This window comes from Phenylobacterium sp., assembly GCF_036821595.1.
Classification (GTDB): Bacteria; Pseudomonadota; Alphaproteobacteria; order Caulobacterales; family Caulobacteraceae; genus Phenylobacterium.
This window is the reverse complement of record NZ_DAISJG010000014.1, coordinates 1-55,913: the sequence shown is the minus strand read 5'-3', so window position 1 is coordinate 55,913 and position 55,913 is coordinate 1. Positions and strand designations below refer to the sequence as shown.

Below are 55,913 nucleotides of genomic sequence, written 5' to 3'. Positions count from 1 at the left end.
GCGCGCCGCGCCGAAGCCGCGCGCGACGCCCGCCGCCGGGGTGCAGGTCTTCCGCGGAACCGAAACCTTCACCGTGGGCGCTGCCTCCACGCCGGGAGTGACCCCATGAAAACCGCCGCCGCCGCGCTCGCGCTCGCCGCCTTCGCCGTCGTCGCCCAGGCGCCCGCCCCGGCCCACGCCGCCGCTGAGGTGGTCGCGGGCGGGGAGAGCGAGCTCGCCCTCGAGGTCGGCAAGGGCCGCCTGATCCGCCTGTCGCGCCCCGCCGCCACGGTGTTCATCGCCGACCCGAAGATCGCCGACGTCCAGGTCAAGTCCCCGACCCTCGTCTACGCCATCGGCAAGGCGCCCGGCGCGACGAGCTTCTATGCGCTGGACGTCCGCGAGCAGATGATCGCCAACCTCTCGGTCAACGTCGGCTTCGACGAGGGCCGGCTGGGCGCCATGATCCGCGACCAGGCCCCGGGCGCCCAGGTGCAGGTCGCCAGCGCCAACGGCGCCCTGATCCTCACCGGCAAGGTGAGCTCCCCGGCCGAGGGCGAGGACGTGCTGCGCCTCGCTGCCCTGTTCGTGCAGGGTGAGGAGAAGGATGCAGCCGGCCGGATCATCAACCGGCTCACCGTCGATGCGCCGAACCAGATCAACCTGCGGGTCAAGATCGCCGAGGTCTCGCGCGACGCCACCCAGCAGCTCGGCTTCAACTGGGAGAGCCTGACCAACATCGGGCCGAAGGGGGTGCTGGGCTGGGCCACCGGCGCCGACATCCTGCAGACCATCACCCAGGACGGCGGCGGAAACGGCGGCGGAGGCGGCGGCCAGAACCCCGGCGGCGGCCTGGGCGGCGGCACGAACATCATCCGCCCGCCCGGCGGCGCCGGCGCGATCTTTGGCGGCTATTCCGACGCCGGCACGAACGTGAACGTGCTGATCGAGGCCATGGAGCAGAAGAACCTGGTCACGGTCCTCGCCGAACCCAACCTCACGGCGGTCTCCGGCGAGCCGGCGAGCTTCCTGGCCGGCGGCGAGTATCCGATCCCCGTGCCCTCGGGCCTCAACCAGGTCACCATCGACTACAAGCAGTTCGGCGTCAGCCTCCAGTTCGTGGCCACCATCCTCGACAACGGCCGGGTCAGCCTGAACGTGCGCCCGGAGGTCAGCCAGCTCTCCGACGCCGGGGCGATCTCGATCAACGGAATCCGGGTCCCTGCGCTGACCACCCGCCGCGCCGAGACCACCGTGGACCTGGCCAGCGGCCAGAGCTTCGCCATCGCCGGTCTGTTGCAGAACAACGTCAGCCGCGACCTCAAGAAGCTGCCCGGGGCCGGCGACGTGCCGATCCTCGGCCAGCTGTTCCGCTCCAAGCGCTTCCAGCGCAACGAGTCCGAGCTGGTGATCATCGTCACGCCCTACCTAGTGAAGCCGGTCAGCCAGCGCCTCGCCGCCCCCACCGACCGCACCTCCGCGGTCGCCCCGCCGGCCGCCCCGCCGACACCCGCGCCGCAGGCCAGGGCCGAGCCGGCCGTTACCGCCAGGGAGGGCTGAGATGCGCCGCCTCGTTTCCCTCGCCGCCCTCCTGGCGCTCGGCGCCTGCGCGAGCCCGGGCCTCGACCGTCACGACTTCGCCCTGGGCCCTGACCCGTCGGAGGGCCGCGCCTGCGCCGAGCGTTCCATGCCGGACCGGGGCGGTCCCGATCCGGTGGCCGGCTTCGGCTGCGCCACCGAGGCCAATCTGCGCGCCATGCTGGCGAACCCCGAGGAGCTGCACCGTCCGGCGACGCCGACGCCGCCCTCGGGCGACGCCGCATTCGAGGCGGCGCGCCGCCACCGCACGGGCACGGAGAAGCCCCTGCCCGCCAGCGAGGCCGGGGCCGCGCCCGCCCTCATCCTGCGCGACACCACCGGAGGTTCCTGAGCATGGCCCTGCCCCTGCTGGCCGACCGGCCCGAGCCGGCGCCCGCCTTCCTCGCCACCGTCGCCGACGAGGTCACCCGCGAGACCGTCCGCCAGGCCGCGGCCCAGTTCGGCTGGCCCGCCGCCCGCGTCCGTGACGGCGGCGTGGCCGCCGCCTGCGAGATCCTGGCCGGCGCCGCCGCGCCCGCGGTCCTGCTGGTCGACATCGCCGAGGCCGAAGACCCGCTCGCCGCCATGGACGCCCTCGCCGACGTCTGCGAGCCGCACACCCGCGTGCTGGCCATCGGCCGCATCAACGACATCGCCCTCTACCGCCGCCTCATGCAGATGGGCGTCAGCGACTATCTGGTGAAACCGGTCTCCGCCGAGGTGCTCACCGAGGCCCTGAACCGGGCGCTGCGCCGCGAGGCGCCGGCCGAGCCCGCCCCCGCGCGCCCGGCCCGCATCATCGCCGTGATCGGGGCCCGCGGCGGCGCGGGCGCCACCAGCGTGGCCGTCTCGCTGGCCTGGGGCCTGGCCCACGAGCGGCGCCAGCGCACCGTGCTCCTCGATCTCGACATGCAGTTCGGCGCCGCCGCCCTCAGCCTCGACCTCGAGCCCGGCCGCGGGCTGCGCGAGATCCTCACCAATCCGGAACGCATCGACGGCCTGCTGATCGGCTCGGCCATGGTCCACCAGAGCGAGGGCCTGCGCATCCTGGGAGCCGAGGAGCCGCTGGAGGAGGACCTCCAGGTCGGCCCGGCCGGTCTGCAGACCCTCATGACCGCGCTGGCCGAGAGCTGCGAGGCGGTCGTCGTCGACCTCCCCCGTCGGGCCGACCGGCTGACCCGCGACGTGCTCGCCCGCGCCGACGCCGTAGTGCTGGTCACCGACCTCACTCTGGCCGGCATGCGCGACAGCCAGCGCCTGCTCGCCCTCCTGAAGACCCTCGGCGCCAAGGGCGAACTGCTGGTCGTGGCCAACCGGGTCGGCGGGGTCGCCGGCGAGGTGCCGCAGCCGGAGTTCGAGCGCGGACTGGGCGCCGGCCTGCAGGTCCTCCTGCCGCACGACGGCAAGGCCGCCGAGGCCGCCGCCCAGGAAGCGAAGCCCCTGGTCGCGGCGGCGCGCAACGCGCCGCTCGCCGCGGAGCTGCGCAGCCTCACCGACCGCCTGGCCGGCGGCGAGGCTGCGCCCCCGGCGGCGGAGAAGCCCTCCTGGATGAAGCGGATCCTGGGGCGCTGACCATGTTCGGACGCCGAGGCCTCACGCCCGAGGGCGAAAACGACGCACCGCCGCGCGGGATCGCGGAGCCGCGGTCCGTCTCCGCCGGCTTCGGCGAGGCGACGCTGTCACCGCCCCTGCCGCTGCCAGCCGCCAACGACCGCGGTCCCGGCCAGGCGGCCCGGCCGGCCGCAGAGACCGGCGCGTCGGCCAAGATCCGCGAAGCCGCCACCCAGGTGCAGGGCCGCATCCTGGAACGCATCGACAGCGAGGTGGCGAGCCGCCTGGACCGCGAGTCCCTGGGCCGCGAGCTGGCCGAGCCGGTCACCGAGATCCTGGGCGAGCTGAAGATCCAGCTGAACCAGCGCGAGCAGCGCGACCTGGTGAACCTGATCCTCGACGACATGCTGGGTCTCGGGCCGCTGGAGCCCCTGCTGGCCGACGACACCATCACCGATATCATGGTAAACGGCCCGGGCCGGATCTACGTCGAGCAGCGCGGCAAGCTGGTGCTCACCGACGCGGCCTTCCGCGATGACGCCCACGTCCTGGCCGTCGCCGGCCGCATCGTCAGCCAGGTGGGCCGCCGGGTGGACGAGTCGACGCCGCTGGTGGACGCCCGGCTGGCCGACGGGAGCCGGGTCAACATCATCATCCCGCCGCTAGCCCTGGACGGCGCATCGATCTCCATCCGGAAGTTCTCCAAGAAGGGCATCGACCTCGACATGATGGCCCGCCAGGCCAATGTGTCCCCCGAGATGGCGACCGTGCTGAAGATCGCCTCGCGCGCCCGCCTCAACGTGCTGATCTCGGGCGGCACCGGGTCGGGCAAGACCACCCTGCTCAACGCCATGAGCCAGATGATCGCCGCCGACGAGCGGGTGGTGACCATCGAGGACGCCGCCGAGCTGCAGCTGCAGCAGCCGCACGTCGTGCGCCTGGAGACCCGTCCCGCGAACCTCGAGGGCCGCGGCGAGATCACCATGCGCGACCTGGTGAAGAACGCCCTGCGCATGCGTCCCGACCGGATCATCCTGGGCGAGATCCGCGGCCCCGAGGCGCTGGACATGCTGCAGGCCATGAACACCGGCCACGACGGCTCCCTCGGCACCATCCACGCCAACCGCCCGCGCGAGGCCCTCACCCGGCTTGAGAACATGGTCGCCATGTCGGGGGTGAACCTGCCGGCCCGTTCGGTGCGCACCCAGATCGCGGCGGCCGTGCAGCTGATCGTGCAGATCAGCCGGATGCGCGACGGCCTGCGCCGGATCACCTCGATCACCGAGGTGGTCGGGATGGAGGGCGACATCATCACCACCCAGGAGCTGTTCGCCTACCGCTTCGAGGGCGAGGCGGCCGACGGCCGGCTGAAGGGCCGCTTCGAGTCCGCGGGCCTGCGGCCGCACTTCACCAGCCGCGCCGAGTACTTCGGGCTCGACCGGATGCTGCTGGACGCCATCGGATGACGGCGCCGCCGCTGCTCATCCTGATGATGCTGGGCACGGCCGCCCTGGTGGCCACGGCCCTGCTCGACTTCGGCCAGGCCGGAAGCCGCCGGCTGGTGAAGCGCGCCCGGGCGCTGGGCGCGGGCTCCGGCCAAGCCCAGCGCAAGGCGGAGCGGGCGCTGCGCCAGCGGTCCGAGACCCGCCTCGACGGCATCGTGCGGCGGCTCCTGCCCCGACCCGCGGCCCTGCGCCTGCGGCTGGAGTCCACTGGACTGCCGATCACCTTCACGCACTACGCGGTCGCATGCGTTGCGGTGATGCTGGTCGGCGCGGCCCTCGCCGCGGCCGTCGGCGCGCCGCCCTTCCTCGCCCTCCTGGAGGGGATCGCCAGCGGCGTGTGGCTGCCCCACGTCGCCGTGGGCTTGCTGATGGCCCGCCGGCGCAACCGCTTCTTCAGGCACTTCCCGGAAGCCATCGGCCTGATCGTGCGCGGCCTGCGCGCCGGCCTGCCGGTCACCGAGACCATCGGGGTGGTCGGGCGCGAGATCGCCGACCCGGTCGGAGCGGAATTCCGCCGGATCGCCGACCAGGTCCGCCTGGGCCAGCCGATGGAGGACGCCATGTGGCAGACGGCGCGACGCCTCGGCCTGCCGGAGTTCAACTTCCTGGTCATCTCGCTCTCCGTGCAGCGCGAAACCGGCGGCAACCTCGCCGAGACGCTCGAGAACCTCGAGACCATCCTGCGGCGGCGCCAGCAGATGCGCCTGAAGATCAGGGCCATGGCTTCGGAGGCCACCGCCAGCGCCCTGATCATCGGGGCCCTGCCCTTCGTCATGGCCGTGCTGATGTACCTGGCCAGCCGCGACTACATGATGCTGCTCGTCACCGAGCCCCTGGGACGCCTGATGATGGGTGCGGGCGTCGCCAGCATGGCGGTCGGCGGCTTCGTCATGCGCAAGATGACCCAGTTCGAGATATGAGCCCCGACCTCTTCGCCCTCGACGGCCGCTCCGGCCTGATCGTCGCCCTGGCGGTGGGCCTGGCCAACTTCCTGACCATCCTGACGGTCATGCGGGCGCTTTCCCCGCGCGACATGATGGCCGTGCGGGCCCGCAGCCACGCCAAGCGCCGCAAGGAGCTGCGCGCCGCGCGCCTGTCGCCCCGGCGCGCGCCGCGCCAGCGCACCATCACGCTCGCCCGCAACATGCTGGAGAAGCTGAAGCTGGACCGCGGCGCGGAGGCCCGGAACGTCTCCGACATGCTGGCCCAGGCCGGCTGGCGCTCGCCCGACGCCGTGACCGTCTTCCTGGCGATCCGGCTGGTCAGCCCGCTGCTGGTGGGCTTCACCGCCTATGTCCTCGCCCCGGCCCTGCGCGAGGACCTCGCCGGCGCCCAGCGGCTGGTGATCGCCGCCGCTGCGATGATCGGCGGCGCCTACCTGCCCACCCTCCTGCTGAAGAACGCCGTCACCCGCCGCCACCAGAAGATCCAGAAGTCGCTGCCCGACGCGCTCGACCTGTTCGTGATCTGCGCCGAGGCCGGCCTCAGCTTGGACGCAGCCATCACCCGGGTCAGCCGGGAGCTGGGCTCCAGCGCCCATGAGCTGGCCGACGAACTGGGCCTCACCGCCATCGAACTGGGCTTCCTGCCCAACCGCCGCGACGCCCTGCAGAACCTCGCCCGGCGCGTGTCCCTGCCCTCGGTGCGGGGACTGGTGAACACCCTGGCTCAGACCGAGAAGTACGGCACGCCCCTGGCCCAGGCGCTGCGCGTCCTGGCCGCCGAGTTCCGCGACACCCGGATGATGAAGGCCGAGGAGAAGGCCGCCCGGCTCCCCGCGCTGCTGACGGTGCCGATGATCACCTTCATCCTGCCGCCGCTGTTCGTGGTCCTGATCGGGCCCGCGGTGATCCAGGCTCTGCAGACCAACTGGAACTGACGGCCAAAAGAAAACCCCGCAGGCCAGGGGGCCGCGGGGTCCTCTGAAGTCGCAGCAGACGGCGCGGACGCCGTCGCCGGCGCGTCCTACTTCAGGTGCTGCGCCAGGTGCTTGTTCATCTCGAACATCGAGACGCGGTCCTTGCCGTGGAAGATCGGCTTCAGCTTATCGTCGGCGACGATCTCGCGCTTGTTCTGCGGATTCTGCAGGTTGTTCTTCTTGATGTAGTCCCAGATCTTGGAGACCACTTCACCCCGGGAAAGCTGCCCGGAACCGACCACGGCGGCCAGTTCGGAAGAGGGCGTAAGCGGCTTTTGCAGGGCGTTGGTTTTCTTGGTTTCGGCCATTGGGCTCCCCCAGCTAGGTATCAGGCGCCGCCCCAACGCTCTTCGCGAGGGCTGAGTCGCTTGAGCTATCCTAGGGGCACGTCGCCCGGTGCGCCACTCCTAGAGCGCGCCGGAACGTCGCGCCCAGGAATTTACCGCAGATCCCTTTGCGCATCCCGGTAGGCGTCGCGCTCCTCGGGGCGGCGGGCCTCGGGGGAGCGGGTGGTCATGTCGTCGCCGCCCTGGCGCTCGATGGTGTCGTAGAGGGCATGCGTCGCCGCCTCGGTCATCGGGTCCTTGCGCTTGTCGCGGCTGAGATAGCTGGCGAGGCCGTAGGCGATCGCCACGCCCAGGATCACGGTGCCGCCGACCACCGTCATCAGGAACCATCCGATCCCACCGGCGTCCGGCGCGTCCGCGGTGGCGTCGGCCGCCGGGCTGCCCATGGCGTTCAGGATCCCGATGGCCGTGGACAGCGAGAAGGCCCAGAACGCCGCCGCGAGGGCCCAGGCCAGCCAGATGAAGACCTTGCCGCCGATCCCCGCGGCGGCGGTCTCGCCGTCGCCGTCGTGGTCGCGGATCGAGGTCGTCGTGGAATAGGTGTCGGTCCGGTCGCTGTAAGGCAGCGTGGCCATGGTCGCGCCTCCAAAGTCGCTTCGCCGCGGATGCGGCGTCGCAGGAGCAACCCGGAGGCGCGGTCCCGGTTCCCGCCGAAGGGCTAGACGCCCAGGCCGTCGCCCACGTAGCCGGTCCAGGCCAGCGGCGCCCGGCGGCTGGTCATCCGGGCGTGCAGCGCCCGCACCTTGCGGCTGGCGAAGTCCTCGAACAGCCAGGGGAAGGCCGCATGCAGCAGGCAGGCGAGCCCCGCCGCGATCAGGGTGAGGCCGAAGCCCGAGGCGGCCGCGGCATGCTCGGCATAGGTCTCGCCGACGGAATGCGGATGGTCGGTGAAGCGCGCGAGCATGTTCCCTCCAGGATAGCCGAGAGAATCATGCCGCCGATTCCCAAGAAGATCATTACTTCGCTTCACGCGGAACCTTGCCATCTGTAGAATATGCTTCTCCCCGGAGCCTGCTTGACGTGAACATCCTTCTCGACGCCATTGATCGCCGCATCCTCCGCGAGCTGCAGGCCGACGCCACCGTGGCCATCGCCGACCTGGCCGAGCGGGTGGGCCTTTCGCAGACGCCGTGCTGGAAGCGGGTGAAGCGGCTCACCGAGGCCGGTGTCATCGCCCGCCGCGTGGCCCTGCTCGATCCCGAGAAGCTGGACCTGGGCCTGGCGGTGTTCGTCTCGGTCCGCACCAACCGGCACGACCAGGAGTGGCTCGACCACTTCGCCTCGGCGGCCTCCGCCATGCCGGAGGTGGTGGAGTTCTACCGGCTCTCCGGCGACACCGACTACCTCCTGAAGGTGCGGGTCAGGGACATCGCCGCCTACGACGCCTTCTACCGCCGGCTGATCGCCAGCGTCCCGCTGGCCGACGTCAGCTCCGCCTTCGCGATGGAGCAGATCAAGTCGACCACGGCGCTCCCCGTTTGAGTTGACTTGCCGTCCGGGCAAGCGGCCAACTTCTCCCAAAATGACAAGAACCTGGGAGGATGGATGTGACTGCGTGGACCTTCGCCGACGTCTGGGAGACGATCGCCGCGGCCCAGCCTGACCGGCCGGCCCAGATTCAGGGCGGCCGGGCGCTGACCTGGGGCCAGTTCGACGCCCGGGTCGACGCGCTGGCCGCCGACCTGATCGCGGCCGGGCTGGACCACCAGGCCAAGGTCGCCGCCTACCTCTACAACGGGCCGGAATACCTCGAGACCTACTTCGCGGCCTTCAAGGGCGGTTTCGCCCCGGTGAACACCAACTACCGGTACGGTCCTGAAGAGCTGGTCTACCTTTTCGACAACGCCGACGCCCAGGCGATCGTCTTCCACGCCAGCTTCGCCGGGATCGTCGCCGGCATCCGGCCCCGCCTGCCCAAGGTGAAGCGCTGGATCGCGGTGGCCGAGCCCGGTCATCCCGCCCCCGGCTGGGCTGCCGACTACGAGACCGTCGTAGCCGCCACGCCCGAGCAGCGCCCGGTGAAAGCGCCGTGGGGACGCTCGCCCGACGATCTGCTCCTGCTCTACACCGGCGGCACCACCGGCATGCCCAAGGGCGTGATGTGGCGCCAGGACGACCTGTTCAACGTCATCGGGGCCGGCGGGAACGCGGCGCTGGGAATTCCCCCGGCCACCTCGGTCGGGGAGCTGGTCGAGCGGATCGGTTCGCCCGAGCACCAGCGCCCCATCAGCCTGGTCGCCTGCCCGCTGATGCACGGCACCGGACAGTTCTCCGCCTTCATCTGCCTGAACCAGGGCGGGACGGTCGCCACCCTGCCCTCGCGCAAGTTTGACGCTGTGGAACTGTGGAACGAGGCCGAGCGCCTGAAGGCCACGGCCATCGTGCTCGTGGGCCTGGCCTTCTCCACCCCCATGCTGGAGGCGCTGGAAGCCAACCCCGGCCGCTGGGACCTCTCCAACGTCCGCACCATGAGCTCCTCGGGCTCCATGTGGAGCCAGGAGAACAAGCGGGGCCTGCTGCGCCACGCCACCAATGCGGTGATCTACGACAGCCTGGGCTCCTCCGAGGCCGTGGGCTTGGGCGCCTCGGCCTCGGCGCCCGGCGCGGAGATGCAGACGGCGGCCTTCATGCTCGGCCCCAGCTGCGCCGTCTTCACCGAGGACGGCCGGCGCGTGGAGCCCGGCTCGGGCGAGCGCGGCATGGTCGCGGTCTCCGGCTTCCTGCCGGTCGGCTACTACAAGGACCCCGACAAGTCGGCGAAGACCTTCAAGGTCATCGAGGGCCAGCGGTGGAGCGTCCCCGGCGACTGGGCGGAGGTGAACGCCGACGGCTCGCTGAAGCTGCTGGGCCGCGGCTCCGTCTGCATCAACACCGGCGGCGAGAAGGTCTTCCCCGAGGAGGTCGAGGAGGCGCTGAAGACCCATCCGAACGTGCGCGACGCGGTGGTGGTCGGCGTGCCCGATCCCCGCTTCGGCGAGCGGATCTGCGCCGTGGTGGAGCCCGAGGGGCCCGACGCCCCTTCGCTGCCGGAGCTGTCGGCCCATGTGCACAGCCAGCTCGCCGGCTACAAGGCCCCACGCGAGCTGGTGCTGGTGGAGACCATCGGCCGGGCCCCGAACGGCAAGGTCGACTACAAGGCGGTGAAGGACCGCGCCCTGAAGGAACTCGGCCAGCCGGCCTAGGCGGGTTCGACGACCAGCCCTTCCCGCCGCAGCCGCTGGGCGTCGCGGGCCGGTGGCGCGCCGAACAGGCGGGCGTACTCGCGGCTGAACTGCGAGGCGCTCTCATAGCCCACGGCGTAGCCGGCGCGAGCCGCGTCGTGGTCGGTGATCAGCAGCCGCCGGGCGTGCTGCAGCCGCAGGCTCTTCTGGAATTGCAGCGGGCTCATGCCCGTCGCCGCCTTGAAGTGCCGGTGGAAGGACGCCGGGCTCATGCCCGACAGCCCGGCGAGGGCCTCGATCCGCAGGGGTTCGCGATAGTGCTCGCGAATCCAGCTCATCGCGCGGCGGACCTGCGAGAGCCGGCTGCCGGCGGCGGCGAGCTGGCGCAGCATGGCCGCCTGCGGCCCCTGCAGCAGCCAGTAGAGGATCTCCCGCTCGATCAGCGGCGCGAGCACCGGGACGTCGGCCGGCCGGTCGAGCAGGCGCAGCAGCCTGAGCCAGGCCTCGGCCAGCTCCAGCGTCGCGGTGCTGACCCCGAACCCCGCCGGCGTCGGCTCGGAGCGTCCGCCGGGCAGCTCCGGCAGGAGCCCCGCCAGGGCGTCGCGGTCGAGCGCCAGGGTCGCGCCGATGTAGGGCCGGTCGCGGCTGGCCAGGGCGATCCGCCCGCAGACCGCCAGCTCCACAGAGGCGATGGCGTAGCAGCCGGCGCTGTAGCGCAGCAGGCGCTCGCCCACCAGCGCCTCCTTGGCGCCCTGCAGCACCAGCACGAGCATCGGCTCCGCCACGAGGCCCGGCTGCAGCTCGGTGGCCTCGCAGCCGCTGTGCAGGGCGAGCCGCGGCACGGGCGTCTCCGTCCGCGTCCCGCGCAGGTGGCGCGCGGCGATCGCCCGCAACTCGTCCATGGTCTGCTCCATGGGCAGATGATCGGATCGACGCAGCGCGCGCGCAAGCTGACCCCGGAGGCGCCGGCGGCTGTTGAGAGGATCGGGCAAGAGTTCGAGACGATCCGGCGCGGCGGAACGCCCCCCCCTGCCCCACATGGGTCTCACGCAACCTGAACAGGCGGAGGCCCACATGACGAAGATCTTTGGCGCGCAATCGACGACGGACGAGGTCCTGGAGGGCGTCGACCTCTCCGGTAAGCGGGTGTTGGTCACCGGCGTCTCGGCGGGTCTCGGCGTGGAAACCGCCCGCGCGCTGGCGTCGCACGGCGCGTGGGTGGTGGGCGCGGCCCGCGACTTGGGCAAGGCGAAGGGCGCCACCGGGGTGGTGCGCGCCGACGCCCGCAATGGCGGCGGGCTGGAGCTCGTCCAGCTGGACCTGGCCTCGCTGGCCAGCGTGCGGGCCTGCGCCGACGACCTGGTCGCCCGCGGCGAGCCCTTCGACCTGGTGGTCGCCAACGCCGGCGTCATGGCGACGCCCTTCGGCAGGACCGCCGACGGCTTCGAAACCCAGTTCGGCACGAACCACCTGGGCCACTTCGTGCTGGTGAACCGTATCGCCGCCCTGATGCGGCCCGGCGCGCGGCTGGTGAACCTGTCCTCGGCCGGCCACCGGTTCTCCGACATCGACCTGGATGACCCCGACTTCGAGCGCACGCCGTACGAGCCGTTCATGGCCTACGGCCGCTCGAAAACCGCGAACGCCCTCTTCGCCGTGGAATTCGACCGGCGGCACAGGGGCCGCGGCGTCCGCGCCGTCGCGGTGCACCCGGGCGGCATCCACACCGAACTGGGGCGTCACATGACGCCGGAGTCCATGCAGGCGCTGCTGGATTCGATCAGATCCAGCCTGCCGCCCGGCGAGGACTTCAGCTGGAAGACCATTCCCCAGGGCGCGGCGACCAGCGTCTGGGCGGCCGCCATGGCGCCGGCGGAGGCGGTCGGCGGCCGCTACTGCGAGGACTGCCACGTGGCCGAGGTCGTCGAGAGCCAGGAAATCCGCGGCGGCGTGAAGCCCTACGCCGTGGACCCGGAGCGGGCGAAGGCCCTGTGGGTGAAGAGCGAGGCGATGGTCGGCGAGACCTTCCCGGCTCCGCAGCTCGCCCCCGCCTAGCGCCTGGCCCGCGGCTCCTTCGCCAGCCGGCTCATCAGCAGGGCGGCGCGCTGGGCCTGGACGTCGAGGCTCTTCAGGTCCGCCGTCTCGCCCGGGGCGTGGGAGCCGTCCCCGGCCAGGCCGAGACCGACAAGGCCGTCGATGAACGACACGAAGGCGATGTCGCCGGCCCCACGTCGGGCCGGGTCGCCCTGCGGCATCTCAGGCAGGCCGAGCGTCTCGTTGACGGCGTTGAGCTTGCGAAGCAGCGCCTTGTTGCCCTCGGTGGGCGCCATCGGCGGGTATCCGGTGTCGTCGAACGCGAGGCTCGCCTCGGCGTGCGGTAGGGAGCGGGCGACGATGGCCTTCATCTTCGCCCGTACCCGCGCCTCCTGGTCGTCGGAGAGCGTGCGGATGTCGCCGAGCGCCACCGCCTCGCCGGAGACGATGTTGGTCTTGCCGATCGCCGAGACGCCCGTCCCGCCGGCGTTCGCCTCGACCTTGGCCCCGCCGGCGATCATGCCGACGTTGTAGGTGAGGTTGGGCTCGGGAAGCTCCTTGCGGAACGCCTCGATGATCCGGGCCAGTTCGTAGTTCGCTCCGCAGCCCATGGCCTCCGCGCAGACGGCCGAGGAGTGGCCGGACCTGGCCTTCACCGTCAGCGTCCAGGAGTTGGCCGAGCGCCTGGCGATGGATCCGATGTCCCGGCCGGCCTCCCGGGACAGCCCCTCGAAATCCAGCGCCACGTCGCTGGCGCGGCCGGCGGCGATCAGGTCGCGGCGGGCGAGCGCGATCGGGCTGCCGGGCTTCTCCTCGTCGCCGGTGAACACCACCGTGACGTCGGCGTCCTTCAGCGTTCCCGCGGCGTGCATGGCGCGCAGCGCGGCGACGATCACCACGTTCCCGCCCTTCATGTCGCTGACGCCGGGGCCCTCCACGATGTCGCCGCGGCGGGTCCAGCCCTGGAACGGGCTGTCCGGCTCGAAGACGGTGTCCAGGTGGCCGATCAGCAGCATCCGCTTGCCCCGGCCGTTCCCCCTGTGGGTGGCGACGATGTGACCGGCGCGGCCCGTCTCCGCCATGGGGATCCAGCGCACCTGGAAGCCCAGCGGCTCCAGTTCGGCGCGCATCATCCGGCCGACTTCTTCCACGCCCTCGAGGTTCATGGTGCCGGAGTTCACCCGCACCAGGGCCTCCAGCAGCTTCACATGGCGCTCGTGCTCGGCCGTCACCGTGGCGATCATCTTCGCCTCGACCGGCGTCGGCGGCGCGGACCAGGCCGGCGCAGCGGTCAGCAGCCCCGCGGCCAGGATCGCGGCGCGAAGGGACGAACGCATGGAATGGCTCCCGGGACCGAGGATCAGCCCGGCTGCTTGTCGCTGAGCGTGCGGACGAAGTCCACGAGGGCCGAGCGCGGCGGCCCCTTGGGCAGGTGCGAAAAGGCCTTGAGCAGCTCCAGCGCCCCCGGCTCGGCCAGCAGCGCGGCCACCTCGTCGATGGCCCCGCTGGCCGGGCCGACCTCGCCGAACATCTCCGAGACCGGCGCGCCGAGCGTCCTGGCGATCCGCGAAAGCATGGACGCGCTCACCCGGTTGGCGCCGCGCTCGTACTTCTGGATCTGCTGGAAGGTCACGCCGGCGGCCTCGGCCAGGGCCTGTTGCGACAGGCCGCGGACCTTGCGCAGCAGGCGGATGCGCGCGCCAACGGCGATGTCGACCGGGTCGGCGAGAGCCTCGGGTTTGCGGGCCATGGGTGCGATGTCGTCCTCTGGGTCTAGTGCGGCGGCGCGCCGTCGGAGATCAGGTAGCAGGCCTCGGCTATGGCCATGCCGACCGCCCGGCGCAGCGCGCCCAGGGCCGGCGCGTCATGCTCGAGCGCCATCAGTTCCTCCTCATAGGACGACAGGATCTCGACCAGATTTTGCGCGATCTCACGCGCCCGCTCGTTCTCGGTCCGGACCATTGGACTGGAAGCCCCCGCCGTCTCAAGGCGCCGCTTAACACGGAACGGCCCCCGCCGCGAAGCGAGGGCCGCCTGTAGGTTGAATTTCGGGCCCGCGGCCTAGTTGGCGGCGATGGCCCGCGCCGCGCTCTGGGCGGCGATGACCGACCGCCCCTCCCGCTCGGCGATCCGGCGGAAGGTGGCCAGCGCCTGCCCCACCACCTGGTCCATGTTGTAGTAGCGGTAGGTGGCCAGCCGCCCCACGAAGTGGACGTTGGGGGTGTCGAGCGCCAGCGCCTCGTACTTCTTGTAGAGCGCCTGGTTCTCGGGCCGGGGCACCGGATAGTACGGGTCGCCATCGGCGCGCGGGTACTCGTAGGTGACCGTTGTCCGCTTCGAACTCTGGCCGGTCAGGTGCTTGTACTCGCTGATGCGGGTGTAGGGCGTCTGCTCGTCCGGATAGTTGACCGTACCGACCGGCTGGAACCACTCCTGATCCAGCGTCTCGTGCCGGAACGCCAGGCTGCGGTACGGCAGCTTGCCGTAGCGGTGGTCGAAGTACTCGTCCACCGGACCGGTGAAGATCAGGCGGTCGTAGACGGTGTCCGCCCGCACGTCCTCGAAATCGACCCCCAACTCGATGGTCAGGCCCTTCTGGTCGAGCATGTTCTCGAACATCCGGGTGTAGCCGTCGGCCGGCATGTTCTGGAACTTGTCGGTGAAGTAGCGGTCGTCGACGTTGGTGCGGGTCGGCACCCGGGCGGTCACGCTCTTGTCTAGCTCGGAGGGGTCCATGCCCCACTGCTTGCGGGTGTAGCCGCGGAAGAAGGTCTCGTAGAGCTCGCGGCCGACGGCCGAGACCACCACGTCCTCCGAGGTCCTGACCTTCTCCACCGGCTCGGCCCGGCCGGCGAGGTAGGCCGCGGCCTCGTCGTCGTTCTTCAGGTCGAGGCCGTAGAGGGTGTTGAGCGTGGTGCGGTTGATCGGGATCGGCACCAGCAGGCCGCCCTTCACCGAGGCGAGCACCCGGTGCTCGTACGGCCGCCACTTGGTGAACTGCGAGAGGTAGCCGGCCACCTCGTCGGAGTTGGTGTGGAAGATGTGCGGGCCGTACCGGTGCATCAGCACCCCGGCCGCGTCCTTCTCGTCATAGGCGTTGCCGCCGATGTGCGGCCGGCGATCCACCAGCATCACCCGCTTGCCGAGCTGGGTGGTGAGGCGCTCGGCCAGCACGGAGCCGGCGAAGCCGGCGCCGACGATCAGGTAGTCGAACGGCTTGCTGCGCGAGGCCGGACGGATCGCGGGCGCCGGCAGGGCGCCGGCCTCGGCCAGCGCCTCGGCCGTCGCCTGCTGGCGCTGGCCCACGGCCCGGGCGATCTCGGCGTTCATCCGCGCGAAGGTCTCGTCCCAGGACAGGGCGGAGAGCGCCGCATCCACCGCCTTCAGCCAGTCGCCCTTCAGGCGCGACAGCGCCAGGGCCTGGTCGCAGGCGGCGATGAAGTCGTCGTGGGTGGCGGCGACCTTCACCGCCTCCAGTTCCCCGTAGTGGCGGACCACGTCGACGATCGGGGTGGAGACCACCGGCCGGCCGCCCGCCAGGTATTCCGGGGTCTTGGTCGGCGAGATGAAGCGGGTCGACTCGTTGATCGCGAACGGCATCAGCGCCACGTCCCAGCCGCCCAGGTACTTCGGCAGGTCGTCGTAGCCCTTGCCGCCCAGGTAGTGGAGGTTGGGTCGCTTCGGCAGGTCGGCCGGGTCGATCTTCACGACCGGCCCGACGATCACCACGCTCCACTCGGGCCGGGCGTCGGCCAGGGCCGCGATGAGCTCGAGGTCCATGCGCTCGTCCACGACGCCGTAGAAGCCGAGGCGCGGCCACGGGATTCGGGCCTGGTCCTCCGGCTCCTCGCGCAGGTGGCGCGCCTTGGCGAAGTGGGCCCGGTCCACGCTGGAAGGAAACGGGTGGATGTTCGGGTGGCGGTCGCGCTTGGCTTCCCACAGCGAATAGCCGCCGGTGAAGACGACGTCGGCGGCGGCCATCAGTTCGCGTTCCAGGATGGTCAGCTCAGGCGGGGCGAACTTGAAGTTCGCCAACTCGTCCATGCAGTCGTAGACCGTGCAGACCGCCTCCAGATGCCGCGAAAAGCTCAGCATCATGGGCGTGTAGTACCAGCGGATCAGATCGTTCTCGTGGCCCGCCAGGAAGGCGTCGAGCAGGGACTTCAGCTGGGCGTCGCGTTCCTCGGGGCTGCCGCCGTCGGCGAGAACCGGGGTGACCACCAGGACGCCGCTGTCGGGGCAGGTGCGGCTGTCCAGGCGGGGGGTCTCCTCCGCCGGCCCGGGCACGGGCTCTTCCCAGAACACGACCTTCCGGCCCTGGGCGAAGCGCGTCATGAGGTGCTGGGGGCGCTGGAAGACGAAGTCCCAGCGGAGGTGCGAGAAGCAGACGAGGGTCTGACGACCTCGGGAACGCGGCCCGAAAGGAGTAGACAATGGCGCAGCGCCTTCGGCGCTCGGGAACCACTGAGTGTTCAAGGGCGCATTCCTTTTTGAAAAATCGACACACGAAGCCCGCTGGAACAACTCCCTCCATGCAGAAAGGTTCCGCGCCGAATGCAGATCCGGCGGGCGCAAATGCTGTAATCAAAAGATAAGGCGACGCTAAGACGAATAGAGTTTCGTCTGCGTCGGGCAGTCGACTTAAACAGTCGTGTTTTCGATCTCTACGGCGCGGCGCCCACGGACGCCAGCGCCGTAGGCGGGATTTCGCTCCCAGCGCAACGCGTCGACCACGATCTGCTCTAGCGACGAGCATACCGGCGTCCAGTTGAGCAGCGCCCGGGCGCGCGCGGGATCGGCCACCAGGCTCGGCGGGTCCCCCGCCCGGCGCGCGCCGATGCTGTGCGGCACGGGCCGGCCGGCGGCGCGGCCCACGGCCTCCACCACCTCGAACACCGAGGCGCCCTGCCCGGTCCCGACGTTCACCGCCTCGAAGGCGCCGGCCGGCAGGTCGGCCCGCAGCGCCGCCACATGCGCCGTGGCGAGGTCGCAGACGTGGATGTAGTCCCGCAGGCAGGTCCCGTCGGGGGTGTCGAAGTCGTCGCCGAACACGGTGAGCGGCTTGCCGTCTCCGAGCGCCGCGGCGATGGCCAGCGGGATCAGGTGGGTCTCCGGCTCGTGGGCCTCGCCGATCAGGCCGGAGGGGTCCGCCCCCGCGGCGTTGAAATACCGCAGGGCCACCGCCGTCAGACCGTAGGCGCGGCACTGCGCCTCGATCATCCACTCGCAGGCGAGCTTGGTGTCGCCATAGGGGCTGGCCGGAGCCTTCGGCGCGTCCTCCGGGATGGACTCCAGCGGCCCGCGCCCGCCCTGGCCGTAGACCGCGGCCGAGGACGAGAAGACCAGCCGGTTCACGCCCCGCTCGCGCATGGTGGAGAGCAAGGTCGTGGTGCCCGCCACATTGTGCTCCCAGAACAGGTCCGGCTTCACCACCGAGCGGCCGACCTCGATCAGGCCGGCGAAGTGGATGACCGCCTTCACGCCGTGCGCGTCGATCGCCTCGGCGAGGGCGCCCGCGTCGCGGATGTCGCCGTGGACGAAGGCGCCCCAGCCCACCGCCTCGCGGAAGCCCGAGCTCAGGCTGTCGTAGACGACAGGAAAGTAACCCTGCTCGTGCAGGGCCTTTGCGGTGTGTGCGCCGATGTAGCCGGCCCCGCCCGTGACCAGCACGGCGGGTTTCGATCCCCGATCCATGAGGTCCATAATCCACCGCCCCGGGAACCGTTCCAGCATCAAAAGCAAGGCGGTGGAACGATCTGCTGAAACCACGGCTTTAGGTCTCGGGATGTGACGGGAAAGCCAGGGTGTATGCCTGAACTCGAGTTGTGGGGCGGTCACGAATGCACCGTGAACCGTGTCGGCGGGGCCTTCCATGACCAGACGATCCGCTCCGGCCATCATGACCGGCCGGAGGACCTGGAGCGTTTCGCGGCGCTCGGCCTGAAGGCCCTGCGCTATCCGGTTCTGTGGGAGCGCGTGGCGCCGCAGCGGCCCGACCGTCTTGACTGGAGCTGGACCGACGCCCGCCTGCCGCGCATTCGCGACCTCGGCATGCGCCCGATCGCGGGCCTGCTCCACCACGGCAGCGGCCCGCGCTACACCAGCCTGGTGGACCAGGGCTTCGCGCCGGCCTTCGCAGCCTACGCCGGCGCCGCCGCCGAGCGCTACCCGTGGATCGAGGACTGGACGCCGGTCAACGAGCCGCTGACCACCGCCCGCTTCTCCGCCCTCTACGGCCACTGGTACCCGCACCTGGCCGACGAGCACATGTTCTGGGTCGCGCTGTTCAACCAGATCGACGCCACGCGGCTGGCCATGCGCGAGATCCGCCGGGTCAATTCCGCCGCCCGACTGATCCAGACCGAGGATCTCGGCCGCACCTATTCCACCCGCGCGGTGAAGCACCAGGCGGACTTCGACAACGCCCGCCGCTGGATGACCTGGGACCTGCTGGCCGGCCGGGTGACGCCGGGCCACCTCCTGTGGGACCGGCTGGAGAGCTTCGGCTTCGGCGACCGGCTGCGGGCCATCGCCGACGATCCCTGTCCGCCGGACGTGATCGGCGTGAACCACTACCTGACCTCGGACCGGTTTCTCGACCACCGGCTGGACGACTATCCGCCCGAACGCCACGGCGGGAACCAGTACATGGCCTTCGCAGACGTGGAGGCGATCCGCGTCGCCCTGCCCGCCCCTGGCGGCCTGGAAAGCGTGCTGGACGAGGCCTGGGCGCGCTACGGCCTGCCGCTGGCCGTCACCGAGGCGCACAACGGCTGCACGCGCGAGGAGCAGGTGCGCTGGCTGCGCGAGGCCTGGGAGGCGGCCCGGCGCCTGCGCGGCCGCGGCGTCGACGTGCGCGCCGTCACCGCCTGGGCCCTGCTCGGGACCTATGACTGGAACAGCCTGCTCACCCGCCACATCGGCCACTACGAGGTGGGCGCCTTCGACGTGCGCGCGGAGCCGCCGCGCCCCACCGGCCTCGCCGCCGAGCTGAAGCGGCTGGGGTCGGGCCAGGGCGAGCCGCACCCCGCCACCCTCGGCCCCGGCTGGTGGCGACGGGACATCCGCATGGAGTTCCGCCCGGTGTTCCGCACCGTGGACTCCCCCGAGCCCCGGCCCGAGTGGCGGACCGGCCAGGCCCCTGCGCGGCCGTTGCTGATCGCCGGGGCCACCGGCACCCTCGGCAAGGCGCTCGCCCGGGCCTGCGAATGGCGCGGCGTCGACTACCGGCTCACCAGCCGCCGGGAGCTGTCGCTCGAGGAGCCGGACTCCATCGCCCGCGTCCTCGACGCGTGCGAGCCCTGGGGCGTGATCAACGCCGCCGGCTGGGTCCGCGTGGACGACGCCGAGGCCGAGGCCGCCGCCTGCCTGGCCGCCAACGCCGAGGGCGCGATCCGGCTGGCCCGCGCCTGCCGCGACCGCGGCCTGCCCTTCGTCGGCTTCTCCAGCGACCTGGTGTTCGACGGCCGGTCCGACCGGCCCTATGTGGAAAGCGACACGCCCTCGCCGCTGAACGTCTACGGGGTCAGCAAGGCGCGCGCGGAATGCGAAATCCTGGACCTCGGGGGGCGGCCGCTGATGATCCGCACCGCCGCCTTCTTCTCCCCCTTCGACCCCTACAACTTCGCCGCCCACGTGCTGCGCACCCTGGCCGCCGACCAGGAACTCCATGCCGCCGACGACCTGGTGGTGTCCCCGACCTATGTGCCGGACCTAGTGGACGCCACCCTGGACCTGCTGATCGACGGCGAGACCGGCATCCGCCACCTGGCCAACAACGGCGAGGTGTCCTGGGCGGAGTTCGCCCGCCGCGTGGCGGTGGCGATGAACCTCGACGAGGCGCGGGTGCTCGGGCGACCGGGCGGGAGCTTCGGCTGGCCGGCGCCGCGGCCGGCCTACGCCGCGCTCGGCACCGAGCGCGGTGTCGTGATGCCGGGCCTGGACAACGCCATCGGGCGCTACGCCGCCATCGTCACCGAGGCGGAGTTCGCGGCGGAGGCCGAGGCGCTCGTCGACGGCGCCCCGCCCGACCTCTTCATGCGCGCGGGCCGCGGCCAGCCGCGCGAGGACGCCTAGCTAGCCCAGGGGCTTCTGGTAGGTGGGCGCGTCGTCCTCCACCTCGAACAGCTCCTCCTCGTTCTCGGAGAGCAGTTCGTCCAGGGCGTCGATCACCGCGTCGAGCTGTTCCGGGGAGGCGGCGAACTCGTGCTTCCCTCCGGAGTCGTCCTCCAGGGTCAGCAGGAAATCCTCGTCGCGCACGTCGATGGCGAAGCGGGTGAGCTGTTTCATGGGTGTCCCTCCGTTCGGGAGTTAAACCCCCAGGCTCCGCCGAGGTTCAGCCCAGGGCGCGGACCGCCTCCATCACCCGGCGCGCCTTGTCCCGGGTCTCGGCGACGGACTGGCCGGCCCGGTAGAGCTCGCCGCCCAGGCCGAAGGCCCGCGCGCCCGCCGCCCACCACTCGGCCATGCTGTCGGGCCCGACGCCGCCCACCGCCCAGACCACCGCCTCCGGCGGCAGGACGGCGCGGATCTGCTTCACGTGCGCCGGGCCGTAGGTCACCGCCGGGAACAGCTTCAGGTGTCGAGCCCCGGCGTCGATCGCCGTGAACGCCTCGCTGGCCGTGGCGAAGCCCGGCGCCGGGTCCAGGCCCAGCTCCAGCGACCGGCGGATCACCGAGGGCTGGGTGTTCGGTGAGACGATGATCCGTCCGCCGACCTCCGCCACCGCCTCCACCCGCTCGGGCGTCAGCACCGTGCCCGCCCCCACCACCATGCGTTCGCCGAACTCCGCGGCCAGGCGGCGGATGCTCTCGATGGGCTCGGGAGAGTTGAGCGGGACCTCGACGCCGAGCACGCCGGCCTCCAGCAGGGCGGCGGCATGGTCCGCCGCCTCGTCCGGCTTCACGCCGCGGACGATCGCCACCACCGGACATTGCGCCAGCGCTTCGTCGAGGGTCATCGGGCCGCTCCCAGCCGGTAGAGGGCGAAGAGGCCGGCCACGGCGGCCGCCTCCCCGTCGAAGGTCTCATGCGCCACGCCCCGCCCCGCGAGCGCCCGGGCGTAGAGGCGGCACAGCATCTCGTCGCCAAGCAGGACCACCGGCTCGTCGGGCGAGACCCCGAGCAGCCGCGGCGTGGCGGCGACCTCGGCCCCGATCAGCAGCCCCGAGAGGTAGCTCGGCGTGCTCTCCGCCGGCGCCCCTCCGCCCACCACCCGCGACCGGGCGGTGAACAGGCGTGCGGCGAGCGCGTCGCCCTCCCCCGCCGCCGCCAGCCCGGCGTCGAAGGCGGAGGTGTCGTCCGCCGCGGCGTCGCTCTTCAGCACACTGTGCTTGCCCAGCACGGCGAACAGTTCGCCGGTCATCGCCGTGACGAAGCGGACCAGCCGGCCGTCCTCCACGAGCATCCACTTGGCGTGGGTGCCGGGGTGGCAGATCACCCGGCGGCCCGAACGACGGTCGGGGTGCTCGGCCAGCCAGCCCATCAGCTGAGTCTCCTCGCCGCGCATCACGTCCGGCGCGCCGGCGATGCCTTCGCTGCGCACGCCGGGGACGATCCGGGCCCAGGCGGCGTGCGCCGCCACCGGCGCCAGGCAGGCCGCCAGCTCGTCCAGGCCCACGGGACAGTCGGCGTACGGCGCGACCGTCCAGCCGAGGTTCGAGCCGACCATGCCGCAGAGGATCGCCGGCAGCCCCTGAGCGCCGAACGCCGGCTGCACCTCGCTCTCGAACCGCCTCGCCGCCTCGCCGGGCTCCAGCCGGGAGACGCCCAGGTCGAACTCCCTGTGCGCCACCACCCGTCCCTCCGCGTCGAGGGTCCAGGCGCGGAGGTTGGTGGTCCCCCAGTCGCAGGCGAGCAGCGCGGCCTTGCCCATCAGTGGCTTTCCCGGGTGACCTCGCTGGAGGACTTGCCCACCAGGAAGTCGAGGTCGGCCCCGCGATCGGCCTGCATCACCGTGTCGATGTAGAGCCGGTACCAGCCGCGCTGGAATTCCGACGGCTTGCGCGCCGCCTGCCAGGCCTCGCGCCGGCGCCGCAGCTCCGCCTCGTCGACCAGCAGCTCGAGCGTGCGGTTCGGACCGTCGAACGCGATCTCGTCGCCGTTCTGCACCAGCGCCAGTGGCCCGCCGGCCTCGGCTTCCGGCGAGACGTGCAGGATCACCGTGCCATAGGCCGTGCCGCTCATCCGTGCGTCGGAGATCCGCACCATGTCGCGCACGCCCTTCTGCAGCAGCTTCGGCGGCAGGGCCATGTTGCCCACCTCCGGCATGCCGGGATAGCCCCGCGGCCCGCAGCCCTTCAGCACCAGGATCGAGGTCTCGTCGACCTCCAGGTCCGGGTCGTCGATGCGGGCGTGGTAGTCCTCGATGTCCTCGAACACCACCGCCCGGCCGCGATGGGTCAGCAGTTCCGGCGAGGCGGCGCTGGGCTTCAGGATCGCCCCGTCGGGACACAGATTGCCGCGCAGCACCCACACGCCCGAGGACGGCCCGATCGGCGCCTCGCGCGTGCCGATCACCTCGCGGTTCCAGACCTCGGCGGCGTCGGCGATCTCGCCCTGGCGGAGGCCGGAGACGGTGAGCGCCTCGCGCCGCAGCACCGGGCCCAGCTCGTTCATCACCGCCGGGCAGCCGCCGGCGTAGCAGAAGTCCTCCATCAGGTAGCGGCCCGACGGCATCAGGTTGACCAGCAGCGGGACCTCCCGGCCGATCCGGTCGAAGTCCTCCAGGGTCAGGTCCACGCCGACCCGGCCGGCCAGGGCCAGCAGGTGGACCACCGCGTTGGTGGAGCCGCCGATCGCAGCGTGCATGAGGATGGCGTTCTCGAACGCCTCGCGCGTCAGGATGTCCGACGGCTTCACGTCGTCCTTCACCAGCTGGACGATGCGGTTGCCGGTCAGGTGGGCGAGCGTCTTGCGCCGGCTGTCCACCCCCGGCAGGGCGGCGTTGTTCGGCAGGCTCATGCCCAGGGCCTCGATGAGGCTGGCCATGGTCGAAGCCGTCCCCATGGTGTTGCACACCCCATGGCTGCGGCTCATCCCGGCCTCGGCCGAGAGGAAGTCCTTCAAGCTCATCTCCCCGGCCCGCACGGCCTCGGAGAAGCGCCAGACGTCAGTGCCCGAGCCGATGTCCTTGCCCTGCCACTTGCCGTTCAGCATCGGGCCGGAGGAGACCACCATGGCCGGCAGGTCGACGCTCGCCGCGCCCATGAGCTGACCCGGCGTGGTCTTGTCGCAGCCGCCCAGCAGCACCACTCCGTCGATCGGGTTGGCCCGGATCGACTCCTCCACCTCCATGGCCAGCAGGTTGCGGAACAGCATGGCCGTCGGCCGCATCTGGGTCTCGGGCAGGCTCATGGCCGGAAACTCGATCGGCACGCCGCCCGCCTCCCAGACGCCGCGCTTCACGTACTCGGCCAGGTCGCGCAGGTGGAACTGGCACGTCACCAGCTCCGACCAGGTGTTGCAGATGCCGATGACCGGACGGCCGTCGAAGACGTGGTCCGGCAGGCCAGTGCCCTTGATCCAGCTCCGGTGGATGAAGCCGTCGCGGTCGAGCTTGCCGTAGCTCTTCTGGCTGCGCAGCGGTTTGTCGGCCATGCGCCTGGACCCTCGATTTCCCCGGAGATGCCCTACCTTAACCCTCGAGCGGCGGGGTCGGTTCAGGGGGTTCGCTGGACGCCGGGTCGCGCGGGCTACGGCAGGCTGAAGGCGGCCGCGCCGTCGCAGACCTGCCCCGGCATGACGTCCTCGTACAGCTGCAGGCGCTTCATCTTGCTGATGCCGCGATCAAGGTAGTAGCCCACCAGATAGGCCCCCTCGCCGTTGAACGGCACGCGGAACCTCCAGGTCAGGTTGAGGGCGGCCTTCGGCTCATGCCAGCCCAGAGCGATGATGATCCCCTGCTGGCCGGGGAACGGCGCTTCGCCCCAGATCGTCACCGGCTGGCCGTTCAGCGTCAGCTCGTCGAAGTGCGCGTCTGGTTTGGCGGGCCGGTGCCCGAGCACCAGTGACACATGGATGAGCTTCAGGTCCTCGTCGCGCGCCAAAAGGTCGTCCACTGAGCGTCCCCCGTCCGGGTGGGCAGCTAAGCTTGGGCCAGCGCGGGGCGCAAGTCCCGGTGACGCCGCTATCCGGGCCGCCCCCTAGCCGGCGAACTCCGGCAGCGGCATGCCCTTCACGCCGGGCTCGAAGGCGAACAGGCCGCCGGCCAGGGGCTGCTCGGCCCGCTGCTGGTGGAAGAGCTCGTCCCAGGCGCTGGTCACGTAGAGGGTGGCGAGATCCGGCCCGCCGAAGGCGCAGCTGGTCGGCTGTTCCACGGGGACGCGCACGATCCGGTCGACGCGGCCGTCGGGAGCGTAGCGGACGATCCGCCAGGCGCCCCACTGGGCGTTCCACAGGTAGCCCTCGGCGTCGATGGCCGAACCGTCGGGCGAGCCCGCCTCGCCCCGGGTGTGGGCGAACTCGCGCACCTGGCCGAGCTGGTCCACATCGTGGGCGAAGATGGTCTTCAGCTTGGAGTCGGCCATGTAAAGCGTCCTGCCGTCCGCGCTGACCGAGATGGTGTTGGGGATGTGGATGCCGGTGAGCACCCGGACGGTCTTCATGTCCGGGCCGGTGCGGAAGACGGCGCCTGGGCGCTTTCCGCCGTCGTCGTCCATGGTGCTCCACCAGAACCGGCCCTGCGGGTCGATCTTGCCGTCGTTGGTGCGGAAGCCGTCGCCCAGGTCGTAGGGCTGCACGATCCCCAGGGTCCCGGTCGCCGGATCGCAGACCCCCAGCCCCTTCTCGGTGGCCACGAGCAGCCCGCCCTTGGCCCTCGGGGCTGCGGCGCTAGCGCGCACCGGCAGCTCGAACGCCCCACGCGCATCGGTGGAGGGTTCGTACCAGGACAACCTCCGGCCCTTGATGTCGAACCAGTAGAGCCGGCCCTCCCGCGCCGCCCAGATGGGGCCTTCTCCAAGTTGATCAGAGGCTTGCACCACGCAACGCACGTCCAAGGCGGTCTCCTCCGCTTAAGCTGCCCGCGAATCGTGTGAAGGTTCCGCGAACACTGGTTTTCGCGGCCTGCGACATCCTGACAGCCGCGTTTTGGTTCCGTTCAGAGTCTCGGGTCTACTATCTTTAGCGACAGAATCGGGAGGGGTCCCTCAGATGTCGTTGTCCAGTTATTCCGACGTTTTCTCTATCAGTCACGAGCGCGGCTACGAGGAAGAGATCCAGGCGGGCGACATCGTCCGGACCGGTCCCAACCTCTTCCCGCACTTCGAGGTCGTCGCCGTCCATGGCGATAAGGCCTGGGTGCGCAACGTCGTGAACGGCGCCGACCACCTGGCGCTTCTCTCGCGCTGCCGCAAGATCAACGGCCAGTCGCTCGCGGAAGCCGCCGAATAGGCCTTCCCTCCGCCGGACGGCCGGCGGAAAATGCGTGAACCCTGTGCGCGCCCCGGAGTTTTACCGGCTTCGGGGCGCCGTCATTTAGCGCGGCAGTTCGGAGGAACGCGCCATCTCCGCCTTCATGTTCGCCACCGGGATCGAGAACAGCATCCCGAAGATCAAGAATGGCCGCGTGCGCGTGGACCAGATGGAATCCTGCGGGCACTACCGTCACTGGCGCAAGGACTTCGATCTCGTCGAGGAGCTGGGCCTGCGGTTCCTGCGCTACGGCCCGCCGCTGCACACCAGCCTGCTGGGGCCCGACAAGTACGACTGGGAGTTCGCCGACGTCACCTTCGCCGAGCTGAAGCGTCGCGACATCGTGCCGATCGTCGACCTCTGCCACTTCGGCGTGCCCGACTGGATCGGCGACTTCCAGAACCCCGACTTCCCCGAGGTGTTCGCCCGCTACTCGTCGGCCTTCGCCCGGCGCTTCCCCTGGGTGCAGCTCTACACCCCGGTCAACGAGATGTTCATCTGCGCCCAGTTCTCCGGCAAGTACGGCTGGTGGAACGAGCAGGGCACGACGGACCTGACCTTCGTCACCGCGCTCAAGCACATCGTGAGGGCCAATGTGCGGGCCATGCAGGAGATCCTGAAGGTCCGGCCCGACGCCATCTTCATCCAGAGCGAGTCCTCGGAGTACTTCCACGCGGAAAACCCGGCGGCCATCAAGCCGGCCGAGATCGAAAACTCCCGGCGCTTCCTGTCGCTCGACCTGAACTACGGCCACCGGGTCGACTCGGAGATGTACGAGTACCTGATGGACAACGGCATGACGCGGGAGGAGTACCACTTCTTCCTCGGCAACGCCCTGCACCACCACTGCATCCTGGGCAACGACTACTACTGGACCAACGAGCACAGGGTGTCGGCCGACGGCTCCACCCGGGCCTCGGGCGAGATCTTCGGCTACAACGAGATCACCCGGCAGTACTACAACCGCTACCGCCTGCCCGTGATGCACACGGAGACCAACATCGCCGAGGGCCCGAACGGCGACGAGGCGGTGAACTGGCTGTGGAAGGAATGGGCCAACGTCCTGCGCGTGCGCAACGACGGCGTGCCGACCGTGGGCTTCACCTGGTACTCGCTCACCGACCAGGTCGACTGGGACACCGGTCTGCGCGAGGACAACGGCCGGGTCCACCCGGTGGGCCTCTACGACATGAACCGCGAGATTCGCCCCGTGGGCCGCTCCTACAAGCAGCTGATCGCCGACTGGGGCGAGGTGCTGCCCACCCAGAGCGTCTGCCTGTCTGTGCCCATCGTCATGCCCTCGGAATACGAGGAGCCCGCCGCCGAGCGCCACCGCCAGGAGGCCCGCCACCTACGCGCCGTGGAGCTGACCGTCGGGGAAAGCGGCTAGGTCGTGGCCGCGGGCCTCCGGATCGGCGGCGCGCCCGTCGTCACCCTGCGGGCGCGGGACCTGCCCGCCGGCGAGCCCGCCTTCACCGAGGCCCAGATCCTGCCCGGTCGCGGCATGATGCTGCTGCAGGCGAAGCTCCGGCTGCCCGACGGGCGCGAGGTCGACGCCCTCTTTGCGCCTGAGCCGGATGAAGCCGCCCGGGAGCTTTCCGGCGGCCCGGACGACTTCGCCGGCAACCGCGCCTTCGCCTTCGGCGGCTGCCTGCTCGCCCCCTTCGCCAACCGGATCCGGGGCCGCGCGGTGGAGGGCTGCCGCGAGATCGAGACGGACGTCGACGGGCGGACCGTGCGCCTGCCGCGAAACTGGGGCGGTAGGGCCCCGGGCGCCGAGCAGTACGCCATGCACGGCCTGATCCTCGACGCCGGCGTCCCCTTCGAGGCCTCCGCCGACGCCGTGAGCGGCCACCTGGACGCCGGCGACTTCGGCGGCCGCTGGCCGGGGAAGCTGCAGCTCGACGTCACCTGGACGCTGCGCGGCGGCGCCCTCCTCCTCTCCGTCCGGGCCCGCAACAGCGGCTCGGAACCCCTGCCCCTGGGCCTGGGCTGGCACCCGTACTTCCGCGTGCCAAGCGGCGACCGCGCCCAGGCCCGCCTGCGCCTGCCCGCGGCCCTGCACTGCGAAGTCAACGACTACGACGAGGTCCTGCCCACCGGGCGGCTGCTGCCGGTGGCGGGCACGCCCTACGACTTCAACAGGGGCCCCGCGCTGGACGAACTCTACCTCGACGACTGCTTCACCGACCTCGTCCGGGCGGACGGCGAGGTGGTGGTGGAGGTGCTGGATTCGGCCGCCGGGATCGGCCTGCGCGTCGCCTCCCCCACCCCCGACGTGAAGGCCGTGCAGGTCTACGCGCCGCCGGACAAGCCGTTCGTCGTGGTGGAGCCGCAGTTCAACCTCGCCGAGCCCTTCGCCGACATCTGGCCGCCGGGCGTGGACACCGGCATGGCCCGCCTCGCGCCGGGCGCCGCCGTCGGCTACGAGGTGCGGCTGGAGGCCTTCGCCTTAGGAACCTGAGGAAGGTCGAGGGGTTACCGGGAGCCGACGACGAGGGCTCCATGGAACGTGCGCAACGACCGGCCCCCCCGCGGGACACGGCCGAGATCATCGACTTCGACGAGGCCCTGCTCGACGCCTGCCCGGCGGAGCTGCGGGCCGATCTCCTGACCGAGGCCTCGATGCTCGCCGACGCCTTTGCGCCGGAGGGCCGGGCGGAGCAGCTGGAAGCGATGGCGACTGCCCTCTCCTCGGGAGAGCGCGACGCCGAGATGGGGCGGATGCGGGCCCGCCGGCTGGCGGCGGCCCTGCGCTGCCTGGCGCGGAGCTGACCTACTCGGCCGCCGCGGCGCCCTCGCGCTGCTTCTTGCGGCGACCGGGCTTGTCCAGGAGCTTGCGCAGCTTCGCCGCCAGCAGCGCCGTCTCGTAGGGCTTGTCGAGCAGCGGGAACTCGGCGTTCTCGATCACCGCGCCCTCGCCCACGAAGCCGGACGTCAGGAGCACGCGCAGGTCCGGCCGGATCTCCCGCGACGTCCGCGCCAGGCTCACTCCGCTGACCCCGCCCGGCATCACCACGTCGGTGAACAGGAGGTCGATCTTGGCGTCGGAGTGGATCACCTCCAGCGCCTCGGCGGCGTTGGTGGCCGTGGTCACGTCGTAGCCCAGGCCGGTCAGCATATCGAGGGTGAGCGCCAGCACCGTGGGGTCGTCCTCGACGAGCAGGATCTTCTCGTCCCCGCCCTCGATGGTCCTGGCGCGCTCGGCAGGTTTGACGACCTCGGCCGGCGTCGAGGACGCGGGCAGCAGCAGGCAGAAGGTGGTGCCCTGGCCGGGCGTGCTCTCCAGCCGGACCTCGCCCTCCGACTGCTGCACGAAGCCGTAGACCTGGGAGAGGCCCAGGCCGGAGCCCTTGCCCACCTCCTTGGTGGTGAAGAACGGCTCGAACACCCGGTTGCGGACCTCCTGGGACATGCCGACGCCCGTGTCGGTGACGTCGACGGCGATGCGCTCGCCCTCGCGCCGGGTGGCGATCTCCAGCACCCCGCCCTCCGGCATGGCGTCCCGGGCGTTGACCGCCAGGTTGAGCAGCGCCGTCTCGAGCTGGGTCGGGTCCACGTGGGCGCAGAGCATCTCCTCGGCGAACTTCAGGTCCACCGTCACCGCCTCTCCCACCGCCTGGCGCAGCAGGGGCGCGAAGTCCTGGATCAGGGCGTTCACGTCGATGGTCACCGGCGTCAGGTGCTGGCGGCGCGAGAAGGCGAGGAGCTGGCGCGTCAGGTCGCGGCCGCGCTCGGCGGCCTGGCGGATGGCCTCGATGCGGCGCGTGCGGCGGGCCTCGTCCTCGGCCTTCCGGGCCATGATGTCGACGTTGCCGAGCACCACGGTGAGCAGGTTGTTGAAGTCGTGCGCCACGCCGCCGGTGAGCTGGCCTACCGCTTCCATCTTGCGGGCCTGGGCGAGCTGCTCCTCCAGGCTGTGGCGGTCGGTGGCGTCGAGCATGACGCCGAAGATCTCGCGGGGCTCGCCGTCGACGCTGGGGGCGATCACGCCCTGGTCCTGCAGCACCTTGTACTGGCCGTCGGCGCACAGCCAGCGGAACTCCACCGAGTAGCGGCCGGTCTTCACCGCCCGGCCGATGCCTTCCACGACCCGGTCCAGGTCGTCGGGGTGGATGCGGCTGGAGCCGAACTCGGCCTCGTCGACGAAGCGGGAAGCCGGGAAGCCGGTGATGTCCCGGATCGACTCCGACACGAACTGCGGGGCGAAGGGCGGCTCGACGCTGCGCGAGGTGAAGACGATCGGCAGGGACTGCAGGATCGCCTCCTGCCGGGCCTCGGTGCGCCTGAGCGCCTTCTCGGTCTGGGCCTTCTCCGCCTTCACCCGGGCATGCTCGTCGAGCAGCCACTGCTGGTAGGCGGACTGGCGCTTCACCTCCTCGGTCTTCAGGTACAGGTCCGTGAGGACCGTCACCTTCGACTTCAGGATGAAGGGGTCCACCGGCTTGAAGACCACGTCCACTGCGCCGGCCGAATAGGCCTGGAAGACGTGCGCCTCGTCCCGGAAGATCGCCGTCAGGAAGACGATCGGCGTGTCCTTCGTGCGCTTGCGCGAGCGGATCAGCTCGGCGGTCTCGTACCCGTCCATGCCGGGCATGTGCAGGTCGAGCAGGATCAGCGCGAACTCTTCGGTCAGCAGGCGCCGGAGCGCCTCCTCGCCGGACCGGGCGACCACCAGCTCATGGCCCAGTTCTTCGAGCGCCTGGACGGCGGCGAACGCGTTGCGCTCGTCATCGTCGACGATCAGGATCCGGGCCGTGAGCGGCGTCTCCAGGTCGGGCGGCGCCGGAGGCTCCGCCCGCCAGGCTCCCATCACGGTGCTGGCGGGTGAGACTCGGGTCACGTCAACTCGCTTGCGGCATCAGGGACACCACCGTGTCGCTGGCCAGCTTCATGGCGTCCGCCCGCTGGATCGACACCCGCAGCACCGAGACCAGGTGGTCGATGTCCACGGGCTTGGAGACATAGTCGGACGCCCCGGCCTGGATGCATTTCTGGCGGTCGCCCTTCATCGCCTTGGCGGTCACGGCGACCACCGGCAGGTCGGCCAGGTGCTGCCTGGCGCGGATCTCGCGGATCGTCTCGTAGCCGTCCATGTCCGGCATCATGATGTCCACAAGAACCACGTCCACATCGGGCTTCGCGTCCAGCACCTCAAGCCCCGCGCGGCCGCTTTCCGCATAGCTGAGCTCGATCCCGTACTCCTCGAGAGCCGAGGCCAGGGAGAAGATGTTGCGGATGTCGTCGTCGATGACAACGACCTTGCGCCCGGCGAGCACGGAGTCGTCGTGCTTGCTCTGGGTGAGCTTGGCCTTGGTCGGGGCCGACATGCGCTCCATGGGCTCGTGCAGCAGGAGGCTCGCCTGGTCGACCAGCTGCTCGGTGGAGCGCGCCAGGCGGACGAGGCCGCCGAACACCGCCAGCCGCAGCCGGCGGTCGTCCTCGGGCTCGAGCTCGTCCGGCGCATAGACCACCGCCGGGACCATCCGGCCGTCGCTCTGCTTGAGCTGTTCGACCATGTCCGTGATGGCCATGGCCTGGGCCTCGATCATCAGGCCGTCGGGCCGCTCCGCCGCAGGCCGCGCCAGCACCGAGGCGAGGTCGGCGACGACCTCCACCTGGGTGAAGCACTGCCGCAGCAGCTCGGCCGCCTCGCCCTCGGAGCCCACCAGCACGATCCGGCGCTCCGCCTTGTCGACGAAGCTCTTCACGCCCTGCAGGGTGGAGACCACCACCTCGCGCTCCACCGGCTTGTGGGTGAAGCCGAAGGCGCCCATCGACAGGCCCAGCCCCTTCTGGTCGTCGGCCGAGATGACGTGCACGGGGATGTGCCGGGTCTCGGGGGTCCGCTTCAGGAGGTCGAGCAGGGCCAGGCCGTCCATGTCCGGCAGGCCGATGTCGAGCATGATCGCGTCAGGCCCGAACCGCCGGGCCAGCGACGGCGCCGCCCCGCCCTCGCCCGTCACCACGCCCTTGAAGCCGGACTCGTGGACGAGGCTGAGCAGGATCGAGGCGAACCGCGGGTCGTCCTCGACGATCAGCACCACGCTGTCGCCGGAGGAGATGCTGTCGCGGTCGTCCGCCACCGCCTCCACCGGCTCGTCGGAGAAGGCCGACGGCAGCATCATCGGCCGCGCCAGGGTCGGGGTGGTCGAGGCCGGCCGGGCGCTGGGCTGCGCCGGGCTGAAGTTCAGCGGCAGGTAGAGGGTGAAGGTCGAGCCCTTGCCGGGCTTGGATTCCACCTTCAGCTCGCCGCCCAGCAGCCGGGTGATGTCGCGGCTGATCGACAGACCCAGACCCGTGCCGCCGTACTTGCGGCTGGTGGTCCCGTCGGCCTGCTGGAAGGCCTCGAAGATGATCCGCTGCTTGTCCTCGGGGATCCCGATGCCGGAGTCTTCCACCTGGAAGGCCAGCACCTGGCCCGCGGTGTTGAGGTGGTCGTTGATCGGGCTCCAGCCGCCGTGGGCGCGGGAGACCTTCAGCTTCACATGGCCGTGCTCGGTGAACTTGAAGGCGTTCGAGAGCAGGTTCTTGATGATCTGCTGCAGCCGCTTGTCGTCGGTGTACATCGACCGCGGCAGCGCCGGGTCCAGCTCCACCTGGAAGTCGAGCTTCTTGTCGAGGGCGACCTGGCTGAACGTCCGGTCCACCTGGTCGCGCAGGCTGGCGAAGGACATCTCGCCGATGTCCAGGGTGACGGTGCCGGATTCGATCTTCGACAGGTCGAGGATGTCGTTGATCAGCCCCAGCAGGTCGGTGCCGGCGTCGTGGATGTTGCGGGCGAACTCGACCTGCTTCTCCGTCAGGTTGCCGGCGGCGTTGTCGGCCAGCAGCTTGGAGAGGATCAGCAGGCTGTTCAGCGGCGTCCGCAGCTCGTGGCTCATGTTGGCCAGGAACTCGGACTTGTACTTCGACGTCAGGGCCAGCTGCTCGGCCTTGTCCTCCAGCGCGATCTTGGCCTGTTCCACCTCGCGGTTCTTGGCTTCCACCTGCTGGTTCTGGATCGACAGCAGGTGCGCCTTCTCCTGCAGCTCGGCGTTGGTCTGCTGCAGCTCTTCCTGCTTGGTGCGGAGCAGCTCCTCCGACTGGCGGAGCGACGCGGCCTGCTGTTCCAGCCGGTCGTTGGTCTTCTTCAGCTCCTCCTGCTGGGCCTGCAGCTCCGAGGTCAGGAGCTGGGACTGCTTCAGCAGGCCCTCGGTCCGCATGTTGGCGGCGATGGTGTTGAGCACGATGCCGATGGATTCCATCAGCTGGTCGAGGAACTGCTGCTGGGTCTCGTTGAACTCGCCGAAGGTGGCCAGTTCGATCACCGCCTTCACCTCGCCTTCGAACAGGGCGGGCAGGACGATGATGTTGGCCGGCGGGGCCTCGCCGAGGCCCGACGAGATCTGCACATAGTCCTTCGGCACATTGGTCAGCAGGATGCGCGACTTCTCGTACGCGCACTGGCCGATCAGGCCCTCCCGCAGCTTGAACTGGCTGGCCAGGTGCTTGCGGTTGTTGAAGGCGTAGGACGCCGCCAGGTTCAGCACCATCTGGCCGTCGTCGTCCCGGTCGGTGACGTAGAAGACGGCGTGCTGGGCGTTGATCAGCGGCGCCAGTTCCGAGAGCACCAGGTTCGACACGGTCGACAGGTCGCGCTCGCCCTGCAGCATCCGGGTGAACCGGGCCAGGTTGGTCTTCAGCCAGTCCTGCTCGGTGTTCTTCAACGTCTGATCCTTCAGGTTCCGGATCATCTCGTTGATGTTGTTCTTCAGCTCTTCCACCTCGCCCGACGCCTCGACGGTGATCGACCGGGTCAGGTCGCCCTTCGTCACGGCGGTGGACACCTCGGCGATGGCGCGCACCTGGGTGGTCAGGTTGGCGGCCAGTTCGTTCACGTTGTCGGTCAGGTCACGCCACAGGCCCGCGGCGCCCGGCACCCGCGCCTGGCCGCCCAACTTGCCTTCGGAGCCCACCTCGCGGGCCACGTTGGTCACCTGGTCGGCGAAGGTGGCGAGCGTCTCGATCATCCCGTTGATGGTGTCGGCCAGCGCGGCGATCTCCCCCTTCGCGTCCAGGGTGAGCTTCCGCTTCAGGTCGCCCATGGCCACCGAGGTCACGACGTCGGCGATGTTCCGCACCTGACCGGTCAGGTTGGCGGCCATCATGTTCACGTTGTCGGTCAGGTCCTTCCAGGTGCCGGCGACGCCGGGCACCTGGGCCTGGCCGCCGAGCTTGCCCTCGGTGCCCACTTCCCGCGCCACCCGGGTCACTTCCGAGGCGAAGGAGTTCAGCTGGTCCACCATGGTGTTGATGGTGTTCTTCAGCTCCAGGATCTCCCCGCGCACGTCCACGGTGATCTTCTTGGACAGGTCGCCCTTGGCCACGGCGGTGGTCACGTCGGCGATGTTCCGCACCTGGCCCGTCAGGTTGGCGGCCATCAGGTTCACGTTGTCGGTCAGGTCCTTCCAGGTCCCGGCGACGCCCTTCACCTGGGCCTGGCCGCCCAGCTTGCCTTCCGTACCCACTTCCCGCGCCACCCGGGTCACTTCCGAGGCGAAGGAGTTCAGCTGGTCCACCATGGTGTTGATGGTGTTCTTCAGCTCCAGGATCTCCCCGCGCACGTCCACGGTGATCTTCTTGGACAGGTCGCCCATGGCCACGGCGGTGGTCACCTCGGCGATGTTCCGCACCTGGCCGGTCAGGTTGGCGGCCATGAAGTTCACGTTGTCGGTCAGGTCCTTCCAGGTGCCGGCGACGCCCTTCACCTGGGCCTGGCCGCCGAGCTTGCCTTCCGTACCCACTTCGCGGGCCACGCGGGTCACTTCGCTGGCGAAGGCGTTGAGCTGGTCCACCATGGTGTTGATGGTGTTCTTCAGCTCGAGGATTTCCCCCTTCACGTCCACGGTGATCTTCTTGGACAGGTCGCCGTTGGCCACGGCGGTGGTCACCTCGGCGATGTTCCGCACCTGACCGGTCAGGTTGGCGGCCATCAGGTTCACGTTGTCGGTCAGGTCCTTCCAGGTCCCGGCGACGCCCTTCACCTGGGCCTGGCCGCCGAGCTTGCCTTCCGTACCCACTTCACGCGCCACCCGGGTCACTTCCGAGCTGAACGAGTTCAGCTGGTCCACCATGGTGTTGATCACGTCCTTGATCTGCAGGATCTCGCCCTGCACGTTCACGGTGATCTTCTGCGTCAGGTCGCCGTTGGCGATGGCGGTGGCGACCTTCGACACGTCCCGCAGCTGGACCGTCAGGTTGCCGGCCATCAGGTTCACGTTGTCGGTCAGGTCCTTCCAGGTCCCGGCGACGCCCTTCACCTGGGCCTGGCCGCCCAGCTTGCCTTCCGTACCCACTTCCCGCGCCACCCGGGTCACTTCCGAGGCGAAGCCGTTCAGCTGGTCCACCATGGTGTTGATGGTGTTCTTCAGCTCGAGGATCTCGCCCTTCACGTCCACGGTGATCTTCTTGGAGAGGTCGCCGTTGGCCACGGCGGTGGTCACCTCGGCGATGTTCCGCACCTGACCCGTCAGGTTGGCGGCCATGAAGTTCACGTTGTCGGTGAGGTCCTTCCAGGCGCCGGTCACGCCTTCCACTCGGGCCTGGCCGCCCAGCTTGCCCTCGGTGCCCACTTCCCGCGCCACGCGGGTCACTTCCGAGGCGAAGGCGTTCAGCTGGTCCACCATGGTGTTGATGGTGTTCTTCAGCTCCAGGATCTCCCCGCGCACGTCCACGGTGATCTTCTTGGACAGGTCGCCCTTGGCCACCGCGGTGGTCACCTCGGCGATGTTCCGCACCTGGCCCGTCAGGTTGGCGGCCATCAGGTTCACGTTGTCGGTGAGGTCCTTCCAGGTGCCGGCGACGCCCTTCACCTGGGCCTGGCCGCCGAGCTTGCCTTCCGTACCCACTTCCCGCGCCACGCGGGTCACTTCCGAGGCGAAGGCGTTCAGCTGGTCCACCATGGTGTTGATGGTGTTCTTCAGCTCCAGGATCTCCCCGCGCACGTCCACGGTGATCTTCTTGGACAGGTCGCCCATGGCCACGGCGGTGGTCACCTCGGCGATGTTCCGCACCTGGCCGGTCAGGTTGGCGGCCATGAAGTTCACGTTGTCGGTCAGGTCCTTCCAGGTGCCGGCGACGCCGCGCACCTGCGCCTGGCCGCCCAGCTTGCCCTCGGTGCCCACTTCCCGCGCCACGCGGGTCACTTCCGAGGCGAAGGAGCCCAGCTGGCCCACCATGGTGTTCACCACCCGGCCGATCCGCAGGAACTCGCCGCGCAGCGGTCGGTCCTCGTTCTCCAGGTCCATGGTCTGGGACAGGTCGCCCTTGGCCACGGCGCCGATCACGCGGGCCATTTCGGCGGTCGGGTGGACCATGTCGGCGATCAGGGTGTTCACCGCGTCCACCGAGGCCGCCCAGGAGCCCTGCGCCGCCGGCAGCCTGGCCCGGTGGTTGATCTTGCCCTGGCGGCCCACGGTCTCGCCGAGCCGCTCGAATTCCTTGGTCATGCGGTCGTTCAGCTCGACCACGTCGTTGAAGGCCTCGGCGATCTCGCCCGCGACGCCGGTCAGGCCGCGCGGCAGGCGCACCGAGAAGTCCCCGCGCCGGAAGGCCCGCAGGACCGACAGAAGCTCTGCCGTGTCCAGCTCGCTTCCGCCGCGCACGCTGCGCGCCTTGCTGCCGGCTTTGGCGGACGACGACTTCGCCGGCTTCGGCGCGGCGGTGACGGATGCGGCCATGGTTCCCCCGGGAACGAACGTGTTGCGGTCGCAGGGGACATGCGTTGCGGCCGACCCCGGCCGCAAGACACACCCCCGCCCTGACAGCGAACGAGCGAGTTCCGGCTCGGGTTCCACCTGGGCCGCAAATATTTTTTGGGGATGATCTTCCGCCGGGATGCGCGCGAGGCGGCGCAGGCCTTCAGTCCATAGCCTGACGCAAAACGCAAGGCAGATCAACTGCTAAGCTGCCGCTTCGGGGGCGTGCGGCGGGGCCGCTCGTCGGGCCTGGATGCGCCGTGGAAGGATCATCGCGGGCCTCCGCCGCGGACGGTCCGGGGCGCGCCGCGGAGCCGCTCTCGGCAGGCTGCGCCGGAACCCCCGGCAGGGGCTGCCGTTTGGGCACGGGGCGCAACGCCCTTCCCACGAGCCCTTGAGCCCCGGACGCATGTCGCACGCCTATGACGCCGCCGCCTTCGAGCCCCCGCCCGAGGCGGAAGCCTTCTACGCCGAGAGCCTGAAGCTGCTGACCGAGTCCGGCATCCCCTTCCTGCTGTCCGGCACCTATGCCGTGACCGCCTACACCGGGATCGTCCGGCCGACGAAGGACCTCGACGTCTTCTGCAAGGCCGGCGACTACCCGAAGATCCTCGCCTTCTTCCAGGAGCGGGGCTACCGCACCGACGTCGAGGACGAGCGCTGGATCGCCAAGGTCTGGCAGGACAACTACTTCTTCGACGTGATCTTCGCCATGTCGAACGGCACCGCGCCGATCACCGACGAGTGGTTCGAGGGCGAGGACACCATCTGCGTCTACGGGACGGAGGCGAAGATCACCCCGCCCACCGAGTTGATCCTGTCCAAGACGTTCATCCAGGATCGCTACCGCTACGACGGCGCGGACGTCGCCCACGTCATCCTGCGCGCCTCCGAGCGGATCGATTGGCAGCGCCTGCTCCGCTACATGGAGCCCTACTGGGAGGTGCTGCTCACCCACCTCCTGAACTTCCGGTTCATCTACCCCACCGAGCGCGACGTGATCCCGACCTGGGTCATGGAGGAGCTGACCAGCCGGCTGCAGGCCCAGGTCGGCCTTCCCGCCGCGCGGGTGAAGGTCTGCCGCGGCCGGCTGTTCAGCCCCCGCGACTACGTCACCGACATCACCGAATGGGGCTTCGCCGACGTCGTCGGCAAGGGCCTGGAGGAACGGCATGAGCCTATCGCCTGATCCGGAAACCGCGCCCGGGGGACCGCCGAGCGGCCACCTGAGGCTCGCCGCGATCGGCGACCTGCATGTGGGCGAAAACCATCCGCACCCGTACCGCGACCTGTTCAGCCGCATCAGCCAGGAGGCCGACGTGCTCGCCCTGTGCGGCGATCTCACCAACTTCGGCAAGACGCCTGAGGCCGAGATCCTCGCCGAGGATCTGCAGGCCCTGTCGATCCCGGTGGTCGGCGTGCTCGGCAACCACGACTTCGAGTGCGGCCAGCCGCAGGAGGTCGCCCGCATCCTGCACGACGCCGGGGTCAGGCTGCTCGACGGTGAGGCCTACGAGATCGAGGGCGTCGGCTTCGCCGGCTGCAAGGGCTTCATCGGCGGCTACGGCCGCTACATGCTGAGCGCCTTCGGCGAGCCGGAGATCAAGGCCTTCGTCCAGGCCTCGGTGGACGAGAACCTCAAGCTCGAAAGCTCGCTGCGGATGCTGCGCACCGAGCGCACCGTCGTGGTGCTCCACTACTCGCCGGTGCAGGACACGGTGATGGGCGAGCCGCCGGAGATCTTCCCCTTCCTCGGCTCGGCGCGGATGGGCGAGACCATCGACCGCTTCGACGGGGTGAAGTGCGTCCTGCACGGCCACGCCCACCGCGGCGCCTACGAGGGCCGCACGCCGCGCGGCACGCCGGTCTACAACGTGGCCAAGCCGGTGCTGAACCGCGACCTCGGGATCGAGTACGCGCTCTTCGACGTCTAGCCCGGGAGCTTCTAGGCCAGGCCCGCCCGGATGCGCAGTTGCCGTCCCGCGCGCCAGGCCAGCCAGGCGGCCGGGATCATCCCCAGGCCCGCGAAGATGATCGGCGCGTGGGGGCTGATCTCCGAGAACATCAGCCCGGCGATCACCGGGCCCGCCACCCGGGCGGCCGAACCCGCGGCGTTGTTGGCCCCGAGGATCGCGCCCTGCCGGCCGGGCGCGGCGGCGCGGGAGATCAGCGCGCTGGTCGCCGGCTGGCTGAGGGTGTGCCCCGTCACCGCGGCGGTCATGGCCAGCACGCAGAGCCAGATGAACGGCGACACCGCCTGGACCAGCAGGAAGCCCCCGGTCAGCAGCAGGCCCACGGTGATGGTCGTCACCTCCCCGATCCGGCGCACCACGATCCCCGAGAAGACGCTCTGGCTGAGCGCAGCAGCGACGCCGGTCACGCCCATGACGAAGCCGATCTCCTTCGGCCCCCAGCCGAACCGCGCCTCGCCCCACAGGCCGAACACCGACCACATGGCCGAGAAGGCCGTGAAGCCCATGAAGGTCATCGCCAGCAGCCGGCGCAGCACCGGGTCGGCCCACGCCTCCGCCAGGGCGGCGAGCGGGCCGGGCCGGCCGAAGTTCCGCCCTTCGTTGCGGAGGCTCTCGCGCACGAAGGCCAGGACGCCCACCGTCGCCAGCACGCAGAGGCCGGCGGCCACCAGCAGCGGCGGCCGGAAGCCCGCGGCGCCCAGTTCCGGCTGCGCCAGCACGCCGCCCAGCCAGGGGCCCACGACGAAGCCGATGCCGAACGCCCCGCCCACCAGGCCCAGACGCCCGGCCAGCCGCTCCGGCGGCGTGACGTCGACGATGTAGCCCTGGATGGCGGAGATGTTGCCGCTGAAGAAGCCGGCCAGCCCCCGCACCAGGACGGCGATCCAGATGTTCGGTGCGAACGCCAGGGCCACGTAGCCGCCGGCCGAGGCCAGGATGGTGATCAGCAGCACCGGTCGGCGGCCGATGCGGTCCGACAGCCGCCCCCAGGTCAGCTCGCCCAGGAAGCCGCCGGCCGAAAAGGCCGCGAACATCAGGGTGACCTGCCAGGGCGCGGCGTCGAAGACGCTGGCGTAGAACGGCAGCAGCGGGATGACCACGCCGAAGCCGATCAGGCTGACGAACACCAGGAGCAGCAGGACCGGCACCGCCAGGCGGGCGTCGGGCGGCGCGGAGGATCGTCGCGGAGGCATGAGAGCGAGTACCGCCGGGCCGCGCGGATGGCTAGATGCCGATCGCCCGGCCCGGCCGGCGAACGCCTCTCCGGCTCAGGCCGACAGCCGGACCTCCTCGCCGGCCGGGCGCCCGGCGCGGTCCAGGTCCGCCTCGAACCAGGCGATGGTCGCGCGCAGACCCTGCTCCAGCGACGTCGCAGGCCGCCAGCCGAGCACCCGTTCGGCCTTGGCGATGTCCGGCCGGCGGCGCCGGGGGTCGTCCACCGGAAGCGGCCGGTGGACCACTTCCGAGCTTGAGCCGGTGAGCGTCAGCACGAGGTCGACGAGCTCGATGATGGTCCGCTCGACCGGATTGCCGATGTTCACCGGGCCCGGCTGCGGCCCGTCGTGCTCCATCAGCCGCACGAGGCCGTCGACCATGTCGTCCACGTAGCAGAACGACCGGGTCTGGGAGCCGTCGCCGAAGACCGTGATGTCCTCGTCGGTCAGCGCCTGGTGGACCACGTTCGACACCACACGGCCGTCGTCGGCCGACAGCCTGGGGCCGTAGGTGTTGAAGATGCGGGCGACCCGCACCTCGGCGCGCTTCAGCCGGTCGTAGTCGAAGCACAGCGCCTCGGCGGCGCGCTTGCCCTCGTCGTAGCACGCCCGGGGGCCGGTGCAGTTGACGTGACCCCAATAGCTCTCCGCCTGGGGATGGCTCTCCGGATCGCCGTAGACCTCGCTGGTCGAGGAAATCAGGAACCGCGCGCCGGTGGCCTCGGCCTGCCGCAGCAGGCGCTGGGTGCCCAGCACGCTGGTCAGCATCGTGTGCTCGGGGTCGGCCTGGTAGAGCGGCGGCGAGGCGGCGCAGGCGAGATTGTAGATCCGGTCGAAGGCGCGGCCGGTGATCCGCGCCGGCAGGGGCTCTACGATATCGGCCTTCACGAATTCGAACTCGTCGCTGCGCTGCAGCCGGCTTAGGTTCTCGTGCTTGCCCGTCTGCATGTTGTCCAGGCACACGACGTGCGCGCCCTCGTCGATCAGGCGTTCGCAGAGGTGGGAGCCGAGGAACCCGGCGCCTCCGGCGACGAGGACCTGCAGTTGCCGACCGTTCTTCATGTGCGTCCCTTCCAAACTCAACGCTCCCCTGCGGCCTGCCCCGGCCGTTTTTGCCTCACGCCGTCACCAGGTCGTCCTTCGCCGCCGCCATGGCCTCGGCCAGGTGCGCCTCCAGCTCGGCGGCCCGGTGCGCCGCGGTGTGGGCGGCGAGGATCCGCGCGCGGGCGCCTTCCGCCATCGCCTGCCGCGCCGGCTCCGGCGTCTCGCGCAGCGTCCGAAGGACCTCCTCCGCGCCGCGCGCCAGCACGATCTCCCGGCCCGGCGCGAACAGGGTGTCCAGGCCGTCCCAGATGTCGGAGATGATCGGCGTGGCGCAGGCCGCGGCCTCGAACAGCCGCACGCTGGGCGAATGGCCGGCCGCGATCATGTCGGCGCGGGTGACGTTCAGGGTGTAGCGGCTGGCGGCGTAGAAGCCGGGGTGGTCCGCCGGCCCCACATGGTCCATCCGCTCGACGTTCTCAGGCCAGTCGATGTCGTCGGGGTACTGCGGTCCGGCGACGCAGAATTTCAGCTCCGGCGCCCGGCGGGCGGGCTGCAGCAGCAGCCGCTCCAGGGTCGGCTGGCGGTCGGGGCTGTAGGTGCCGAGGTAGGACAGGTCCCACCGCCTTGGCTCGGCCAGCGGCCGGTAGGCTTCGGCGTCCACCGAGCAGTAGAGGGCGCGCGCCGCCGGCGAGCCGTAGCGCCGCATCAGCCGCTCCAGCGTCGGGCCGCCGGTGAAGGAGAGATAGGCCCCGTAGCCGGGGATCAGCTCCGGGGTCAGGTACTCGTGGTCGCCCGCCGCCAGCTTGGCCAGCGTCACCGGCGTGTCGATGTCGTAGAAGGCCGTGGCCCCGCGCGCGGTCTTCTGCACCCAACGCCCGACCGCCACGCCGTCCGGCACGTACGAGCCGACGATCACCGCGTCGGCATTCTCCACCGCCTCGCGCCAGGCGAGGTGGAGGGCTCCCAGGTCGCCGTAGAGCCGCAAGTCGCAGAAGTCCGGCCGCGCGAGATCGCGGTGGGCGGCGTACCAGGGGACGTCGCGCTCCAGGAACAGCACCTCGTGGCCGCGGGCCGCGAACGCCCGCAGCAGGGCGCGGTAGGTGGTGGCGTGGCCGTTGCCCCATGAAGACGACAGCGAAAGGCCCAGGACGACGAGCTTCACGCGAGGCTCCTTTCCCGCTTGGCGGCGGCCTCGCGGCGGATCAGGGCGTCGGCTTCCGCCGCGCGGCGGGCGTAGGTGTGCTCGGCCAGGATCCGCTGGCGGGCGGCCTCGCCGATCGCCCGCGCCCGCTCCGGCGTCAGCGCCGCCACGTGCTCGGCCACGTCCTGGCCGTCGCGGGCGACCAGCACCTCCTCGTCGGGGGTGAGGAACAGCTCGATCCCCTCCCAGGCGTCGGTGATCAGGCAGGCCCCGGCGCCCGCCGCCTCGAACACCCGTGTCGCCGGGGAGAAGCCCACGTCCGCCATGGAGTCCCGGGCGACGTTCAGCACCGCCAGCGGCGAGCAGTTGAAGGCGTTGTGGTCGGCTGTGCCCACGTGGCCCACGCGCCGCACGTTGGCCGGCATGGCCTTGTCGTCCCAGCCGTTCCCGCCGATCAGGAACCGGCGCTCCGGCAGGCGGACGGCGGGCTCGATGAAGAACCGCTCCACCCGCGCCTCGCGGTCCGGCAGGCGGTTGGCCAGGAAGTTGAGGTCCCCCTCGAACCGCGCCTGGGGCGCGACTGGGTGGTGGGTGGAGGCGTCGAGGGCGTTGTAGATCGGCCGGCACAGCCTGGCGCCGGCCGCCTGGTAGGCGTTCACCACCGCTGGCCCGCCACCGTAGGTCAGCACCAGGTCGAGCTGCGGCAGGACGCGGTGCATCACGTCCCCGGGATGGGCCCGCAGGTGGGCGAGCGTGGCCGGCGCATCGACGTCCCAGAAGATCTTCACGGCGTGCGGCCGGGCGAGGCTCATCACGCCCTCCAGCAACTCGTCGTCGAACACGCCGACGCCGCTGGCCTTCACCACCACGTCCGCCTCGGCCGCCGAAGCCATGACCGTCTGCAGCGCGGTCTCGGTGGCCGGATAGACGACGACCTTCGCGTAGTCCGGCGGCTCGATGTCCCGGTGCTGCTGCCGATCGAAGGCGTCGGGCTCGTAGAAGGTGATGTCGTAGCCGCGCCGCGCCAGCTCCGAAAGCAGGCCGCGGTAGTAGGTGGCCGCGCCGTTCCAGTAGGCGGAGAGCAGGCTCGAGCCGTAGAAGGCGATCTTCATCCGACGGTCTCCAGGGCTTTCTCGTGCGCGAGCCTGGCTGCGACAGCCATCAGCTCGTCCACGCGGTGCGCGCAGGTGTGGCGGGCGCGGATGGTCTCCAGGCCCGAGGCGGCGAGCGAGGCCCGCAGGTCCGCATCGGCGGCCAGCGCGCGCAGGCGGCGCTCCATCTCCTGCCCGTCGCGGGCGAACAGGAAGTCCTGCCCCGGCCGGAACAGGCCCTCGCTGTCGCACCACGGCGCCGAAACCAGCGGGATGCCGCAGGCCAGGGCCTCGAACACCCGGATCGTCGGGATGCCCGGCAGAGCCTCCACATAGAACCGCCGCGGCACATGGACCGTGGCCAGCCGGCCGGCGAACACCTCCGGCGCGCGGGCGTTGGGCAGCCAGCCGCGATAGCGGGCGCCATGGCGGGCCAGCATCGCCCGGGCTTCCCCAGGATACCGGACGCCGTAGATCTCCAGCGGCAGCCCGGCCCGCCTGGCCGGCGCCATCAGGAACTCCTCCAGCTCCGCGGTGCGTTCCCCGTCGCCCCAGTTGCCGATCCAGACCAGGCCCTCGCGGTCGCCCTCCTCCGCCGGCGGGCGGAACAGCGCCGTGTCCGCCGCCTCGTGCCAGACGAACACCCGCTCGCCCCAGCCCCAGCGGCGGTAGACCTCGGCGAGGGTCTCGCCGAACGCCAGCACCCCGTCGTAGCCGGAGAGGTCGAAGGCGCGGATCGCGTCGGGCTCGCTGACCGCCCGGTGGTGGGTGTCGTGGAACAGCAGGGTGAACCGCCCGCCCGCCGCCCGCGCCCGGCCGATGCGGGCCACCAGCGCCGGGTCGTTCCACTCGTGGACGATGACCAGGTCCGCGCCGTCCAGCGCCCGGTCCAGGTCGAGGTCGGGCCCGAAGGCGGTGGAGCCGAGTTCCGGATAGGCCCGCCGGTAGGCGTCGAGCCCCGCCTCGCCGTGGTCGGCCAGCAGGTTGTCGAGGCTCCAGGCGCCGGCCGGCTCGAACACCTGCACGTCCTCGCCGCGACGGACCAGCTCGCGCAGCACGCCACGAAGGAAGTGGGCGTTGCCGTGGTTCCAGCAGGAGGCGAGCGAGTGGGTGAAGTAGACGACCCTCACGCCGCCGCCTCCGCCGGGAGCATGGGGAAGAGCTCCGGCTGGTAGTGGCGGTAGAGATCCAGCACCCCCGCCGTCATCGCCTCGACGGTGTAGCGGCCGGCCCGCGCCCTCGCCTGCTGGCCCAGCCGCTCGGCGTGCACCGGATCCGCGAGCAGGTCGCGGAACGCCGCGGCGAAGGCCTCTGGGCTCTCGGGGTCGCAGAAGACGGCGGCCCCGTCCCACAGCTCGCGGAAGGTCGGGATGTCCGAGAGCACCAGGGCGCAGCCCGCCTGCGCGGCCTCCAGCACTCCGAGCCCGAACGGCTCGTAGAGCGCCGCGGAGGCGAAGATCGGCGCCCGCGCCAGCCAGCGCCCGACCGCCTCGCTGGACAGCCGGCCGAGCGCCTGGGCGTTCTTCAGCACCACCGGCCCCCCGCTCGGCCCCTGCAGGGGACCCGCGGCCTGGAGCGGCGCCTCGATCAGGGCCGCGGCCCTGTCGAGCACGGCGATGTTCTTGCCCTCGTCCCACAACCGGCCGGAGGTGAACACCATGGCCTCGCGCGCGGCCAGCGCCGGCGGGGCCGGACGGCGGCCGTTGTGGACCACGAACGGCCGCGGGATCTCGTAGGCCCGGGCGGTGTCTTCGGCGAAGGCGGCGGTCGGCGCGACCAGGGCGTCGCAGGCCAGCATCCCCTGCCACAGCGCCTGCGAGCGCCAGCGGAAGTCCTGCTGCATCGGCCCGTCCTTCACGGCCCCCCACCAGGTGGCGAGGCAGGAGTGGCAGGCGCCGATCACCGGCGCCGCGAAGCCGCCCTCGGCCGCCAGGGCCGGGCTGTTCAGGTGGACGATGTCCGCCCCGCTGCCGCGGGCCAGGCCGCGCACGGCCGCGCCCACCTCCAGCACCTCGGCCAGCTCGCTGGCCATCCAGTCGAGCGGCAGGCAGGTGTCGATCAGGGTCAGGTCCGGCACGGCGTGCGCCTGGGCCGCCTGGTCGGGCGTCGGCGACGGGCCGAGCACCACCAGGGTGGTCTCGGCGCCCGCGCGGGCGAGCCCCTGCGCCAGGTCGACGGAGTAGGTCCAGACGCCCCCGACCGCGTCCGTCGTCATCAGCACGCGGGGCCGGGCGGGCCGGGCGAGGCCGGCCCTCATCCGACCGCCTCGACGCGTTCGCGCCGGCTCGGCGGCGCCGCCCGTTCGGCCGCCAGCCATTCAGCCAGCGCGGCCACGCCGGTGCGCCAGTCCAGCGCGTCGCCCAGCGCCAGCTCGCGCCGCGCGGCCGACGGGTCCGACACGTAGTAGCGCTGGTCGCCCGCCCGCCAGTCGGAGAACGACAGCTCCACCTTCCGGTGCAGCAGCTCCTCGATGTAGCCGATCAGCTGGACCAGGCTGACGGCGTTGTGCGGCCCGCCGCCCAGGTTAAACGCCCGGCCGCTGACGCGGTCGATGCGCCGCCATGCGGCCATGTAGGCCTCCACCGTGTCGGCCACGTTCATGATGTCGCGCACCTGGCGGCCGTCGCCGTAGATGCTGATCGGCTGGCCCTCCAGGGCGCGGATCAGGAAGTGGGCGACCCAGCCCTGGTCCTCGGTGCCCATCTGGCGCGGACCATAGATGCAGCTCATCCGCAGCACGCAGGTCGGCAGGCCGAAGCTGCGCGAATAATCGAGCACATACTGGTCGGCCGCGCCCTTGGAGCAGCCGTAGGGGGTGTGGAAATCCAGCGGCCGGCCTTCGCTCACCCCGCGCACGCGCAGCGCCGGGTCGGTCGGGCGGTAGGCGTCGCCGGCCAGCTCCAGCGGCACGTCGGCCAGGTCCCCGTAGACCTTGTTGGTGCTGGCGAAGATCACCGGGGTGCGGCCGCCGCGCCGGCGCGCGGCCTCCAGCACGTTCAGTGCGCCCTGCACGTTGATCTCGAAGTCCTCGACCGGGTCGGCCAGGCTGGTGGTCACCGCCACCTGGGCGGCGAGGTGGAAGACCGCCTGGGCCTCGCGCACCGCCTCGTCCACCGCGCGGCGGTCGCGGGTGTCGGCGGCCAGGTGGACGATGCGGCCGCCGTGGCGTGACTTCAGCCATGCCAGGTTCCGCTCGACACCCTCTCGCACCAGGGCGTCCTGCACGATGACGGTGTGGCCCTCGGAGGCCAGCCGGTCGGCGAGGTTGGAGCCGATGAACCCTGCCCCGCCGGTCACCAGGACCGGAGCGCCGGGCCCGCTCACGCCACCAGCCCGCGCATCTCGAGCTCCTTGCGGGCCTCGACGACCCGGTCCTCGGCTTCCTGGCGCGCCACCCACTCGGCGAGTTCCGCCAGGCCCTCGGAGAAGTCCTCCTGCGCCTCGTAGCCCAGGACGGCGCGCGCCTTGGTCAGGTCGGGGATGCAGTGACGGATGTCGCCGGCCCGGGCCTTGCCGGCCAGCTCCGGCTTCAGGTCCGGACGGCCCATGGCCTGCGCCTGCAGCAGGGCCACCTCCTCGACCGTGCGGTCGACGCCGGAGCCCACGTTGAAGACCTCGCCGTCCGCCTCGTCCTTGTCGAGGGCCAGCAGGAAGGCGCGGGCCACGTCGCGGACGTGGACGAAGTCCCGCCGCTGCTGGCCGTCCTCGAACACCATCGGCGCCTGGCCGTTGGCGATCCGGCTGGCGAAGATCGCCAGCACGCCGGTGTAGGGGTTGGACAGCGCCTGGCCGGGCCCGTAGGCGTTCCAGAGCCGCAGCGCCGAGCCGCCCATGCCGTACTGCTTGGTGAGCGTGAGCGTCAGCCGCTCCTGCACGAACTTGCCGATCGCATAGACGGACTTGATGCCGTTGTTCTTGCTCTCCGGCGTCGGGACCGGGATCAGCGGCCGGCCCTCGTCGTCCAGCGGGTCCCAGGACCCGTCCGGGTTGCGGCCGCCGCGCGCCACGTCCTCCATCAGCCGGCCGTCCTGGGTCCGGTAGAGGCCCTCGCCGTAGATCGACATCGAGGAGGCCACGACCACCCGCTCGACAGGGTTGTCGATCAGCTGCTGGAACAGCACCGCGGTGCCGTAGTCGTTGACCGAGGTGTAGCGGTCGACCGCGTACATGCTCTGGCCGACCCCGACCTCGGCCGCCAGGTGGACCACCTTGTCCACCCCCTTCAGGGCCTTCAGGACCATGGCCTCGTCGCGGACGTCGCCGACCAGCAGCTCCACGTCCTCGGCCAGTTCGGCCGGGCGCTGCCGGGTCGGGTGGACCTGCTCGATCAGGCTGTCGAGGACGCGCACCCGGGCGCCCCGCTCCAGCAGGGCCTGGGCCAGATGGCGGCCGATGAAGCCGGCGCCGCCGGTGATCAGGATCTGTTCGGACATGGCGCGGCTCAGCCTCTCCGCCGGGCGGCGGACTGCGCACGGGGCGCCATCGCCGGAACTTTCAGGAATTCAGGGTGGCCGCCGGAGGACTCGGCGGCGAGACGTTCGGAGAGGTTCCGAAGCGCCAAACTCAGGCGCCGGACGAACCCTCCCAATCGGTTCCCATTTACCCGGCTGGTCTCGTGCCGGGAGCCTCCCGCCGGAGTTCGGCCTTTGACGCAGGCCCGCAGACTCTTCACTTGGCTCATGGCGGTCCCTCAAACTCACACCCGCCAAGCTAACCCTTCATCTTCATGTAAGTTCCCCCAGCTGCTCCAGTATTGGTTCTCGTTTTAGAGTTATCGACGCAACCAAATCCTCGCATGAGGAACCCGCGCGTCATTTGATGGGAGGGTTCCTCAGATTTCGCGCAATCTCCAGCAGACCTCTTCTGTAAATGCGGTTCCGAATGCAGAGCTTGAAGGAACAAACCCCTAGCCAGGCTGTTTGAGAGGTACTTACCTCGCGCGGGCCGGCCGCGGGTGGAAGGGGGATGCATGAGCCGCAAGAAACTGAGGGTGGGCATCGTCGGCGTGGGCAACTGCGCCTCGTCCTTCGTGCAGGGCCTGACGCACTACGCGCAGGCGAACTCCAACGAGCCTCCGCCCGGGCTGATGCACGTCGAGCTCGGCGGCTACCACGTCGGCGACATCGAGGTGGCCGCGGCTTTCGACATCCACGCCGGCAAGGTGGGCCGCGACGTCGGCGAGGCGATCCTCGCGGAGCCCAACAACACCTATGTCTTCGAGCGTCCGACGAAGACCGGCGTCACCGTCCTGCGCGGACCGACGCTCGACGGCATCGGCCGCTACATGGAAGGCGACATCGCGGAGGCCGAGGCGCCGCCGGTGGACGTCGCCGAGGCGCTGAAGGCCTCGGGGACCGACGTCCTGGTCTCCTACCTGCCGGTCGGCTCCCAGCACGCCACCGAATACTACGCCCAGCAGGCGCTCGAGGCGGGCTGCGCCTTCGTCAACTGCATCCCGGTGTTCATCGCCTCCAATCCCGTGTGGGCCAAGCGCTTCGAGAAGCGGGGCCTGCCGATCATCGGCGACGACATCAAGAGCCAGGTCGGCGCCACCATCATCCACCGGATGCTGGCCAACCTGTTCCGGGAGCGCGGCGTGCGGATCGACCGCACCTATCAGCTGAATTTCGGCGGCAACGCCGACTTCAAGAACATGCTGGAGCGCGAGCGGCTGGCGTCGAAGAAAATCTCCAAGACCCAGGCCGTGACCAGCCAGCTCGACGTGCCGCTCGACGAGGGCGACATCCATGTCGGGCCGAGCGACTACGTGCCCTGGCTCACCGACCGCAAATGGGCGCACATCCGGGTCGAGGGCACCACCTTCGGCGGCGTGCCCCTGAACGTCGAGCTGAAGCTTGAGGTGTGGGACAGCCCCAACTCCGCCGGCATCGTCATCGACGCGGTGCGCTGCGCCAAGTTGGGCCTCGACCGGCGGCTGGCCGGCCCGCTTCTCGGCCCCTCCAGCTACTTCATGAAGAGCCCGCCCGAGCAGTACACCGACAACGAGGCCCGCGAGCGGACCCTGCGCTTCATCGAGGGCGAGGAGCCTGCGACCCCGAAGAAGCCGGCGGCGGTGCAGCTGGCCTCGTGACCACGACGATCTTCCTCGTGCGCCACGGATCCACCGACCACCTGGGCCAGGTGATCTCCGGGCGGATGGACGGGGTGGCGCTGAACGACGCCGGACGGCGCGAAGCCGCCGCCGTGGCCGGGCGGCTGCGGGGCGAAGGCCTCGAGGCGCTCTACGCCAGCCCCCTGCAGCGGACCCGGGAGACGGCGGCGGCGATCGGCGGGGCCCTCGGGCTGGAGCCGCAGGCGGAGGACGGTCTCCTGGAGATCGACTTCGGCGACTGGACGGGCGCACGGTTCGCGGACCTGGACGGCGATCCCGCCTGGCGCCGCTGGAACGACGAGCGCAGCGCCGCCCGAGCGCCGAACGGCGAGACCATGGCCGAGGTGCAGGACCGACTGGTCCGATGGGTGGAGACGGCGCGGACGCGCCACCCGGGCGGCCGGGTCTGCGCCGTCAGCCATGCGGACGTGATCAAGGCCCTGCTGGCCCATGTGCTCGGCTTCTCGCTCGACCGTCACGCGGCGATCGAGGTCGGTCCGGGGTCGGTGAGCGTTCTCTGTGCGGGCGACTGGGGAATGAAGGTGCTGAGCGTGAACGAGGCTTGCCGATGACCACCCTGACGGCGGACCAGATCCGGGAGCGCGCCGCCGCGCTCGGGGACTGGTTCCACAACATCGACCTGGAGGGCGTCCAGACCGCCCCCAACCACTTCCTGAACGACTATCCGAACGTGAAGTGGCGGACCTTCCAGCATGTCATCCCGGAGGATCTCACGGGCAAGACGGTGCTCGATATCGGCTGCAACGCCGGCTTCTACTCCATCGAGATGAAGCGCCGCGGCGCGGAGCGGGTGCTGGGCGTCGATTTCGACGAGCGCTACCTCGAGCAGGCCCGCTTCGCCGCCGAGGTGAAGGGCCAGGACATCGAGTTCCGGCAGCTCTCCGTCTACGACCTGGCCGAGCTGGGAGAGACCTTCGACATCGTGCTGTTCATGGGGGTGCTCTACCACCTGCGCCACCCGCTGCTGGCCCTCGACCTGATCCACGACAACGTCTGCAAGGACCTGCTGATCTTCCAGTCGATGCAGCGCGGCAGCGCAGAGGAACTGCCGGTCCGGGCCAACTACGACTTCTTCGAGCAGGACCACTTCAACGAGCCCGGCTACCCGAAGATGCACTTCATCGAGCACGAGTACGCCAACGACTGGACCAACTGGTGGGCGCCCAACGCCGCCTGCTCGGCTGCGATGCTCAGGAGCGCCGGGTTCGAGATCCTGGAGCACCCCGAGGAGGAGGTCTTCGTTTGCCGCCGCACCGAGCGGCCGAAGCCGATGGGCGCGGTCTATCCGGCCCGCCCGCGGACGAACGGCGCGGCCAACGGCAAGGGCAACGGGAGGGATCACGCATGATCGAAGCGGCCAAAATCTGGAACGAGCCGAACAACAAGAGCCACTGGGATCCCAACCTCGACCCCGAGTGGGACCTGTTCGCCGGCATGACCAGGCTGGCGGGCCAGGCGATCGCCGCGGAGAACGGCGGCCTCACCCGGGTGCTGGGCGGCATGAGCCCCATCGATCCGCACTTCGTCCGGCGCCTCGAGGACAAGGGCGTGCTCGACCACGTCGACGTGGTGGCGGTCCACGGCTTCCCGCTCGACTGGAACCTCTGGGCCATCGACGAATGGCCGGCCAAGGTCGACGAGATCCGGGCCGTGACCGACAAGCCGGTCTGGATCACCGAGGCGGGCGTCTCCTCCTTCGGCTCCGAGGAGGTCCAGGCCTGGGGCGTGAAGAAGACCGCCGACCTGCTGGTCGGCAAGGTCCCGCGCCTGCACTGGTACTCGCTCTACGACCTGCCGAAGACCTGGGAGGCGACGACCCGGCACAAGGAGGCCGAGGGCTCGTCCTACTACCGGCATTTCCACATGGGCCTGCTGCGCGAGGACGGCTCGCCGAAGCCAGCCCTGGAGGCCTACGCCCCCTACGCGGCGGACATGGGCCTGTGCCAGTGGTTCCACTTCGAGGACCACCGCCTCGACGACGCGGTGGCCTGGATGAGGCGGCTGGGGGTGAGACACCTGCGCACCGGCCTGTCCTGGGCCGACAGCTTCCGCCCCGACGCCGACCGCTGGTTCGACCGTCAGATGGAGGCGCTCGCCGACTTCGACGTCACCGTCACCTTCTGCTTCACGCCCGAGCACCGCGGGATCGAGCCGCACCACACCAGTCCGCCCCAGGTGGCCGAGGAGTTCGCCGAGTTCTGCGCCCGGATGGTCCGGCGCTATGCGCCGGCCTCCAGCGCCGCCCGCCCGGCCGTGGCGGCGGAGTAGGCCCATGGACGGGGCCTGGACCCCGAACCTGAGCTGGGTGGCCGCCGACCTCGCGGTTGGCGGCGCCTTCCCGGCCGGCCGGGCCGCCGACCTCGCCGGCCTCCACGGCGTCGGCGCGGTGATCGACGTCCGCGCCGAGGCCTGCGACGACGCCGAGGAGCTCGCCGCCTGCGGCCTGCGCTTCCTGCACCTGCCGACCCCGGACCACCACGCGGTGGACCAGGCCCTGCTGGACCACGGCGTCGACTTCGCCGCGCGGGCGAAGGCGGACGGACTCAGCCTGCTCGTCCACTGCGAACACGGCATCGGCCGCTCGGCCCTCGTGGCGCTGTGCGTGCTGGTCGACCGCGGCCTGGGCCCCCTCGAGGCGCTGGCGCGGGCCAAGGATGCCCGGGCGCTCGTCTCCCCCTCCCCGGCCCAGTACCAGGCCTGGGTGGCCTGGCTGGGGCGACGCTCGCCAGAGACCCGCATCCCCACCTTCGACGCCTTCAAGGCCATCGCCTACCGCCACCTCTTCGTCAGGTCCTGAGATGCTGGTCTACGGAGACCAGCCCCGGCGCGAGCGTCCCCGCAACAAGCTGGCGACGATCGAGCGCGTGCTGGCCGCGGGCGACCGGACCCGCGCCCTGATCGAGGCCGGCGAACTGGCCCAGGGTCTCGCCGACGCCGAGTTCGAAGCCACGGGGTTCGACGACGACACGCCCGTCCACGCCGCGGCCTTGGCGCTCTGCCTGGCCGTGGCGTCCGGGGGCGACACCCAAGCCGCCGCCGCGCGGCTCGCGGCGTTCGAGCTTCCCGCCGAGGTCTCGGTGAAGACGCCTGAGGGCTACGCCTTCTATGGCCTCTATCCGGAGAACTACGCCCTGGCGGCGCGGTCGCACGCCTGGCCTTCACCGCCCTTCGTGATCGGGCTGCGCAGCATCGGCACGAGCCTCGCCGCCGTCGTCGCCGCCGCCACGGGTTCCGCCGAGGTGGTCAGCGTCCGCCCCACCGGCCATCCCTTTAGTCGGGAGCTGCGGCTGTCGCCCGCCCTGCGAACCCGGCTTACCGCCCACCGCGGCCCCTTCGCGGTCGTCGACGAGGGCCCCGGCCTCTCCGGCAGCTCCTTCGGCGCGGCGGCCGACGCCCTGGAGGCGCTCGGCGTCGCGCCCGGCCGCATCGTCTTCCTGCCGGGCCACGCGGGCGACGTCGGCCCCGAGGCCCCGCCCCGCCTCCGCGCCCGCTGGGCCGCCGCGACCCGCCTCGTGGCCTGGACGCCCTCCCTCGTCGCCGACTGGTTCGCGGACATCACCGGTCCGGTCGCCGATGCCCGCGACCTGCCGGGGACCACCTGGAAGGTCCGCCTAGGGGACGGCTTCGTGGCGCGCTTCGCTGGCCTCGGCGCCATCGGGGACGGCAAGCTGGCCCGCGCGCGGGCGCTCCACGCCGCGGGCTTCGGCCCCGAGCCGCTCGCGCTTCGTCACGGCATGCTGCTGCAGCGATGGATCGACGGTGACATCCAGCCGCCGTCGCCCGACAGGCTCGGCGGCTACCTGGCCTTCCGCCGCGAGGCCTTCCCCGCCCGGCCCGGCGCCGACCCCGCAACCCTGATCGAGATGGCGCGGGTGAACGTGGCCGGACTGCTCGGCGAGGCGGCCGGCCGCGCCGCTGTCCGGCGCCTGCAGGCCCTGCCGCTCGAGCGGGCCCGTCCCCGGCCCGTCCACGTCGATGGCCGGCTGCACCGCGGTAAGTGGATCGGCGGCCTCAAAATGGACGCCCTCGACCACTCCGAAGCCCACGACCTCGTCGGCGGCCAGGACATCGCCTGGGACGTCGCCGGCGCGGCCCTGGAGTTCGGCCTTTCGCGGAGCCAGACCGGCGCCCTCGCGCAGGCGGCGGGCGCAGACCCGGTCATGCTCACCCTCTTCGAGACCTGCTACCCCGCCTTCCAGGCCGGCCTCTGGACCATGGCCGGCGCACCCGCCCGCGCCGCGCCCTACCGCGGCCGGCTGGCGGCTCTTGCCCAGGCTCCCGTCGATCCGGCCTGACCGCCGACGGATTCCGGGCGCCCAATTTTGGACTTTTCGCCTTTCCGCCGGCACGCTTGGGCGCCAGCGCTCTTTCCCATCGTCCATCCACATCCGCGTCTTGGGAAGGTCGCGAGCATTGTTGCGACCAACCCGAACACGGGCGTCGGTCAGCGGGGCAGGCGGGTCGTCCCCATCAGGAACTCGTCCACCGCCCGGGCGCACTGGCGGCCCTCGCGGATCGCCCAGACCACCAGCGACTGTCCCCGGCGCATGTCGCCGCAGGTGAAGATGCTGGGGACCGAGGTGCGGTAGTCGACCACGTTGGCCTTCACGTTGCCGCGGGGGTCGAGCTCGACGCCGCCCTGCTCCACGAGCCCCGCGTGGCGCGGCCCCACGAAGCCCATGGCCAGCAGCACGAGGTCGGCCTTCAGCTCGAAGGTGGAGCCCTCCACCTCCTGCATCTTCAGCCGGCCGTCCGGCCCCGGGACCCACTCCAGCCGCACGCACTCCAGGGCGGTGACCTTGCCATCCAGGCCGACCACCCGCTTGGTGGCCACGGCGAAGTCGCGGTCGCAGCCCTCCTCGTGGCTGGACGAGGTGCGCAGCTTCAGCGGCCAGTCGGGCCAGGTGACGGCCTTGTTCTCGCGCTCCGGCGGACGGGGCATGATCTCCAGCTGCACCACCGAGGCCGCGCCCTGGCGGTTGGAGGTGCCGATGCAGTCCGAGCCGGTGTCGCCGCCGCCGATCACCACCACATGCTTGCCCGCCGCCGACAGCGTGCCCTGCGGCGCGGCGATCGCTTCCGGGTCGCCGGCGTTGCGCTTGTTCTGCTGCACCAGGAATTCCATGGCGTAGTGCACGCCCTCGAGTTCACGGCCGGGGACCTCCAGGTCGCGCGGGGCCTCGGCCCCGCCGGCGAACACCATCACGTCATAGTCGTCCAGCAGCCGCTGCACCGAGACGGTCACGCCAACCTCGAAGTTGGTGCGGAAGATCACCCCCTCCGACTCCATCTGCCGGATGCGCCGGTCGATGAGGTGCTTCTCCATCTTGAAGTCGGGAATGCCGTAGCGGAGCAGGCCGCCGATCCGGTCGCTCTTCTCGAACACCGTCGGCGCATGGCCGGCCCGGGCGAGCTGCTGGGCGCAGGCGAGGCCCGCGGGCCCGGAGCCCACCACCGCCACGCGCTTGCCGGTGCCGCGGGGCGACGGCTCGGGCCGAATCCAGCCCTCATCCCAGCCGCGGTCGACGATCTGGCACTCGATCGTCTTGATGGTCACCGGGGTGTCCGGGATGTTCAGGGTGCAGGACGCCTCGCACGGCGCGGGGCAGACCCGACCGGTGAACTCCGGGAAGTTGTTGGTGGACTGCAGGTTCTCCAGCGCTGCCAGCCAATGGTCCCGGTAGATCAGGTTGTTGAAGTCCGGGATCTGGTTGTTCACCGGGCAGCCCTGGTGACAGAACGGGATGCCGCAATCCATGCAGCGGGCGGCCTGCTGGCGCAGCTCGCCGTCCGGCAGCGGATGGACGAACTCCTTCCAGTGCTTCAGGCGCGCTTCGGGCGGGTCGTAGCCACGGTCGTGGCGCTCGATCTCGAGGAAGCCGGTGGGCTTGCCCATCGGGGGACTCCGGAACTCTGAAGGGTTATTCGGCGGCGACGGCGGCGGCCGTCTCGCGCTCGGTGGCGAGCTCCAGGAGCGCGCGGCGGTAGTCGGTGGGCATCACCTTCACGAACGAGCCCAGCGCCTGGTCCCAGTTGTCCAGGATCTCGGCCGCCCGCGCCGAGCCCGTGTGCAGCTTGTGCCGCTCGATCAGGATCCGCAGCCGCTCGGCATCGAACCGCAGCATGTCGCCCATGCCGTTGTTCTCGACGCTCAGCGCCCGCTGGCTCGGCCGGAACGGCTCGTCCGCGGCGTTGGCCGGGCCCGGGGACGCCGGTGGCACCGCCTCCAGGTCCACCATGGCGGGGTTGCAGAGCTCACGGAACTTGCCGCGCGGGTCGTAGACATAGGCCACCCCGCCGCTCATGCCGGCGGCGAAGTTGCGGCCGGTGTCGCCCAGGACCACCACCACGCCGCCGGTCATGTACTCGCAGCCGTGGTCGCCGACGCCCTCGACCACCGCCACCGCGCCGGAGTTGCGGACCGCGAAACGCTCGCCCGCCACGCCCTCGAAGTAGGCCTCGCCGGCGATCGCCCCATAGAGGACCGTGTTGCCGACGATGATGTTGCGGGTCGGCTCCCGCCGGGCTTCCGGCGGCTGGCGCACGACCACCCGGCCGCCCGAGAGCCCCTTGCCCACATAGTCGTTGGCGTCGCCCACGAGCTCCAGGGTCACGCCCCGGGCCAGGAAGGCGCCGAAGCTCTGGCCCGCGTTGCCCTTCAGCTTCAGCGAGATGGTGTCCTCCGGCAGGCCGGCATGGCCATAGCGGCGCGCGATCTCGCCCGAGAGCATTGCGCCGACGGTGCGGTTGATGTTGCGCACCGCGTATTCGCCGCGGACCGGCTCGCCCTTCTCCAGCGCCGCCCGGGCGTCGGCGATCAGGGTGTGGTCCAGGGCGCGGCCCAGGCCATGGTCCTGGCGGTCCATGTTCCACAGCCCCTTCCGGCCCTCGGCAGGCGCGGCGTAGAGGATGCGGGACAGGTCGATCCCGTGCGCCTTCCAGTGGTCGAGCGCCGGGCTCATGTCGAGGCGATCGACCCGGCCGATCATCTCGTTGAGCGTGCGGAAGCCCATCTCGGCCATGATCTCCCGCAGTTCCTCGGCCACGAAGAAGAAGTAGTTGATCACGTGCTCGGGCTGGCCGGTGAAGCGCG

General features: G+C 70.8%; 49 protein-coding genes and 1 pseudogene (1 of these 50 running past the window's edge). 23 read left to right on the top strand and 27 right to left on the bottom strand.

The features are described 5' to 3' along the window. The 7 genes in view from cpaB to V7Z97_RS09425 are tightly spaced (at most 2 nt apart) and all read left to right on the top strand, a layout consistent with a single transcriptional unit that may run on beyond the window. On the top strand, positions 1 to 109 hold the end of the coding sequence (gene cpaB / locus V7Z97_RS09455) for a Flp pilus assembly protein CpaB (protein ID WP_334163026.1). It extends 797 nt beyond the left edge of the window; the window shows 109 of its 906 coding nt (coding positions 798–906); its start codon lies off the left edge, out of view; its stop codon occupies positions 107 to 109. Further along, positions 106 to 1,539 (top strand): type II and III secretion system protein family protein, encoded by a 1,434-nt coding sequence (locus V7Z97_RS09450; protein WP_334163025.1) that lies wholly within the window; start codon positions 106 to 108, stop codon positions 1,537 to 1,539. The genes cpaB and V7Z97_RS09450 overlap by 4 nt, the downstream gene beginning before the upstream one ends. Before the next feature lies 1 nt (position 1,540). Further along, the gene (locus V7Z97_RS09445) at positions 1,541 to 1,909 is read left to right on the top strand and encodes a hypothetical protein (protein ID WP_334163023.1); all 369 of its coding nucleotides are present in this window, start codon (positions 1,541 to 1,543) and stop codon (positions 1,907 to 1,909) included. Between the two features lie 2 nt (positions 1,910 to 1,911). Continuing rightward, positions 1,912 to 3,129, top strand: a complete 1,218-nt coding sequence (locus V7Z97_RS09440; RefSeq protein WP_334163021.1) for an AAA family ATPase — start codon at positions 1,912 to 1,914, stop codon at positions 3,127 to 3,129. 2 nt (positions 3,130 to 3,131) lie between these two features. Continuing rightward, entirely contained in the window at positions 3,132 to 4,574 is a 1,443-nt protein-coding gene (locus V7Z97_RS09435; RefSeq protein WP_334163019.1) for a CpaF family protein, read from the top strand. Then, positions 4,571 to 5,533, top strand: a complete 963-nt coding sequence (locus V7Z97_RS09430; RefSeq protein ID WP_334163018.1) for a type II secretion system F family protein — start codon at positions 4,571 to 4,573, stop codon at positions 5,531 to 5,533. The genes V7Z97_RS09435 and V7Z97_RS09430 overlap by 4 nt, the downstream gene beginning before the upstream one ends. Next, positions 5,530 to 6,492 carry a type II secretion system F family protein gene (locus V7Z97_RS09425; RefSeq protein WP_334163017.1) on the top strand — a complete coding sequence of 321 codons (963 nt, stop codon included), beginning with the start codon at positions 5,530 to 5,532 and terminating at the stop codon, positions 6,490 to 6,492. Before V7Z97_RS09430 ends, V7Z97_RS09425 begins: the two co-directional genes overlap by 4 nt. 86 nt (positions 6,493 to 6,578) lie before the next feature. Here the strand turns inward: V7Z97_RS09425 and V7Z97_RS09420 are convergent, their stop codons facing one another. The 3 genes from V7Z97_RS09420 to V7Z97_RS09410 form a co-directional block, all read right to left on the bottom strand. Beyond that, positions 6,579 to 6,839: an SWIB/MDM2 domain-containing protein gene (locus V7Z97_RS09420; protein WP_334163016.1), complete on the bottom strand. Its 261-nt coding sequence runs from the start codon at positions 6,837 to 6,839 to the stop codon at positions 6,579 to 6,581. A 131-nt stretch (positions 6,840 to 6,970) separates the two neighbouring features. Next, positions 6,971 to 7,453: a hypothetical protein gene (locus tag V7Z97_RS09415; RefSeq protein ID WP_334163014.1), complete on the bottom strand. Its 483-nt coding sequence runs from the start codon at positions 7,451 to 7,453 to the stop codon at positions 6,971 to 6,973. A gap of 83 nt (positions 7,454 to 7,536) precedes the next feature. Next, positions 7,537 to 7,782: a DUF6356 family protein gene (locus V7Z97_RS09410; RefSeq protein ID WP_334163012.1), complete on the bottom strand. Its 246-nt coding sequence runs from the start codon at positions 7,780 to 7,782 to the stop codon at positions 7,537 to 7,539. Positions 7,783 to 7,898: 116 nt separating this feature from the next. Here V7Z97_RS09410 and V7Z97_RS09405 point away from each other — a divergent pair, with 116 nt between their 5' ends. Both V7Z97_RS09405 and V7Z97_RS09400 read left to right on the top strand, forming a co-directional pair. Next, positions 7,899 to 8,360 (top strand): Lrp/AsnC family transcriptional regulator, encoded by a 462-nt coding sequence (locus tag V7Z97_RS09405; protein ID WP_334163011.1) that lies wholly within the window; start codon positions 7,899 to 7,901, stop codon positions 8,358 to 8,360. A gap of 59 nt (positions 8,361 to 8,419) precedes the next feature. Continuing rightward, positions 8,420 to 10,060 (top strand): acyl-CoA synthetase, encoded by a 1,641-nt coding sequence (locus V7Z97_RS09400; protein ID WP_334163010.1) that lies wholly within the window; start codon positions 8,420 to 8,422, stop codon positions 10,058 to 10,060. On the opposite strand, the gene V7Z97_RS09395 is transcribed toward V7Z97_RS09400, so the two are convergent. Next, a complete protein-coding gene (locus V7Z97_RS09395) occupies positions 10,057 to 10,941 on the bottom strand; it encodes an AraC family transcriptional regulator (RefSeq protein WP_334163009.1) in 885 nt (294 codons plus the stop codon). The genes V7Z97_RS09400 and V7Z97_RS09395 overlap by 4 nt on opposite strands. Before the next feature lie 172 nt (positions 10,942 to 11,113). Between V7Z97_RS09395 and V7Z97_RS09390 the strand changes: the two genes are divergently transcribed. Beyond that, a complete protein-coding gene (locus V7Z97_RS09390) occupies positions 11,114 to 12,094 on the top strand; it encodes an SDR family NAD(P)-dependent oxidoreductase (protein ID WP_334163007.1) in 981 nt (326 codons plus the stop codon). On the opposite strand, the gene V7Z97_RS09385 is transcribed toward V7Z97_RS09390, so the two are convergent. The 5 genes from V7Z97_RS09385 to galE all read right to left on the bottom strand — a co-directional run bounded on the left by V7Z97_RS09385 (position 12,091) and on the right by galE (position 17,767). Continuing rightward, positions 12,091 to 13,410: a M20/M25/M40 family metallo-hydrolase gene (locus tag V7Z97_RS09385; protein WP_334163006.1), complete on the bottom strand. Its 1,320-nt coding sequence runs from the start codon at positions 13,408 to 13,410 to the stop codon at positions 12,091 to 12,093. The two genes, V7Z97_RS09390 and V7Z97_RS09385, sit on opposite strands and share 4 nt — an antisense overlap. A 23-nt stretch (positions 13,411 to 13,433) precedes the next feature. Beyond that, positions 13,434 to 13,823: a helix-turn-helix domain-containing protein gene (locus tag V7Z97_RS09380; RefSeq protein WP_334163004.1), complete on the bottom strand. Its 390-nt coding sequence runs from the start codon at positions 13,821 to 13,823 to the stop codon at positions 13,434 to 13,436. 23 nt (positions 13,824 to 13,846) lie between these two features. Then, positions 13,847 to 14,035, bottom strand: a complete 189-nt coding sequence (locus tag V7Z97_RS09375; RefSeq protein ID WP_334163003.1) for a hypothetical protein — start codon at positions 14,033 to 14,035, stop codon at positions 13,847 to 13,849. Positions 14,036 to 14,134: 99 nt separating this feature from the next. Then, a complete protein-coding gene (gene glf, locus V7Z97_RS09370; RefSeq protein WP_334163001.1) occupies positions 14,135 to 16,408 on the bottom strand; it encodes a UDP-galactopyranose mutase in 2,274 nt (757 codons plus the stop codon). 306 nt (positions 16,409 to 16,714) lie between these two features. Next, positions 16,715 to 17,767, bottom strand: coding sequence for a UDP-glucose 4-epimerase GalE (gene galE, locus V7Z97_RS09365; RefSeq protein WP_334162998.1), 1,053 nt, complete (start codon positions 17,765 to 17,767; stop codon positions 16,715 to 16,717). Positions 17,768 to 17,881: 114 nt separating this feature from the next. Here galE and V7Z97_RS09360 point away from each other — a divergent pair, with 114 nt between their 5' ends. Further along, positions 17,882 to 20,149 carry a family 1 glycosylhydrolase gene (locus tag V7Z97_RS09360; protein ID WP_334162997.1) on the top strand — a complete coding sequence of 756 codons (2,268 nt, stop codon included), beginning with the start codon at positions 17,882 to 17,884 and terminating at the stop codon, positions 20,147 to 20,149. Here the strand turns inward: V7Z97_RS09360 and V7Z97_RS09355 are convergent, their stop codons facing one another. The 6 genes from V7Z97_RS09355 to V7Z97_RS09330 all read right to left on the bottom strand — a co-directional run bounded on the left by V7Z97_RS09355 (position 20,150) and on the right by V7Z97_RS09330 (position 25,064). Further along, positions 20,150 to 20,362 carry a hypothetical protein gene (locus tag V7Z97_RS09355; protein ID WP_334162995.1) on the bottom strand — a complete coding sequence of 71 codons (213 nt, stop codon included), beginning with the start codon at positions 20,360 to 20,362 and terminating at the stop codon, positions 20,150 to 20,152. A gap of 46 nt (positions 20,363 to 20,408) precedes the next feature. Further along, entirely contained in the window at positions 20,409 to 21,032 is a 624-nt protein-coding gene (locus V7Z97_RS09350; protein WP_334162993.1) for a 2-dehydro-3-deoxy-6-phosphogalactonate aldolase, read from the bottom strand. Then, positions 21,029 to 21,946: a 2-dehydro-3-deoxygalactonokinase gene (locus V7Z97_RS09345; RefSeq protein ID WP_334162992.1), complete on the bottom strand. Its 918-nt coding sequence runs from the start codon at positions 21,944 to 21,946 to the stop codon at positions 21,029 to 21,031. The genes V7Z97_RS09350 and V7Z97_RS09345 overlap by 4 nt, the downstream gene beginning before the upstream one ends. Next, positions 21,946 to 23,670, bottom strand: coding sequence for an IlvD/Edd family dehydratase (locus V7Z97_RS09340; RefSeq protein ID WP_334162991.1), 1,725 nt, complete (start codon positions 23,668 to 23,670; stop codon positions 21,946 to 21,948). The genes V7Z97_RS09345 and V7Z97_RS09340 overlap by 1 nt, the downstream gene beginning before the upstream one ends. 95 nt (positions 23,671 to 23,765) lie before the next feature. Continuing rightward, entirely contained in the window at positions 23,766 to 24,131 is a 366-nt protein-coding gene (locus V7Z97_RS09335; RefSeq protein ID WP_334162988.1) for a hypothetical protein, read from the bottom strand. Between the two features lie 84 nt (positions 24,132 to 24,215). Further along, a complete protein-coding gene (locus V7Z97_RS09330) occupies positions 24,216 to 25,064 on the bottom strand; it encodes an SMP-30/gluconolactonase/LRE family protein (protein WP_334163060.1) in 849 nt (282 codons plus the stop codon). A 160-nt stretch (positions 25,065 to 25,224) separates the two neighbouring features. Here V7Z97_RS09330 and V7Z97_RS09325 point away from each other — a divergent pair, with 160 nt between their 5' ends. From V7Z97_RS09325 to V7Z97_RS09310, 4 genes are all read left to right on the top strand, one after another. Continuing rightward, positions 25,225 to 25,464: a hypothetical protein gene (locus V7Z97_RS09325; protein ID WP_334162987.1), complete on the top strand. Its 240-nt coding sequence runs from the start codon at positions 25,225 to 25,227 to the stop codon at positions 25,462 to 25,464. Between the two features lie 124 nt (positions 25,465 to 25,588). Then, positions 25,589 to 26,875 carry a family 1 glycosylhydrolase gene (locus V7Z97_RS09320; protein ID WP_334162986.1) on the top strand — a complete coding sequence of 429 codons (1,287 nt, stop codon included), beginning with the start codon at positions 25,589 to 25,591 and terminating at the stop codon, positions 26,873 to 26,875. Between the two features lie 3 nt (positions 26,876 to 26,878). Next, complete coding sequence (locus tag V7Z97_RS09315) at positions 26,879 to 27,949, top strand: aldose 1-epimerase (protein WP_334162985.1); 1,071 nt, start codon at positions 26,879 to 26,881, stop codon at positions 27,947 to 27,949. Between the two features lie 41 nt (positions 27,950 to 27,990). Further along, complete coding sequence (locus V7Z97_RS09310) at positions 27,991 to 28,260, top strand: hypothetical protein (RefSeq protein ID WP_334162983.1); 270 nt, start codon at positions 27,991 to 27,993, stop codon at positions 28,258 to 28,260. 1 nt (position 28,261) lies between these two features. Here the strand turns inward: V7Z97_RS09310 and V7Z97_RS09305 are convergent, their stop codons facing one another. Further along, positions 28,262 to 30,328, bottom strand: coding sequence for a response regulator (locus tag V7Z97_RS09305; protein WP_334162982.1), 2,067 nt, complete (start codon positions 30,326 to 30,328; stop codon positions 28,262 to 28,264). Between the two features lies 1 nt (position 30,329). Next, positions 30,330 to 36,206: a HAMP domain-containing protein gene (locus V7Z97_RS09300; RefSeq protein ID WP_334162981.1), complete on the bottom strand. Its 5,877-nt coding sequence runs from the start codon at positions 36,204 to 36,206 to the stop codon at positions 30,330 to 30,332. Between the two features lie 427 nt (positions 36,207 to 36,633). On the opposite strand from V7Z97_RS09300, the gene V7Z97_RS09295 reads away from it, so the two are divergent. Together V7Z97_RS09295 and V7Z97_RS09290 are read left to right on the top strand one after the other, a co-directional pair. After that, a complete protein-coding gene (locus V7Z97_RS09295; RefSeq protein ID WP_334162980.1) occupies positions 36,634 to 37,413 on the top strand; it encodes a hypothetical protein in 780 nt (259 codons plus the stop codon). Next, positions 37,397 to 38,158 (top strand): metallophosphoesterase family protein, encoded by a 762-nt coding sequence (locus tag V7Z97_RS09290; protein WP_334162979.1) that lies wholly within the window; start codon positions 37,397 to 37,399, stop codon positions 38,156 to 38,158. Before V7Z97_RS09295 ends, V7Z97_RS09290 begins: the two co-directional genes overlap by 17 nt. Before the next feature lie 11 nt (positions 38,159 to 38,169). Here V7Z97_RS09290 and V7Z97_RS09285 read toward each other — a convergent pair whose 3' ends face one another. The 8 genes from V7Z97_RS09285 to V7Z97_RS09250 all read right to left on the bottom strand — a co-directional run bounded on the left by V7Z97_RS09285 (position 38,170) and on the right by V7Z97_RS09250 (position 47,120). After that, positions 38,170 to 39,390 (bottom strand): MFS transporter, encoded by a 1,221-nt coding sequence (locus V7Z97_RS09285; protein WP_334162977.1) that lies wholly within the window; start codon positions 39,388 to 39,390, stop codon positions 38,170 to 38,172. Between the two features lie 75 nt (positions 39,391 to 39,465). Next, positions 39,466 to 40,473, bottom strand: coding sequence for a UDP-glucuronic acid decarboxylase family protein (locus V7Z97_RS09280; protein WP_334162976.1), 1,008 nt, complete (start codon positions 40,471 to 40,473; stop codon positions 39,466 to 39,468). Positions 40,474 to 40,528: 55 nt separating this feature from the next. Then, positions 40,529 to 41,617 carry a CgeB family protein gene (locus V7Z97_RS09275; RefSeq protein WP_334162975.1) on the bottom strand — a complete coding sequence of 363 codons (1,089 nt, stop codon included), beginning with the start codon at positions 41,615 to 41,617 and terminating at the stop codon, positions 40,529 to 40,531. Continuing rightward, positions 41,614 to 42,708, bottom strand: a complete 1,095-nt coding sequence (locus V7Z97_RS09270; protein WP_334162974.1) for a CgeB family protein — start codon at positions 42,706 to 42,708, stop codon at positions 41,614 to 41,616. Before V7Z97_RS09270 ends, V7Z97_RS09275 begins: the two co-directional genes overlap by 4 nt. Continuing rightward, positions 42,705 to 43,817, bottom strand: coding sequence for a CgeB family protein (locus tag V7Z97_RS09265; RefSeq protein ID WP_334162973.1), 1,113 nt, complete (start codon positions 43,815 to 43,817; stop codon positions 42,705 to 42,707). The genes V7Z97_RS09270 and V7Z97_RS09265 overlap by 4 nt, the downstream gene beginning before the upstream one ends. Then, the gene (locus V7Z97_RS09260; protein ID WP_334162972.1) at positions 43,814 to 44,944 is read right to left on the bottom strand and encodes a glycosyltransferase family 4 protein; all 1,131 of its coding nucleotides are present in this window, start codon (positions 44,942 to 44,944) and stop codon (positions 43,814 to 43,816) included. The genes V7Z97_RS09265 and V7Z97_RS09260 overlap by 4 nt, the downstream gene beginning before the upstream one ends. Next, the gene (locus tag V7Z97_RS09255; RefSeq protein WP_334162971.1) at positions 44,941 to 46,011 is read right to left on the bottom strand and encodes an SDR family NAD(P)-dependent oxidoreductase; all 1,071 of its coding nucleotides are present in this window, start codon (positions 46,009 to 46,011) and stop codon (positions 44,941 to 44,943) included. Before V7Z97_RS09255 ends, V7Z97_RS09260 begins: the two co-directional genes overlap by 4 nt. Next, a complete protein-coding gene (locus V7Z97_RS09250; protein ID WP_334162969.1) occupies positions 46,008 to 47,120 on the bottom strand; it encodes an NAD-dependent epimerase/dehydratase family protein in 1,113 nt (370 codons plus the stop codon). Before V7Z97_RS09250 ends, V7Z97_RS09255 begins: the two co-directional genes overlap by 4 nt. A 536-nt stretch (positions 47,121 to 47,656) precedes the next feature. Here V7Z97_RS09250 and V7Z97_RS09245 point away from each other — a divergent pair. The 6 genes from V7Z97_RS09245 to V7Z97_RS09220 are packed head-to-tail and all read left to right on the top strand — an operon-like array spanning position 47,657 to position 53,115. Next, a complete protein-coding gene (locus V7Z97_RS09245; protein ID WP_334162968.1) occupies positions 47,657 to 48,778 on the top strand; it encodes an inositol-3-phosphate synthase in 1,122 nt (373 codons plus the stop codon). Continuing rightward, a complete protein-coding gene (locus V7Z97_RS09240) occupies positions 48,775 to 49,371 on the top strand; it encodes a histidine phosphatase family protein (RefSeq protein WP_334162966.1) in 597 nt (198 codons plus the stop codon). Before V7Z97_RS09245 ends, V7Z97_RS09240 begins: the two co-directional genes overlap by 4 nt. Beyond that, complete coding sequence (locus V7Z97_RS09235; RefSeq protein WP_334162964.1) at positions 49,368 to 50,168, top strand: TIGR04290 family methyltransferase; 801 nt, start codon at positions 49,368 to 49,370, stop codon at positions 50,166 to 50,168. Before V7Z97_RS09240 ends, V7Z97_RS09235 begins: the two co-directional genes overlap by 4 nt. Beyond that, positions 50,165 to 51,088, top strand: a complete 924-nt coding sequence (locus V7Z97_RS09230; protein ID WP_334162962.1) for a beta-xylosidase — start codon at positions 50,165 to 50,167, stop codon at positions 51,086 to 51,088. The genes V7Z97_RS09235 and V7Z97_RS09230 overlap by 4 nt, the downstream gene beginning before the upstream one ends. Before the next feature lie 4 nt (positions 51,089 to 51,092). Then, the gene (locus V7Z97_RS09225; RefSeq protein WP_334162960.1) at positions 51,093 to 51,617 is read left to right on the top strand and encodes a protein-tyrosine phosphatase family protein; all 525 of its coding nucleotides are present in this window, start codon (positions 51,093 to 51,095) and stop codon (positions 51,615 to 51,617) included. A gap of 1 nt (position 51,618) precedes the next feature. Then, on the top strand, positions 51,619 to 53,115 hold the full coding sequence (locus tag V7Z97_RS09220; protein WP_334162958.1) for a hypothetical protein: 1,497 nt from the start codon (positions 51,619 to 51,621) through the stop codon (positions 53,113 to 53,115). Positions 53,116 to 53,264: 149 nt separating this feature from the next. Here V7Z97_RS09220 and V7Z97_RS09215 read toward each other — a convergent pair whose 3' ends face one another. Both V7Z97_RS09215 and V7Z97_RS09210 read right to left on the bottom strand, forming a co-directional pair. Next, positions 53,265 to 54,716 (bottom strand): glutamate synthase subunit beta, encoded by a 1,452-nt coding sequence (locus tag V7Z97_RS09215; RefSeq protein WP_334162957.1) that lies wholly within the window; start codon positions 54,714 to 54,716, stop codon positions 53,265 to 53,267. A gap of 25 nt (positions 54,717 to 54,741) precedes the next feature. Beyond that, a pseudogene (locus V7Z97_RS09210) lies at positions 54,742 to 55,913 on the bottom strand (hypothetical protein); the annotation flags it as partial.

What these genes read in the sequence shown, in the direction of transcription:
- V7Z97_RS09280 (WP_334162976.1), bottom strand. Translation starts at nt 40,473, where the DNA reads ATGAAGAACGGTCGGCAACTGCAGGTCCTCGTCGCCGGAGGCGCCGGG.
- V7Z97_RS09235 (WP_334162964.1), top strand. Translation starts at nt 49,368, where the DNA reads ATGACCACCCTGACGGCGGACCAGATCCGGGAGCGCGCCGCCGCGCTC.
- V7Z97_RS09230 (WP_334162962.1), top strand. Translation starts at nt 50,165, where the DNA reads ATGATCGAAGCGGCCAAAATCTGGAACGAGCCGAACAACAAGAGCCAC.
- V7Z97_RS09385 (WP_334163006.1), bottom strand. Translation starts at nt 13,410, where the DNA reads ATGCGTTCGTCCCTTCGCGCCGCGATCCTGGCCGCGGGGCTGCTGACC.
- V7Z97_RS09345 (WP_334162992.1), bottom strand. Translation starts at nt 21,946, where the DNA reads ATGGGCAAGGCCGCGCTGCTCGCCTGCGACTGGGGGACCACCAACCTC.
- V7Z97_RS09350 (WP_334162993.1), bottom strand. Translation starts at nt 21,032, where the DNA reads ATGACCCTCGACGAAGCGCTGGCGCAATGTCCGGTGGTGGCGATCGTC.
- V7Z97_RS09360 (WP_334162997.1), top strand. Translation starts at nt 17,882, where the DNA reads ATGCCTGAACTCGAGTTGTGGGGCGGTCACGAATGCACCGTGAACCGT.
- V7Z97_RS09420 (WP_334163016.1), bottom strand. Translation starts at nt 6,839, where the DNA reads ATGGCCGAAACCAAGAAAACCAACGCCCTGCAAAAGCCGCTTACGCCC.
- V7Z97_RS09310 (WP_334162983.1), top strand. Translation starts at nt 27,991, where the DNA reads ATGGAACGTGCGCAACGACCGGCCCCCCCGCGGGACACGGCCGAGATC.
- glf (WP_334163001.1), bottom strand. Translation starts at nt 16,408, where the DNA reads ATGACGCGCTTCGCCCAGGGCCGGAAGGTCGTGTTCTGGGAAGAGCCC.
- V7Z97_RS09375 (WP_334163003.1), bottom strand. Translation starts at nt 14,035, where the DNA reads ATGGTCCGGACCGAGAACGAGCGGGCGCGTGAGATCGCGCAAAATCTG.
- V7Z97_RS09380 (WP_334163004.1), bottom strand. Translation starts at nt 13,823, where the DNA reads ATGGCCCGCAAACCCGAGGCTCTCGCCGACCCGGTCGACATCGCCGTT.
- V7Z97_RS09270 (WP_334162974.1), bottom strand. Translation starts at nt 42,708, where the DNA reads ATGAAGATCGCCTTCTACGGCTCGAGCCTGCTCTCCGCCTACTGGAAC.
- V7Z97_RS09440 (WP_334163021.1), top strand. Translation starts at nt 1,912, where the DNA reads ATGGCCCTGCCCCTGCTGGCCGACCGGCCCGAGCCGGCGCCCGCCTTC.
- V7Z97_RS09355 (WP_334162995.1), bottom strand. Translation starts at nt 20,362, where the DNA reads ATGAAACAGCTCACCCGCTTCGCCATCGACGTGCGCGACGAGGATTTC.
- V7Z97_RS09220 (WP_334162958.1), top strand. Translation starts at nt 51,619, where the DNA reads ATGCTGGTCTACGGAGACCAGCCCCGGCGCGAGCGTCCCCGCAACAAG.
- V7Z97_RS09325 (WP_334162987.1), top strand. Translation starts at nt 25,225, where the DNA reads ATGTCGTTGTCCAGTTATTCCGACGTTTTCTCTATCAGTCACGAGCGC.
- V7Z97_RS09450 (WP_334163025.1), top strand. Translation starts at nt 106, where the DNA reads ATGAAAACCGCCGCCGCCGCGCTCGCGCTCGCCGCCTTCGCCGTCGTC.
- V7Z97_RS09340 (WP_334162991.1), bottom strand. Translation starts at nt 23,670, where the DNA reads ATGGCCGACAAACCGCTGCGCAGCCAGAAGAGCTACGGCAAGCTCGAC.
- V7Z97_RS09225 (WP_334162960.1), top strand. Translation starts at nt 51,093, where the DNA reads ATGGACGGGGCCTGGACCCCGAACCTGAGCTGGGTGGCCGCCGACCTC.
- V7Z97_RS09285 (WP_334162977.1), bottom strand. Translation starts at nt 39,390, where the DNA reads ATGCCTCCGCGACGATCCTCCGCGCCGCCCGACGCCCGCCTGGCGGTG.
- V7Z97_RS09430 (WP_334163018.1), top strand. Translation starts at nt 4,571, where the DNA reads ATGACGGCGCCGCCGCTGCTCATCCTGATGATGCTGGGCACGGCCGCC.
- V7Z97_RS09445 (WP_334163023.1), top strand. Translation starts at nt 1,541, where the DNA reads ATGCGCCGCCTCGTTTCCCTCGCCGCCCTCCTGGCGCTCGGCGCCTGC.
- V7Z97_RS09425 (WP_334163017.1), top strand. Translation starts at nt 5,530, where the DNA reads ATGAGCCCCGACCTCTTCGCCCTCGACGGCCGCTCCGGCCTGATCGTC.
- V7Z97_RS09290 (WP_334162979.1), top strand. Translation starts at nt 37,397, where the DNA reads ATGAGCCTATCGCCTGATCCGGAAACCGCGCCCGGGGGACCGCCGAGC.
- V7Z97_RS09215 (WP_334162957.1), bottom strand. Translation starts at nt 54,716, where the DNA reads ATGGGCAAGCCCACCGGCTTCCTCGAGATCGAGCGCCACGACCGTGGC.
- V7Z97_RS09415 (WP_334163014.1), bottom strand. Translation starts at nt 7,453, where the DNA reads ATGGCCACGCTGCCTTACAGCGACCGGACCGACACCTATTCCACGACG.
- V7Z97_RS09295 (WP_334162980.1), top strand. Translation starts at nt 36,634, where the DNA reads ATGTCGCACGCCTATGACGCCGCCGCCTTCGAGCCCCCGCCCGAGGCG.
- V7Z97_RS09390 (WP_334163007.1), top strand. Translation starts at nt 11,114, where the DNA reads ATGACGAAGATCTTTGGCGCGCAATCGACGACGGACGAGGTCCTGGAG.
- V7Z97_RS09395 (WP_334163009.1), bottom strand. Translation starts at nt 10,941, where the DNA reads ATGGACGAGTTGCGGGCGATCGCCGCGCGCCACCTGCGCGGGACGCGG.
- V7Z97_RS09260 (WP_334162972.1), bottom strand. Translation starts at nt 44,944, where the DNA reads ATGAGGGCCGGCCTCGCCCGGCCCGCCCGGCCCCGCGTGCTGATGACG.
- galE (WP_334162998.1), bottom strand. Translation starts at nt 17,767, where the DNA reads ATGGATCGGGGATCGAAACCCGCCGTGCTGGTCACGGGCGGGGCCGGC.
- V7Z97_RS09400 (WP_334163010.1), top strand. Translation starts at nt 8,420, where the DNA reads ATGGATGTGACTGCGTGGACCTTCGCCGACGTCTGGGAGACGATCGCC.
- V7Z97_RS09435 (WP_334163019.1), top strand. Translation starts at nt 3,132, where the DNA reads ATGTTCGGACGCCGAGGCCTCACGCCCGAGGGCGAAAACGACGCACCG.
- V7Z97_RS09410 (WP_334163012.1), bottom strand. Translation starts at nt 7,782, where the DNA reads ATGCTCGCGCGCTTCACCGACCATCCGCATTCCGTCGGCGAGACCTAT.
- V7Z97_RS09245 (WP_334162968.1), top strand. Translation starts at nt 47,657, where the DNA reads ATGAGCCGCAAGAAACTGAGGGTGGGCATCGTCGGCGTGGGCAACTGC.
- V7Z97_RS09320 (WP_334162986.1), top strand. Translation starts at nt 25,589, where the DNA reads ATGTTCGCCACCGGGATCGAGAACAGCATCCCGAAGATCAAGAATGGC.
- V7Z97_RS09300 (WP_334162981.1), bottom strand. Translation starts at nt 36,206, where the DNA reads ATGGCCGCATCCGTCACCGCCGCGCCGAAGCCGGCGAAGTCGTCGTCC.
- V7Z97_RS09250 (WP_334162969.1), bottom strand. Translation starts at nt 47,120, where the DNA reads ATGTCCGAACAGATCCTGATCACCGGCGGCGCCGGCTTCATCGGCCGC.